The 40,533-nt window shown below is 49.5% G+C and carries 40 protein-coding genes; 19 read left to right on the forward strand and 21 right to left on the reverse strand.

Features of this window, described 5'->3' with window-relative positions; all coding sequences use genetic code 11:
- The 7 genes from Q4579_RS20555 to Q4579_RS20585 all read left to right on the forward strand — a co-directional run.
- Positions 1-2,334, forward strand: a 2,334-nt coding sequence (locus Q4579_RS20555; RefSeq protein WP_303566666.1) for an S-type pyocin domain-containing protein, incomplete at its 5' end; no start/stop codon positions are given.
- Positions 2,315-2,569 carry a bacteriocin immunity protein gene (locus Q4579_RS20560; RefSeq protein WP_303566667.1) on the forward strand — a complete coding sequence of 85 codons (255 nt, stop codon included), beginning with the start codon at positions 2,315-2,317 and terminating at the stop codon, positions 2,567-2,569. The genes Q4579_RS20555 and Q4579_RS20560, both read left to right, overlap by 20 nt.
- A 156-nt stretch (positions 2,570-2,725) precedes the next feature.
- Positions 2,726-3,454 (forward strand): colicin E3/pyocin S6 family cytotoxin, encoded by a 729-nt coding sequence (locus Q4579_RS20565; protein ID WP_303566668.1) that lies wholly within the window; start codon positions 2,726-2,728, stop codon positions 3,452-3,454.
- Position 3,455: 1 nt separating this feature from the next.
- Positions 3,456-3,677, forward strand: a complete 222-nt coding sequence (locus Q4579_RS20570) for a hypothetical protein (RefSeq protein WP_303566669.1) — start codon at positions 3,456-3,458, stop codon at positions 3,675-3,677.
- Positions 3,678-3,762: 85 nt separating this feature from the next.
- Entirely contained in the window at positions 3,763-3,924 is a 162-nt protein-coding gene (locus tag Q4579_RS20575) for a hypothetical protein (protein ID WP_303566670.1), read from the forward strand.
- Between the two features lies 1 nt (position 3,925).
- Positions 3,926-4,450, forward strand: a complete 525-nt coding sequence (locus tag Q4579_RS20580; protein WP_303566671.1) for an ankyrin repeat domain-containing protein — start codon at positions 3,926-3,928, stop codon at positions 4,448-4,450.
- A 106-nt stretch (positions 4,451-4,556) separates the two neighbouring features.
- On the forward strand, positions 4,557-4,838 hold the full coding sequence (locus tag Q4579_RS20585; RefSeq protein ID WP_303566672.1) for an Imm31 family immunity protein: 282 nt from the start codon (positions 4,557-4,559) through the stop codon (positions 4,836-4,838).
- A 116-nt stretch (positions 4,839-4,954) separates the two neighbouring features.
- Here the strand turns inward: Q4579_RS20585 and Q4579_RS20590 are convergent, their stop codons facing one another.
- The 5 genes from Q4579_RS20590 to Q4579_RS20610 all read right to left on the reverse strand — a co-directional run bounded on the left by Q4579_RS20590 (position 4,955) and on the right by Q4579_RS20610 (position 8,223).
- A complete protein-coding gene (locus Q4579_RS20590; protein WP_303566673.1) occupies positions 4,955-5,356 on the reverse strand; it encodes a VOC family protein in 402 nt (133 codons plus the stop codon).
- Between the two features lie 135 nt (positions 5,357-5,491).
- On the reverse strand, positions 5,492-6,025 hold the full coding sequence (locus Q4579_RS20595) for a DUF2937 family protein (protein WP_303566674.1): 534 nt from the start codon (positions 6,023-6,025) through the stop codon (positions 5,492-5,494).
- Positions 6,026-6,164: 139 nt separating this feature from the next.
- Complete coding sequence (locus Q4579_RS20600) at positions 6,165-6,614, reverse strand: GNAT family N-acetyltransferase (protein WP_303566675.1); 450 nt, start codon at positions 6,612-6,614, stop codon at positions 6,165-6,167.
- A gap of 34 nt (positions 6,615-6,648) precedes the next feature.
- Positions 6,649-7,233, reverse strand: coding sequence for a nucleoside deaminase (locus Q4579_RS20605; protein WP_303566677.1), 585 nt, complete (start codon positions 7,231-7,233; stop codon positions 6,649-6,651).
- Between the two features lie 99 nt (positions 7,234-7,332).
- Entirely contained in the window at positions 7,333-8,223 is an 891-nt protein-coding gene (locus Q4579_RS20610) for a LysR family transcriptional regulator (RefSeq protein ID WP_303566679.1), read from the reverse strand.
- Between the two features lie 136 nt (positions 8,224-8,359).
- On the opposite strand from Q4579_RS20610, the gene Q4579_RS20615 reads away from it, so the two are divergent.
- Positions 8,360-9,487 (forward strand): YbfB/YjiJ family MFS transporter, encoded by a 1,128-nt coding sequence (locus tag Q4579_RS20615; protein ID WP_303566681.1) that lies wholly within the window; start codon positions 8,360-8,362, stop codon positions 9,485-9,487.
- Positions 9,468-9,674, forward strand: a complete 207-nt coding sequence (locus tag Q4579_RS20620; protein WP_303566683.1) for a 4-oxalocrotonate tautomerase family protein — start codon at positions 9,468-9,470, stop codon at positions 9,672-9,674. The genes Q4579_RS20615 and Q4579_RS20620 overlap by 20 nt, the downstream gene beginning before the upstream one ends.
- Positions 9,675-9,750: 76 nt before the next feature.
- Here Q4579_RS20620 and Q4579_RS20625 read toward each other — a convergent pair whose 3' ends face one another.
- The 5 genes from Q4579_RS20625 to Q4579_RS20645 form a co-directional block, all read right to left on the reverse strand.
- On the reverse strand, positions 9,751-10,719 hold the full coding sequence (locus Q4579_RS20625; protein ID WP_303566685.1) for a GlxA family transcriptional regulator: 969 nt from the start codon (positions 10,717-10,719) through the stop codon (positions 9,751-9,753).
- 52 nt (positions 10,720-10,771) lie between these two features.
- Positions 10,772-11,551, reverse strand: coding sequence for an MBL fold metallo-hydrolase (locus Q4579_RS20630; protein ID WP_303566686.1), 780 nt, complete (start codon positions 11,549-11,551; stop codon positions 10,772-10,774).
- A 125-nt stretch (positions 11,552-11,676) separates the two neighbouring features.
- Positions 11,677-12,018, reverse strand: a complete 342-nt coding sequence (locus tag Q4579_RS20635; RefSeq protein ID WP_303566687.1) for a Fis family transcriptional regulator — start codon at positions 12,016-12,018, stop codon at positions 11,677-11,679.
- Positions 12,019-12,086: 68 nt separating this feature from the next.
- Positions 12,087-12,281, reverse strand: coding sequence for a hypothetical protein (locus Q4579_RS20640; protein ID WP_303566688.1), 195 nt, complete (start codon positions 12,279-12,281; stop codon positions 12,087-12,089).
- 554 nt (positions 12,282-12,835) lie between these two features.
- Positions 12,836-14,065 (reverse strand): lysozyme inhibitor LprI family protein, encoded by a 1,230-nt coding sequence (locus Q4579_RS20645; protein WP_303566689.1) that lies wholly within the window; start codon positions 14,063-14,065, stop codon positions 12,836-12,838.
- Between the two features lie 512 nt (positions 14,066-14,577).
- Between Q4579_RS20645 and Q4579_RS20650 the strand changes: the two genes are divergently transcribed.
- Positions 14,578-15,462: a patatin family protein gene (locus tag Q4579_RS20650; protein WP_303566690.1), complete on the forward strand. Its 885-nt coding sequence runs from the start codon at positions 14,578-14,580 to the stop codon at positions 15,460-15,462.
- 118 nt (positions 15,463-15,580) lie between these two features.
- Positions 15,581-16,408, forward strand: coding sequence for a sulfurtransferase (locus Q4579_RS20655; protein WP_303566691.1), 828 nt, complete (start codon positions 15,581-15,583; stop codon positions 16,406-16,408).
- Between the two features lie 25 nt (positions 16,409-16,433).
- Here Q4579_RS20655 and arsJ read toward each other — a convergent pair whose 3' ends face one another.
- From arsJ to Q4579_RS20700, 9 genes are all read right to left on the reverse strand, one after another.
- The gene (arsJ, locus tag Q4579_RS20660) at positions 16,434-17,669 is read right to left on the reverse strand and encodes an organoarsenical effux MFS transporter ArsJ (RefSeq protein WP_303566693.1); all 1,236 of its coding nucleotides are present in this window, start codon (positions 17,667-17,669) and stop codon (positions 16,434-16,436) included.
- 61 nt (positions 17,670-17,730) lie between these two features.
- Positions 17,731-18,228, reverse strand: a complete 498-nt coding sequence (locus Q4579_RS20665) for a tyrosine-protein phosphatase (RefSeq protein ID WP_303566695.1) — start codon at positions 18,226-18,228, stop codon at positions 17,731-17,733.
- Positions 18,225-19,241 carry an ArsJ-associated glyceraldehyde-3-phosphate dehydrogenase gene (locus tag Q4579_RS20670; RefSeq protein WP_303566696.1) on the reverse strand — a complete coding sequence of 339 codons (1,017 nt, stop codon included), beginning with the start codon at positions 19,239-19,241 and terminating at the stop codon, positions 18,225-18,227. The genes Q4579_RS20665 and Q4579_RS20670 overlap by 4 nt, the downstream gene beginning before the upstream one ends.
- Before the next feature lie 27 nt (positions 19,242-19,268).
- Positions 19,269-19,610 carry a metalloregulator ArsR/SmtB family transcription factor gene (locus Q4579_RS20675; RefSeq protein ID WP_211650816.1) on the reverse strand — a complete coding sequence of 114 codons (342 nt, stop codon included), beginning with the start codon at positions 19,608-19,610 and terminating at the stop codon, positions 19,269-19,271.
- Between the two features lie 263 nt (positions 19,611-19,873).
- Positions 19,874-20,947 carry an ACR3 family arsenite efflux transporter gene (arsB, locus tag Q4579_RS20680; RefSeq protein ID WP_303566697.1) on the reverse strand — a complete coding sequence of 358 codons (1,074 nt, stop codon included), beginning with the start codon at positions 20,945-20,947 and terminating at the stop codon, positions 19,874-19,876.
- Positions 20,948-21,192: 245 nt separating this feature from the next.
- Positions 21,193-23,532, reverse strand: a complete 2,340-nt coding sequence (locus Q4579_RS20685) for an Ig-like domain-containing protein (RefSeq protein ID WP_303566698.1) — start codon at positions 23,530-23,532, stop codon at positions 21,193-21,195.
- Complete coding sequence (locus Q4579_RS20690; protein ID WP_303566699.1) at positions 23,529-24,563, reverse strand: OmpA family protein; 1,035 nt, start codon at positions 24,561-24,563, stop codon at positions 23,529-23,531. The genes Q4579_RS20685 and Q4579_RS20690 overlap by 4 nt, the downstream gene beginning before the upstream one ends.
- 440 nt (positions 24,564-25,003) lie before the next feature.
- The gene (locus Q4579_RS20695; RefSeq protein WP_303566700.1) at positions 25,004-25,522 is read right to left on the reverse strand and encodes a copper chaperone PCu(A)C; all 519 of its coding nucleotides are present in this window, start codon (positions 25,520-25,522) and stop codon (positions 25,004-25,006) included.
- Complete coding sequence (locus Q4579_RS20700; RefSeq protein ID WP_303566701.1) at positions 25,522-25,956, reverse strand: hypothetical protein; 435 nt, start codon at positions 25,954-25,956, stop codon at positions 25,522-25,524. Before Q4579_RS20700 ends, Q4579_RS20695 begins: the two co-directional genes overlap by 1 nt.
- A gap of 248 nt (positions 25,957-26,204) precedes the next feature.
- On the opposite strand from Q4579_RS20700, the gene Q4579_RS20705 reads away from it, so the two are divergent.
- Together Q4579_RS20705 and Q4579_RS20710 are read left to right on the forward strand one after the other, a co-directional pair.
- On the forward strand, positions 26,205-27,233 hold the full coding sequence (locus Q4579_RS20705) for a D-2-hydroxyacid dehydrogenase family protein (RefSeq protein ID WP_303566702.1): 1,029 nt from the start codon (positions 26,205-26,207) through the stop codon (positions 27,231-27,233).
- The gene (locus Q4579_RS20710) at positions 27,230-27,982 is read left to right on the forward strand and encodes an SDR family oxidoreductase (protein ID WP_211650809.1); all 753 of its coding nucleotides are present in this window, start codon (positions 27,230-27,232) and stop codon (positions 27,980-27,982) included. The genes Q4579_RS20705 and Q4579_RS20710 overlap by 4 nt, the downstream gene beginning before the upstream one ends.
- A gap of 38 nt (positions 27,983-28,020) precedes the next feature.
- Here the strand turns inward: Q4579_RS20710 and Q4579_RS20715 are convergent, their stop codons facing one another.
- Together Q4579_RS20715 and Q4579_RS20720 are read right to left on the reverse strand one after the other, a co-directional pair.
- A complete protein-coding gene (locus tag Q4579_RS20715; RefSeq protein WP_303566705.1) occupies positions 28,021-28,731 on the reverse strand; it encodes a response regulator in 711 nt (236 codons plus the stop codon).
- Complete coding sequence (locus tag Q4579_RS20720) at positions 28,728-30,386, reverse strand: sensor histidine kinase (RefSeq protein WP_303566706.1); 1,659 nt, start codon at positions 30,384-30,386, stop codon at positions 28,728-28,730. The genes Q4579_RS20715 and Q4579_RS20720 overlap by 4 nt, the downstream gene beginning before the upstream one ends.
- 291 nt (positions 30,387-30,677) lie before the next feature.
- Between Q4579_RS20720 and Q4579_RS20725 the strand changes: the two genes are divergently transcribed.
- The 6 genes from Q4579_RS20725 to Q4579_RS20750 all read left to right on the forward strand — a co-directional run.
- Entirely contained in the window at positions 30,678-31,658 is a 981-nt protein-coding gene (locus Q4579_RS20725) for a tripartite tricarboxylate transporter substrate binding protein (RefSeq protein WP_211650807.1), read from the forward strand.
- A gap of 109 nt (positions 31,659-31,767) precedes the next feature.
- Entirely contained in the window at positions 31,768-32,238 is a 471-nt protein-coding gene (locus Q4579_RS20730) for a tripartite tricarboxylate transporter TctB family protein (RefSeq protein ID WP_303566707.1), read from the forward strand.
- A gap of 4 nt (positions 32,239-32,242) precedes the next feature.
- Complete coding sequence (locus Q4579_RS20735) at positions 32,243-33,772, forward strand: tripartite tricarboxylate transporter permease (protein ID WP_303566708.1); 1,530 nt, start codon at positions 32,243-32,245, stop codon at positions 33,770-33,772.
- A gap of 323 nt (positions 33,773-34,095) precedes the next feature.
- Positions 34,096-37,128 carry a LysM peptidoglycan-binding domain-containing protein gene (locus Q4579_RS20740; protein WP_303566709.1) on the forward strand — a complete coding sequence of 1,011 codons (3,033 nt, stop codon included), beginning with the start codon at positions 34,096-34,098 and terminating at the stop codon, positions 37,126-37,128.
- Between the two features lie 54 nt (positions 37,129-37,182).
- Positions 37,183-40,116, forward strand: coding sequence for a hypothetical protein (locus Q4579_RS20745; RefSeq protein ID WP_303566710.1), 2,934 nt, complete (start codon positions 37,183-37,185; stop codon positions 40,114-40,116).
- A 4-nt stretch (positions 40,117-40,120) separates the two neighbouring features.
- The coding region (locus Q4579_RS20750; RefSeq protein WP_303566712.1) for a hypothetical protein at positions 40,121-40,533 on the forward strand (413 nt) is incomplete at its 3' end.

Below are 40,533 nucleotides of genomic sequence, written 5' to 3' on the forward strand. Positions count from 1 at the left end.
AGAAGATATCCCAATGCGGCCTTTCAGCCGTTGGATGAATGCACCATCCTGCCCCCGCCACCGCCGGTACGGGAAGATCCGGCTCCGGTGGCAGAATTTGAATATTGCTTCGAGCTGTCCTGCGCCATGAAGTCGCTGCACAAACACAACAATTGCGCGTTCTTTCTCGGTAAGACTCAGGAAGAAGGCAGGCTCATGAACTGGCAGGAAAAGCCCGTTGAACAGGGGTTCCGATTGACCACGACCGTTGTGATCAATGAACCCAAACGTCTGTATGCGGCCCGAGCCTGTGAATCGCTGGGGGTGACGCCGCCTGAACCTGTGACCGTTCATCCTGCGGGTTCCGGGGTCGTGCAGGAAGCATTCATGGCCGTCATGCCCGCCGTAGAAATTGAAGGCCTGTTAGGGCATCCCAGCCATGGCTATTTCTGCCACTTCTGTGATGGAAAGCTGATGCAGGAATATCAACTCCTCGGTGACAGGCGTTGGGCATTCCGTGCCACACATGCCACCCACGACCAGCTCAGTGACGATTTTTATCAGGGGCACCTGAGTGCGATTTTGCTGCCCTGGAAACGGGCCGGGACCTTGGTGACGGATCAGTACCTGATTTACCTTCGAGAGCGGATCACCCGTCAGGATCTGGATCATTTCAGTGAAGACTGGTTGTTACAGCACGGTGTGAAAATCGACCTCGATGCATTGTTGGCTGCCATTCAACAACCTGTCCTTGAGCGAACCCCGGTCGCTGACGAACAAGTTGCGGCGTCCACCCGCCAAACTCATACCGTCCAGCGGGATCCGGCAACAGGGGAGCGGGAAACCTGGGATGAGATCGCTCAGCAATATGGTTTGAGCGCCCGTGAACTGTTGGATTTCAATCCGCTTTATGAAGCGGATCCGCTATCCCTGAGTGTCGGAGATCAGTTAACGGTACAGTCACCGGATGCCCCTGATGCGCCCAAACCCATTCGAGAGCGGCCGCCAGAGCAGCCAAAAGATTTTAATCAGGCATTAAACAGCTATTACCCCTATGACAGCCAGTGCCTTGAAGACACGACGATCCATCCGCTCCGTGAAACACATCTGGCGCATGATATTCCGGTCGTTCGCGCGAAATCGATCGTCACACCGGTGTTTGCCAAGTCGTGCAATGTTCCTGAAGGCAGTACAGATGCAGGCTCTGAGCCAGAATCGCTCTCCAATTTCAGTTGGACATTTCAAATCATGGGGAGTGCGCATGCCGCTACATTACTCATGCCCCCGTCCGCACCACCACCGGGTGTGGACTCAGGGAAAGGGACGGGAAGAAACGTTGGCGCGGTAGAGAAAGCCAATAGAAATGCCGCGGTTGGACTGACCCGGTTATTCGGAAAACTCGACAATGTATTGGATAATTACGAGCTCTATCTGTTCAATGGGATCGGGGTCATCGGCAATGTCTTCATGATGCCCCATAAAGTCTGGCACCATGACGATACGCAGTACACCGAGGAAGAATTACGCAATCTGGAAAGTGTGCAAAGCCGGATCCGCATCAGCCTGACCGACCCGGCACCGGGTGAGCAGTACCCGACTGTTCACGCATGGCACATGAACTTTGCCCGTATCCCGGTGTTTCAGGTGGATTTTCACGAAGACAATCAAAGTTTCTCTGTAGCTTTGGGGAAAGACGGGCCAGAGATGACCTGGCTCCCGACAGCCACCGGGGCTCCCGAATGGCAGCTCACGCCGGGGCACGAGGATGGCTACGAACCGGAAGATATTCGCACCACACCCATTGCGGATGAGTGGTTTCCAACAGTGGAAACCTATCCGGCCGATGCAGAAACACACTGGAGCGACGCTGTGCTGGTGTTCCCGCTGGATTCGGGGATCCCGCCGATTTATATTGTTTTCAAAAAAGAAGACAGACGGAATCAGCCCGGTGTTGTGACGGGAAAAGGCAAAGATGTGCCGTGGGAAGATGGTTATTGGTTGGGCAAGGCGGCTGATGAAGGGCAAGGACAGTACATACCGACGGTTATAGCCAATGCTCTCAGAGGCAAAGAATTTAATCGATTTTCTGAACTCCAAACAGCTATTTGGTTGGAGGTTGCTAATCATCCAATACTGTTTAACCAATTTGATAAACAAATTAACCAACGTGAAATTCTGAAGGGTAATGCTCCATTCTCACTGCCTAAATACCAAGTGGGAAGGCGTGGCCGCTTCGAAGTACATCATGTTCAGGAGATTCAACACGGTGGTGACGTGTATAATATTGACAATTTAAGAATTGTCATGGTTAAACATCATATAAGGATTCATTCAGATGCTAAAAAAATTAAATGATTACAATGAATTAGAGTTCATCTTAGTGCTGAAAAAGATTTACTCTGATGACCGAGATGATGCGTTTCTTGAGGATGTTGTTTACTATTTTAACAGTGAAATAACTCATCCAGAGGGAAGTGCGCTGTTGACACATCCAACAATGGTAGGTATTGAAGACTCACCTGAAGCCGTTGTCGCAGAACTCAAACGCTGGTACGCCGAACAGGGATTGCCTTGCTTCAAACCTGAATAACTTGTCTGTAAAGGCCACTTGAGCAGCGCTGACTCAATGTGGCCTGTTATTTCTCTGTTTTGTCTTCAGACAGACTCTCAAAAGTTACATTTTGAGAGTCTCAATTTATATCTCTCCTGAGAAGTTGCATCAGGCAGTATCGCTTCTGTATTCATGATGCCCCATAAAGTCTGGCACCATGACGATACGCAGTACACCGAGGAAGAATTACGCAATCTGGAAAGTGTGCAAAGCCGGATCCGCATCAGCCTGACTGACCCGGCACCGGGTGAGCAGTACCCGACTGTTCACGCATGGCACATGAACTTTGCCCGTATCCCGGTGTTTCAGGTGGATTTTCACGAAGACAATCAAAGTTTCTCTGTGGCTTTGGGGAAAGAAGGGCCAGAGATGACCTGGCTCCCGACAGCCACCGGGGCTCCCGAATGGCAGCTCACGCCGGGTCATGCCGATGGTTACGAGCCGGAAGATATTCGCACCACACCCATTGCGGATGAGTGGTTTCCAACCGTTGAAACCTATCCGGCCGATGCAGAAACGCACTGGAGCGACGCTGTGCTGGTGTTCCCGCTGGATTCGGGGATCCCGCCGATTTACATGGTATACCATACGATAAACAGAGATATTCGCTTTATATCAGCTCCTGATGGAGATCCTGCGCTCCCCGCATTTCCTGACGCAAAGCGTGTGAAGTCTAAGACGAGCGTTCAGGGTGGTGGCTCAAAAAGGAGGAGATGGAAAGATAAAAGGCAGATTTATGAGTGGGACTCACAACATGGAAAAGTGGAAGTGTATGATAAGAACGGTAAGCACATCGGTGAGTTCGACCATATAACTGGTGAGCAAACTAAACCTAAAGATCCGTCAAGAAGAATTGAGAAATAATATGTATGTGATTGAATTTTTTGATAGAAAAACAGATGGTTTAGTTGTGGCGTATTCACTTCCAGAACTAAATGATGAAGATGTACTCACTTTACTTGGTTTTCCTTTAAATGGAAATTGTGCTGATTTAAATGAAAAACAAATGATTGAGTTAGAAAACCTCTTGGGAAGAAGTTTCAATTACTCAGGTTATGATATTGAGATTTGTGAAGTGGAAAAATAGCATGAAGTTGTTAGTGCTAATTTACGGTCATAACTGAAGGGGAAATCCTTATTAAGGATATTTCCGGGTAGCCGAAGGGCTGACCATGATCCAGGCGGAATTGAATGATTTTGTGAATTCCCGCCCGGATTACTTCCAGATCGAAGAAGAAGGTCCAAATTTGAGTCACAGGAATGAAAAGCCGGGGGTCGATGAAATTGATGAAATTTTAGATGATATGGCATCGTTTTTAGAGGATAGGAAATAAGATGAGGTATATCGACAGTCCTGAATTTAAATTCTTTCAGGCAATAAAACGTGGGCAATTAGAAAGTGCAGAAAATTTACTGAATCAGGGTGTGAATGTTCATCATGTTACAGAAAATGATAGATGGACTTATCTTCATAAAGTCTTAACAAGTACAAGTGTTGATAGACTAAGCCCAAGTGAATCAATCCAATTTCTCATTGATCAAGGATTGGACGTCAATGCAATTGATAGCTATGGCTATACACCGCTGATTTATGCCGTGCGGCAAAGAAATGTCCCGGCAATGCGGCTCTTGCTGGACAACGGTGCAAAAGAGACCCTTGAACACCGGGGGATAGATTCCCAGAATGCCTTAGATATGGCATTTGACAGTCATCCTTTTGAGTTCAATGTGGTGAAAGTTCTCTTAGAATATGGTTCCGACCCGGATGCAGCCGCACCCGGAGGAAAATCTGTCCGTGAAGCAATGGATATCATTGCGGGCATTGATCCAGCCATTAAAGCATTGATGGATCAATATTAATCTGTAATTTCATTGCGGTGTGTTTGATATGAGTGGTTGTTCTGGCAAGATCAGTCAACAGGTTACACCGCATTCTTTTTGCCGCACACCACAACAGGACAACGTGATGACATCAAAATTTAAATTTTATGAAGTCGTAAAGATAAACACTAACAGGCCAGAAATATCTGAAGCGAATGGTCTTGAATGCGCTATTTTAGGCATGGCTGAGAACGATGATGGAATATACTGGTATTCAGTCAGTTCATTAACAAATGAATTCAGTTGGGATCTTTGTGAGGATGACTTGGTCTCTACAGGTAACATCATGAAAAGAGAAGACTTTTATACTGGAGAGTCAATGTCCGTCAGCGTCATGCAAGATGACGAAGGTCAATTGAAACAATGACCGCAATATCACCAACGTAAATTAATCCAAAATCTAAAAAAACCGCAAAACATACAAATACGCTTCATGTGGCACGATGTAATGTTGAGCGGTTTTCTATTGTGGCAAGAGGAGAGTTAAGATGACCATGTCTGTGAGTCAGAATGGCTGTTTTGGATGTAAAACACTCCAAATTTATGCTGTTCTGGATCTCTGAAGTAAGCTGCAAATACACCGGGTTTGCGTTCCCCCGGCTCGCCTTCACAGGTCCCTCCCAGCGATAACGCTGTCTGGTAAACCTCCCGAACCATGGCTTCGGAATTGGCTTTCAGGCCGACCATATTCCCATTCCCGGAGGTTGCTGCTTGTGAGTCGTAAGGCAGACACACTGCAATACCGACACTGTCGTTCTCGGTCTGCCAGAGGATGGATCGATCTGTTTTCATTGTTTTTCTGGCACCGAACAATGCTAGCAGGGTGTCGTAGAACGCTTCTGACCGATGGATGTTGTTGGTTCCGAGAAGAATGTTGCTGATCACCTGAAACACCTCCTTCATTGATTGTGGCCGTGAGCCTGTGTTTGGTGTGAATCTGATCAGTCTGGTTCAGGTGACATCTTTGTCTAATTCACAGGCTTAAAAATGTGATTTTTGTCATTGTGTTTCAACGTTTTTTCAGGAGATCTTATATCGCCCTGAAGGTGCTGCTTTTATCTGTTTTTTCCGGAGCCAGCGGGCAACGAGCAGGAAGGGGAATGTCAGCAACAGATTCACTGCCAGTGCAGCAATCACGCCAAAGAGGATGCCATGGACGGTGAGCGGAATGCCCGGCTTAAAGTTTTCTAATGTGGTTTCCAGTTGCTCTATCCGTGATGGGTGGAACATATAGAGCGTTTTTGCCATCAAATCGCCCTGACGGAAAACGGCCAGCCCGTGTTGCAGTGCCTGATAGCGGATTAGCGTGGCCTGTTTTTGACGGGCATCGGCCTGAACACTGGGTTCATCGTTGGTCAGGTGGCGTTCGATCATGGCTTGAGTGCTGGCATAGCCAAATTGATGCGCAGTGGCTTCGTAGCCATCGACCTGCCATTGGGTCGCATCATACAGGCCGGAAAGGTATTGCTGATAATGATCGGCGAGCAGCGGTAATTGCAATGCTGCCAGCAGCGCAGCACCAAAAATCAGTTTATCGAGCAGTCTTCCAAACAAGGTTGTTTCTCCTGAGTCGGGCAGATGACAGCAAGCCTGCACCGGAAAATTTCTGATGCATCAAATTATCTGGTGAACGAAATCAGGTATATAGCCATGGTGAAATTGGCTGATGTTTTGCGCAGATTTTCGGAGCTGATCAAACTTGACGGGGTTTGATGACGAATCCACGTTCTATCCCTGACTGAAATCCGATCTTTTCATAAAGCTGATGCGCCGCTGTGCGGGTTTCACCCGACAGTAACATCACCTTATAGCAATCCAGTTCCCAGGCGAGTGCCAGTGCTTTTTCAATGACTTTCTGGCTCAGGCCACGACGCCGGTATTGATCGGTGGTGATGACATGTTCAATGACCCCAAAGGGCTTTGCGCCATTCGTCAGGGTGGGAACGAGCCCCAACTGACAGGTTGAAGCCAGTGTGCCGTCGATGTCGGCAACAATGATGCGAGTGTTTGGCTGGGCCAGCAAGGCTTCCCAGTGTGCTTCGGCAGCGGGTGCTGTGAGTGGCTGGTCGTGCGGACGCAACGCCCGGTACAGCCGCAACAGACCTTCCAAATCTTGTGGGCGGGCGGTTCTGATGGTTTCCATGCACTGTTCTCTTGTTGGGGGATTGGCTTTTCAGTCACGCTTTGGTGTTCTGGTGAACGGCGCACAGACCTTTCCAGTCTTCCAGATCCTGCGCGGGTTTCTCCTGACGGAAGCGGCCATAGAGTGCAATGCCGGTCTGATCTTCCAGAATATCGACCTGAACGCCTTTTTCGCGCAGCATGGGTTCGTTGCCGGCAGCGTTGGTGACATCGCCGACAACGACCCGGCTGAATCCGCGCATATACAGCAGCGTGGCGCACACATCACATGGACTCAGGCTGGTAAACAGCGTCGTTTTGCTGAAATCAATCCGGCCTGCATCGCGAATGGCAGAGGTTTCACCGTGGTTATATGGGTGGTCTTCCTGAACCAGCGTATTGTGGCCTTTGCCGACGATGCGTCGGGTCTGATTATCAATGATCACCGCGCCAATCGGGCAGCCGCCCTCGTCGTAACTTTTTTGTGCCAGCAGCACAGCAATGCGCATGAAATCCGCATCGGACAGCTTCTGCAGAAAGGCATCGTCAGCCAGTACCGGCAGGCTGGAGGTTGGCATATGAGCGATGGCAGTCAAGGCGTACTGACTGACGGCTGTTTGGCTGTGAAGGAGGGTTTCCATCGAGTGTCTGTCCTGAATCATGAATACTGAGCCAAGTATAACGGTTGCCAGCACTTTGCCGTGCGGGCAACTGATTGTTTTTCATCCTTTTGAAAAGGATCACACCGCGGCTTTGTCCAAATGACTCTCTGATTCATGCCGGCTGAAATCCAGAAATGCACGAACGGTTTTACTGACCGCACGTTGTTCAGACCAGACCATCTGGGTTGTGACGGGAAGTGATGTTGCTGCATGGAGCCTGATGTGAGACTGAGCGCTATCCAGAGTGATGACGGATTTCGGCAACATGGCTAGCCCCATGCCGGCGGACACACAGCCTAAAATCGCCTGGAATGAGCCAAACTCCTGGATACTCAGATGCCCCAGTCGCTGGGTTTCAAGCCACGATTGGAAACGCTGGCGATAGTTGCACCCATCTTTGAAGACCAGCATCGACATGTCTCTGCAGGCTGAAGCCGTGAGGGGAAAGGAGAGTTCAGCCGGTGAAATCAGCACGAGCTCTTCATGAAAGAGGGGATACGTCATGAGTCCCAGCGAGCTGATGTGCGGGTTATCAGCCACAAAACCGATGTCAGCTTCGCCCTTTCGCAGCATCTCCAGCGCGTGCTGAGTGGTGGTTGTGGTCAGCTTGAGGGAAATGGCTGGAAAACTCTGATGGAATGCGGTCAACAAGGACGGCAGCCGGACCGCTGCGGTCGTCTCCATCGACACCAAGTGAAGCGGGCCAGCGGGCGTATCGGATTTCAGTGCACCTTCCGCGGCTTCAAGTAATGCAAATACCTGCTTTGCATACTCGAGCAGAATCTGACCTTCTGCCGTGATTTGAAGGCGGCGTTTTTCCCGGCTGAACAGGGCGACCCCAAGGCTATGTTCCAGTTCTTTCAGTCGTGTTGTGACATTCGAAGGGACGCAGTGCAATCGTTCCGCGGCCTGATGGACAGACCCGGCTTCGGCAACAGCTTTGAAAACTTTCAGGGCAGCGCTGTTCATGTTCAGTTGTTCATTATTTATGAATAAGTTCGTTCATATTAATCACTTTTATTCATGTTCGCGAATCTGATGTAATCAGCTCACAGCTTTTCCGGATCCCCGCGGCACAAACTGCGAAATGAAGGACGTTATCAAGGTGAGATATTTCAAACACTTCTATGCACTCGCGTTACTTTGCGTCGGTATGGGATTGGGACGGTTTTTGTTGACCCCTTTGGTTCCGGTGTTGATGAGCGAAGGGCGCTTTACCCTGGGCTCGCTTTCTCTGATGGCGAGTGCAAATTATCTGGGTTATCTGGCGGGCAGCCTGCTGGGATCGTCTCGCGCGCTCACCCATGCCATCAGGCCGGAACGCGTTGTCATAGCGTGTACGCTCACGACAGCGGTGACATTGTTTGCGATGGGCAATACTGAGTCTGAAGCGGCTGCCTTGGTGTGGCGTTTTTTCGCCGGAATGGCCAGTGCCGGTCTGATGGTGTTCGGGGCGCTTGTGATATTTCAGACACCCCACATGAAATCAGCCGCGCCATTGTTCTTTGCTGGTGTGGGTGCCGGGATCGTGCTTGGAAATGAATGGGTGAATCTGGCCGTTTTTGCTGAACTTTCATCCGTATGGATATGGCGGGGAGCGGGTTTGTTTTCGCTGGTCGTATGTGGATGTTTGATGTTCAGGCAGCCAGGCGAGCTCAGCCAGCCCGATGCAGTGGCAACGCGGCCGCCGGAAGTCCCCTCGATGCGCTGGTGGATGCTGGTGCTGATTTACGGGATGGCTGGTTTTGGATACATCATCGCGGCGACTTATTTACCGCTGCTGGCAAAGCAGACGGGCTTCTTCCCGCAGCATGTGTGGACGTTATTTGGCATCGCTGCACTCCCCGCGGGCTTGTATTGGATGCGGTTGGCGCATCGAATCGGCTATCAAAAAACGCTGATCCTGAACTTGCTGATTCAGGCCGCCTCAATGTTGTTGCTGGCTCTTGGTAGTCCGCTTGGATTGGTTTTTGCCGCACTGGGCATAGGCTCGTCATTTATGGGGACGGTCGCTTTAGTGATGTCTTTAGCCAGACAGGTTGTGGCCCCCGGAGCGATACAGCTGATGGCTTTGGTGACGTTCAGTTACGGGATTGGGCAGGTGCTCGGTCCTTTGGTGGTGCTGCGGTTTAGTGTGCAGGAAACCTGCTTTTTCGCGGCAATGACACTGGCCGTTGCGAGTGTACTGGTTCAATTATCAATGGAGGAAAAACATGCCATACGTGAATATTAAAATAACCAATGAAGGCGCCACACCAGCGCAGAAAGAACAGCTGATCTCAGGTGTGACGCAGCTGCTGGTGGATGTGCTGGGCAAAAATCCCAACACAACCGTTGTGGTGATTGATGAAGTGGCGACCGATAACTGGGGAATCGGCGGGATTCCGGTGACGAGGCTCAGACAACAAAGCTCAGCGTAAAATCATCAATCCTGATGACCTGTCAATTTGTGCGATGAAGCGACGCGTTGTTATGCGCGCTTCACGGTTTTCATCCTCAAGCGTACTGAAACGACTTTCGCCAATCGCTGGGCGTGACATTGAATCGGCGCTTAAATTGTGCCCGCAAAGCACTGGCGGAGGGGAACCCAACCTGACTGGCAATCGTCTCCATGGGCTGTGTGGTCGATTCAAGTAATTCCTGACAGCGCTGAAGCCGTTCCGAGAGTAACCACTCACCCACAGAAAGGCCGGCAGCTTTATGAAATTGCCGGGTAAAGGTGCGCCGGGTCATCATGACGCGATCGGCCAGACTATCGAGATCATGGGCTTGATGCAGATGATTGCGCAGAAATTCGAACAGGGCATTCATCCGTGCATCTTGCGTGGTCGCGGGTACGGGGCGCTCAATGAACTGGGCCTGACCGCCATCCCGGTGCGGCGGGATCACCATGCGACGTGCGACTTTATTCGCAATCGCGCTGCCATACCGTTGTCGGAGCAAGTGCAGGCAGCAGTCGAGTCCGGCAGCCGTCCCTGCTGAAGTGACAATGTTACCGTCTTCCACGTAGAGTGAATTGGTATCGAGGGTGATGCCGGGAAAGCGCTGAATGAAATCCTGCTCGAACTCCCAGTGAGTCGATGCCCGTTTTTCGCCGAGCAGACCGGCATAGGCCAGCACATAGGTGCCGAGGCAAAAGCCGACGATTTGTGCGCCACGCGCATGCGCAGATTGCAAAACTGCCAGTAGCGGAGCCGGAGGTTGTTCCGCCGGGTTTCGCCAGTAGGGAATCACGATGATGTCGGCGTCTTCCAGGCCTTCGAGCCCGTGCGCTGTTTCCAGGGTTAACCCATGGCTGGATTGAATCGGGCCGGGTTCACCGGCACAGATTCGCAGGTTGAACAGTTTCATGTCCGGCAGAATGTCATCAAAAATGATGCAGGGGACAGACAGGTGGAACTGGCTGAACCGGTGAAATGCCACGACAGCGACTGTGGGTAAAGGCATGTGTTTTGACCTTGGCATGAAACTTCCCTGTTGATGCGCAGAGTGCCCTGCTGGCAGGGCATCCGCATGGTTATGATTCGTGGAACGTGTACGATTCTCCGTCTTCCGGGACCCGCACCCGATCCGTCATCTGATGGGTGATCAGGTAATCGCGCAGTGCCTGACGTGATAATACGGCATGATTGACGGCCTCCATATGGCTGGCAATGACGGTGGCTTTTGGCGCAGCTTCATAGACCGCGCGGACGTCTTCTTTGGTCATGATGATGGATCCCAGCCCATCGATCTGTGCATCGCCGCTGTTCAGGATAATCACATCCGGCTGATAACGCTCAATGCTCTGTTGTACGTGATGATTCCAGACGGTATCTCCGGCAATGTACAGTGTCTTTTCGTCAGGGTGCCGGAACACGACACCGCAGACCTCACCCATGCGATCACCCATGGCTGACATCAGATCGTCGCTGCCATGCTGGCCATCTGTCTGGCTTAATGAGATGCCGTCATAGCCGGTGTTGTCACCCATGATCCGGATGTTGGTAAAACCTGAGGTACGAATAACGTCGGCATCGGCCTGATGCTGGGCGAAAATCAGCATGTCTTTCGGGATCACCGCCTTTGCCGTTTCATCCCAGTGGTCTGGGTGCGTATGGGTGACAATCACAGCATCAACCTCCAGCAGGGTTTCCAGCGAACAGGGCAGTTCGACCAGCGGATTACGAAGATGGCTGTTGGGGGTGCCTTCGAAGCCCGGATAGGTGCCTTGACTGGCCAGCATCGGATCAATCAGAAACCGTTTCCCGGCATACTGAATGATGAGGGTTGCGTTACGCACTTGGGTGAATTTCATGGCTGACTCCTTGAACAGTGGTTAAACAGACTTCGTGACTGAAGTCCGTTGATTATCCTGGTGTCAGCAGCAGAGCGTGAGTGGCCCGCGGGACAGATCTCACCGAAATCGGGACAAGTTGAAATTCAGCGCAGCCGGGCTGCCCAATTTCCCTGATGGGCCAGTTCACAGCTTTCTTCGGTGTCGTAGCGGATATGGTTGGCGGCTTTGTTCAACTTGATCCCCGCAGCCTGAAGTTGTTGATCAATCAGCGCGTTCAGTGCTGATTTTCCGTCGGTCGCCACAAAGTCAGACAGTTGTTCATTGGTGTCGAACACGCAAACAATACGCAGACTGGCTGGAAAGTTATCGTAATTCACCAGATGGGTAAGCCATTGAAAACCAGGGTAGGTTTCCATCGCTTCATTGCAGACGTCAGTCAGTAATTGCCTGAGCTGGTTTTCAGTGTTTTTATCGGTTTTTCGCATGTTGATTCAGAGGCCATAATCATCAAAGCCAATACGGTAACGCTTTTATAAGGCCTGTCAATCCGGGTTTATGGTTGAGGTAGCATTTCCTGAATACCGAATTGAATTTCAACATGATTTTTGTCCGAATCCGGGCCGTACCAGACAGGGTACACCGCACGGCTTTCGCCACTCAGTTCGTAAGACATATTGTGTCGGGCCGTGAGCAAAGGCTGATAGCCTTTTGCAAATAAATCCGCGAAAGGACCTTCATAGACAGACATGCCGCAATGGAAATAATGCTCTGAATATCATTCGTCAGATAGGCATCACGTTCGCCTGAAACAGGCAGGCAGAAATCTATGTCAAATTCTGTCTGGTTATCCTGTGGTAGATGATACGCAATAAAATGCCATGGACCGGTGACCTGTAATCCGATTTATCAATCAGATCCTGAATCTGTCGGCTGCAATCCACACTGGCTGGGCCGATATCGGAGAGATAAAGGCGTTCCCTGATAAACAAGGTCTGGCCTGGAACCGTGTTTTTAATATGCATGCAGTTGTTCTTTGCGTATGAAAATTTGGCAAGAGTATTTCAGTGTTGCTTTCAACTGGCAAAGCCTGGAAAAAAGCGTTGAAGGATCGTCACAATATGCATATATGTGCTCTTTATGAAGCAAAGATTGCTGAAAATCATCATATGTTTTTGTGTCAGTGAGTGTTGATGTAATGTATATGATTCGGTTCAGCGGAGAGCGAGGCATCGACTTAAAAGTGATCTTCGGGGCTCTCCGCTGAAGGAGAGGAATATAAATATTTTCTATCTAGTGATGAGATTAAGGTTTCATCGCAATCATTAATCGATTTTCTGATGGAAATTTTTGCAGAATATAAACGACAAATTCTTTTCCTTGATAGGTGAATGGGAAGGGACTCATCGCTTCATGCTCAGGGACAATTTTGTGAACCACATCACCACGGATATCATATTTCCATACACAAGCATATTGACCTGCATAATTGTCAAAATAAATGGATTGATTATCTTCACTCCAGACCATGCTATAGATTTCCCAACCCCAGTTGGCTTTATTCTTCATGATATTTGGCATGAGTTTGATGTGATTCGATTCACTGTCATAAATAGCGATATTATTATCCTCTGTAATCGGATACGTCTCAGATGATAATTTCGCCTTTCTGAAGAGTTCCACTTCTTGGGAGTTTTGAGAATAATGTGTGATATCTTCGGATGATAAAAATATCTGTGTTTGTATTGCGATCTTTTTCTGATCTTCAGAAATTAAAATTTTTTCATTTTCTTGGTTATGTCTATATGGCAAATTGAAATAATCGTGTAAATGAATATACTGATTCACTTTTGGGGTGTCATAAGAACCAATTGTATAGTGATGTTCTAGTACCCTGTTGTCTGAAAAGTTTGTGTAGAAATATAACACGCCGTTCTTCACAAAAGTGGCTCCCTGAGTGTCGGAAGCGATGAATTTGTCTTCATGAGTGATAGGCTTATACTCACGAAGCTCATAAATTGAATCAGATGATTTATATTTTTTATAATAAATGTAAATTTCATTATTTACAGTTGTTGCTATCGGAAAGTTTGGACTCTTTGTCTCATTGACTACTTTTCTTAACCAGGGTTGATACACTTCTGCTGCAATATTCTGTGCTGCATCTGTTGATATTTGGTCCAATGTTTTTTCATCTGGCAGAGCCATATCCTGACTCAGGTGAGTAATATTTTCCTGTGACACTTTAATGAGTAGACGGTTGATTCTGTCCTTAAAAACGGTTTCACATGCGGCAAGGTTGTCGCAAGTGTTGTCGCGGAATTTCAGCCAGGAGCGTTGCTCTGCTTTCAGGGTATCGTTCCCTGATGTTTTGAGTGCGCTGGTGTAGAGCTGATGAATGAGCTCATCCATGGTATTTAACGATGGATTTGTACATATCATTTTTTCTGTTGGCGTTGAGGCCAGTTCGCAATTGAAGCTAGCGGCTTGAGCTGATGTTGCCAAAAAGGAAAGTAAGAGGAGTGATTTTTTCATGAAGAATCCAGAATATAACTAAAATTTGACTCAAGCTACACAAACCCGGATTCAGACACAACGGATTGGAATGTGGTGTCATAATATTCGAATCGATATCACATCATGCTTCATGCCCTTTACGTTGTGCCACGTGAATTTATTGTGGTAACAAGAGCGTTTAGGAATCAAAAGATCTGATATTTGATGTGGATCAAATCGTTCTCAAATACAGTGGTGGCAGAAACGCTTTTCAGTGCAGTATTTGAATTGAAGTTGCCAAACAAAGGGATTTCATCACCGAGCAGAGTTGGTGCTTGGGTGAGAGTCGTTTCATCGTTCACTCCCAAATTCAGGCAACAAGGGGGGATTTATCGTCTTCTAGAGTTTCTGTTAACAGCATATGTTGGCGACTAAAAAGGATATGAACTCTCATAGACGCCGCCTATCCCAACCATCCATCTTTTCGATTATCCAGTGTTCATGCATTTGAGTAAGCTTTCTTCATGTTAAATCAGTTGGTTAAGACGCAGATGAATCAGAAGAAAGCTTTAGTCGTTGAAGGTGGCGCGATGCGCGGTATTTTTGCCAGTGGCGTGCTGGATGCCTTCATGGAGGATGATTTCAACCCATACGATATGGCGGTTGGTGTTTCTGCCGGGGCTTCAAATTTATTGGGCTATCTGGCGCATCAGCCAAAGCGCAGTTACCGGGTGATCACTCAACTGGCAACGGACAAGCGCTTTTTTAATCCGGCCCGTTTTCTGCGGGGTGGGAATCTACTGGATGTGAAATGGCTGGTGGAAGAGTCCATGCGACTTTACCCGTTGGATTCGACCAAACTGTTCGGAAAAACGAAATTCATTGCGGCGGCGACCAACATCCAGACGGGTCAGGCAGATTATTATCATGTGAACCCTGACAACATCAGTGATGTGATCGAAGCGACAAGTGCCCTGCCATTGGCGTATAAAGCCACACCATGTTTTTCCGGCGGCTGCTATACCGATGGCGGTGTTGCCGATTCTATTCCGGTTCGCGAGGCTTATCGTCGCGGTGCGCGGGATATCACGGTCATTCTGTCTCATCCACTGAGTTATCAGATGAAACCGACCCGGCATCCCTGGATATTACAAAAGCTCTTTGCACGCCAGCCGCAGATTGCTGAAGCCATGCTCAAGCGTGCAGAAAACTACAATGCATCACTGGCATTTATCCGGAATCCTCCGGAAGATGCGACAATTCGAGTGATCGCACCGTCAGAGAACTTTAGCGTCAAACGCCTGAGCATGCGGAAATCCACTTTGGATGAAGGCTACCAGATGGGACTCACCGAAGGGATGCTGCATATCCATCGCCGTTTATCACTCAATGGCTCACATGATAAAGAGTGCCACTTTTGTGTGTCACAGCGCTGAAAAGTGCTGAATCCCCCAAAAAGTGATCCTCTCTGAATGTGACACTGGCAATTTTCATTGGGATGATTTTTAATCGTGCAGAAATTACCCATGTTGAAAGATGGCCTGAGGGGGGATCATGAATACTTTCGTTTCAGTCGCTTGGCTTGCAGAAAGGCAATCTCAGGCGCAGCTTGTGATTTTAGATGCCTCGATGGAAAGTATCGGCGGAGATAACTCGGGGATGACTACGCGAAAATACATTCCGGGGGCACTGTTATTTGACTTGCACGGCCAGTTTTCTGATCTGACGTCTCCCTTGCCGCATACAGCGCCGGGCCCGGATGCTTTTCACAAAGCAGTGGACCAACTGGGCATTCAGCCGGACGATACCGTGGTGATTTATGATGCTAAAGGCATTTACTCAGCCCCGCGAGCCTGGTGGCTGTTTCGGTTGATGGGACATGAGCGCGTCTTTGTTCTCGATGGCGGATTACCTCAGTGGCAATTGGCGGGTCTGCCGGTTGCGGATGCGCCTTCGGTCCCCAAACCGGGCAACCGCTGGCAAGGGGAACAAGGGCGCCATTGGATTGCGGACTGGCAAAATGTGGCGCGATGGGCAGGACAACCGGGGTTCCATCTGATCGATGTTCGTGCCGCGGATCGCTTTTCAGGGTTGAAGCCAGAACCTCGTCCTGAGCTGCGAAGTGGGCACATGCCTCATGCCGTGAATCTTCCGTTTACTGAACTGCTTGAGGCCGGGCAGTACAAACCGCTTGAAGAACTTCGGGCCATATTTGCTGCCCTGAAGATTGAAACATCCGATCGGCTTTGTTTTAGCTGTGGCTCCGGGGTAACCGCCTGCATTGGCTTGTTGGCAGCAGCAGCGTGCGGATACACGAATCTGGCGATCTATGATGGTTCATGGGCAGAGTGGGGGCAGCGAACGGACTTACCAGTCGCCTGAAGCCCGTTCGCTGAGTGAGGGGGTGTTAAGAAACGACCTGATAGGCCTGAATCTTTGGTAGTTTCAGGGAAATCAGTGTCGTGAGAGCCAGAAAAGCAAACGACACCCAGAGGCAGGCCGAGAGTCCTGCTATTTGAAAGACCCAGCCAGACAGCACTGTGCCGATCAACCGTCCCATGGCATTGGCCATGTAGTAGAAGCCGACATCCAGCGACACGCCATCGTCTTTGGCATAGCTGACAATCAGGTATGAATGCAGTGAGGAGTTCACGGCAAAGACTGCGCCAAAAATCATCAGGCCGACAACAATCACCAGTTCTGGCTGCCACTGAACCTGAACACCATAGGCAATGGCTGCCGTGATCACTGCCAGCAATATAGCCCAGCGGGTCGCGGCCTGACCGTCCGGCACTTTGCCCTGAGCTTTTCCGGTGAGTTTCGGGGCGAAGCCCTGGACAAAGCCATAGGCCATCACCCAGGCAGCCATAAAACCGCCGACAGCGCTGTGATTCCAGCCGAAGACGGAGCCGAGGTAGACTGGCAACGCAACCACAAACCACACATCGCGGGCACCGAACAGGAACATCCGGGCCGCAGATAAAATGTTCACGCTTTCTGATTTGGAGAACATCTCAGCGAATTTGGGTTTGTTCTTGGCTTTTCCCATCTCCGCTTTTAGCGTGATGAGACTGCTGATAAACACTACTGCAAGCACACCGGCCATGGCCATGACAGCATTCTGGAAGCCCATGAGACTCAGGAGCAGGCCGCCCAGAAAAAATCCGGCACCTTTGAGGGTGTTTTTGGAGCCGGTCATCAGCGCAACCCACTGATACAGTGCGCTTTGTTTGTTGTCTGGCACCAGTGTTTTAATCGCACTTTTGGCACTCATTTTATTGAGATCTTTGGCGATCCCCGAGAGTGCCTGAGCAGCCATCACCCAGGGAATCGTCAGCATCGGGTTTGGAACGGCCAGCATCAGCAGAGCGACAATCTGCATCCCGAGTCCGATATTCATGGTTCGGTTCAGACCGAGTCTGGCGCCGAGCCAGCCCCCGACCAGATTGGTGACCACGCCAAAAAATTCATAAAACAGAAACAGGGAGGCGATGGCGAGTGTCGAATAACCGAGGTCATAGAAATACAGCACAACCAGCATTCGCAGTGCGCCGTCTGTAACCGTGAAGTTCCAATAGTTGAAAGTGACCAGCATATACTGGCGAACCGGTTGGCTGAATTGAGCAAAGTACTTGGCAAACATAGACACGACACTCTTGAATAGTCGCCGCGCCCGAGCGTGTCAGGAAACGGCGATGTTGTGATTATGCGGGTGACGCAACCTGACGGATGTAATCGACCTGAATGGCTTTGGTAAAGGCGCCGGGACGCAGCGCCTGAACGTCTGCAATGATTCGGTCCAGTGGCCAGCCTTGCGCTAAGAGCAGGTGGGCTGCCAGTAATCCAGTCCGGCCTGAGCCGCCCATACAATGCAGGGCAATCTTGCCGCCTTCTTCAATCATAGTATGCAACTGCGGGCTGGCCGCCTGCCATTGGGCCGCGAAGTCTGCTCCGGGCGCTGCATCGTCTTCGATCGGGGTGTGTGCCCACAGCATACTGGCCTGCGCCACAAGCTGGCCCAGTCCAGCGACATCTTTCTCTGCCATTTCCTGTGCGTTGATGGCGGTGACCACAGCACGCACACCCTGAGCTTTCAGTTGTGCGAGGCTTTCGGCCAGTGGCACGCCTTTGGTGCCGGGACAGGGTGTCAGCACCAGTGCACTTTGAGCATTCACGGGTAAAGTCCAGGTTGGATGAATCATGGTCGTGCTCCTGATGCCTGTCCGACTTTACGCACCAGCTCGGCGGTGCGGGTGGCGTAGCCCATTTCGTTGTCATACCAGGCGTAGATTTTCACCATGCGTTTGCCAACGACCATGGTCGACAGCGCATCGACTATGGTAGAACGCTGATCGCCCTTGTAATCAATCGACACCAGTGGGCGGTCTTCATAACCCAGAATGCCCTGAAGCTCACCCTGAGCGGCTTCTTTGAGCAGAGCGTTGACTTCTTCGGCGGTCGTGTCGCGATTCACATCAAAAATGATGTCCGTCAGGGAAGCGTTGGCCAGCGGGACGCGAACAGCATGACCGTTAATTTTTCCTTTCAGTTCCGGGAAAATTTCAACGATGGCAGAGGCTGAGCCTGTGGTGGTCGGGATCAGGCTCATGCCACAGGCGCGAGCGCGGCGCAGATCTTTATGGGGCGCATCCAGAATCGTCTGTGTGTTGGTCAGATCGTGAATGGTGGTGAAAGCGGATTGCTCGATGCCCAGTTTTTCATGGATGACTTTTACCACAGGTGCAATGCAGTTGGTGGTGCAGGAAGCTGCAGTCACAATGCGATGCTGCGCCGGGTCAAAGATATGATCGTTCACACCCACCACAATATTGGCGATACCGGCTTCTTTCACAGGCGCTGAAACGACGACACGCTGAACGCCCTGCGCCAGATATTTGTTCAGAAGCTCTGTCTTGCGGTGTTTGCCGGTGGCTTCAATGACGACATCACAGCCCGACCAGTCGATGGCGTCGATGTCTTTTTCCTGCGTCGCGGTGATGGCTTTACCATTGATCAGGATCTGGTTGCCTTCTGAAGTCACTTCATGGTGCCAGCGGCCTTGAACGGAATCGAATTCAAGCAGATGGGCGAGCGTTGCAGCATCGCCGGCAACATCATTGATCTGAACAAATTCCAGCTCTGGCCAGTCAAACGCTGCACGCAGAGCCAAACGGCCAATGCGGCCAAAACCATTGATACCTACTTTGATTGTCATTGTCTCTTCCTACAAAAATCAGGTGAATTATTGGCAGCACACCGGTCGCTGCTTCATGTCTGCTAACCGATCACTGTCTTGCTGATATTCCTGTTCAAGGCAGTTTGAATCGACCAGTCCGTAAATCTGTTTTCGCATCCAACCGGGCAAATCATCGGTTAACCGGTAAAAAACCCACTGGCCTTGCCGCACATCCACCAGTAACCCACTGGCTCGCATGACGGCCAGATGGCGCGACATCTTTGGCTGGCTCACCTGCAACGCTTCGGTCAGTTCCGCAACGCACAGACACTGTTCTTTCACGATGAGCCGAATACAACGCACTCGGGTTTCATCAGCCAGCAGCTTAAAAAATTGATGGGGAAGCATGCTTATAACCATATTCGAATTTCCGTATATCTTAGCTTTGTTGATGAAGAGATCAATGTGATTCCTGTCGGTGTCATGAAATATTCACATTGAATGCTGCAGCAGGCCAAGTGGTTTTTGTATCACGGGTGTTTTGTGCTGGATCCTTCATCAACGATATCCCTCAGTTGAGAAGAGAGGGATGAAGATATGACGGGTCGAAGCCAGTATGTTCCTGCCGTGAAACGAACTGGCGAGGAACATACCGGCGTTAAAACGGGCAGCTATTGATGTGTTGGGGCTGGGTATGTTTTTTTCATGCGCAGCGCAACATTGACCAAAGCAATCAGCACAGGGACTTCGACCAGCGGCCCGATTACACCCGCAAATGCCTGATCGGAATTCAGGCCAAAGACCGTAATCGCGACTGCAATGGCCAGCTCGAAGTTATTCCCCGATGAGGTAAACGCAATCGAGGTGTTCTGATCGTAGGGCAGGCCCATTTTCTTTCCGGCCCAGAAACTGACAAAGAACATCACCAGAAAGTAGATCACCAGCGGCAGTGCCACGCGCAGGACATCCATTGGCAGCTCAAAGATCATGTCGCCTTTCAGGCTGAACATCAGCACGATGGTGCCGAGCAGCGCAATCAGTGTTATCGGAGAAATTCGGGGAATAAAGACTTGGGTATACCAGGTTTCACCTTTCAGCCGGACCAGAATTTTTCGGCTCAGGAAACCAGCCAGAAAGGGGATGCCCAGGTAGATCAATACGCTCTGCGCGATATCCAGCATGGTGATATCAACGACAAAACCACTGTAGCCGAAGTATGGTGGCAGTACGGTAATAAACAGCCAGGCCATGAAACTGTAGGTCAATATCTGGAATGCGCTGTTTAATGCAACCAGCATTGCACCGTATTCTTTATTGCCGCCACTGATGTCATTCCAGACCAGTACCATGGCAATGCAGCGGGCCAGTCCGATCAAAATGATTCCGGTCATATAGCCCGGCTCGTCACCCAGAAAGAGCAGGGCGAGACCAAACATCAGGATTGGACCAACCAGCCAGTTCATCACGAGCGATAAAGTGATTGCACGCTTGTCGCGGGTGGCTTGTCCCAGTAACTGATAATTCACTTTCGCCAGCGGTGGGTACATCATGAGAATTAATCCGATGGCCAGTGGGATGTTGGTATTGCCAACGGTCATCGCTTCATTGATTTCAGCAATGCCGGGAAAAGTAACGCCAAGGGCGATCCCTGCCGCCATGGCAAGAAAAATCCAGATGGTTAGATAGCGATCCAGAAAACTCATTTTACTGCTTTTCTTCAGCGGGATTGTCGCTTCTTGATTCATGATGACGGACTCTGTTGATGATGGAAGGCTTGACCTGAATCAGCGTTGACCCGTCCGGTTCTCAGGGATGAGCAGGAATGGTGCAACGAGAATTCAGGTGAATATATGAATATTCGAATTCGCGTATATGTTAGCGCTGTGGCCGGAAAGATCAAGTGACACGAAAGGGGGATCATCAAGAGTTCATGGTGTGGGAAACGGTGTGAAATAAATCGGCCCACAGAATGTGGGCCGAGAGCGGTGTGTCAGAGACCTGGATCCGGTTGTTCAACCGAACTGATGGTACAAATGGAGGCAAGTGGTGGCAGTGCCGCGAGACAGCTGATATTGATCGCGTTTTCACTGGCGTGGTTCGTGCCGGAGATCAACGCGCTTGAAGTGACTTTCTCATTCGACAGAACGCCAGCTTTCAGCGTCACCAGACCGTCTGTGTTCACGGAAAGCAGCGCATGCTCAGTGGCCTGATAGGTCACGATACTGTTATCCAGCACCAGGCTGCTGCCGTCAGAGAAGTAGGCTCGGGTGTACACATCGAAGATGCTGTCACCCAGCAGCTGGATAGCCAGCTGGCCCAGATGGTCGGATTCAATACGCACCCGATCCAGCAGTGCTGCGGTCACATTCAGTGTAGCCGTCTGATTGGAGCCCTGATAGTTCCCGCTGATGTTCACCGAACCCTCAGATAGACCCTGAACCAGACCATCTGTAACGGTGGCAATCGCGGTATTGCTGCTCAGCCAGCTCACCAGACTGGTGACATCCTGCGTTGAGCCATCCGAGAATGTCGCAATGGCTTGCAATTGCTGGGACAGGCCATTGGCCAGATCCAGAACCGCTGGCGTGATATCCAGATTGGTCAGCGTTGCAGGCGTAACTTCCAGGTTCACCAGATTACTCGTGAATGTCAGATACTGCGCAACGATATCCGTGGTGCCCTGTGCCAGCGACTGAACCAGACCGTCTGCGTTGATGGTGGCGACATTCCAGTCACTGCTGCTCCAGCTGACCAGATGGGTCACATCCTGTGTGCTGCCGTCGCTGAAGGTTGCGATGGCTTCAAACAGTTGGGTGGTGCCGTTGGCAATGCTGGAAGTCAGCGGTGTAATTTCCAGCGCATTCAGAATCGCATCGGTCACGGTCAGTGAATGATCCGCACTGTCGACCCCTTGCAGGTGGGCTGAAATGACGGTTGTTCCTTTGGCAACGCCTTGAACCAGACCAGCAACAGAAACAGTCGCAACAGCATTATCGCCGCTCTGCCAGTTGGCTTGGTCGGTAATGTCGATCAGGCTGCCGTCCGAGAAAAGCGCAGTCGCTTTAAATTGCTGTGTTGTGCCGTTGGCAATGGTCGCCAAGAGTGGTTCAACCGCAATCGAGACGACGCTGGCCGCAGTGACCTGAACGTTCGCCACGTTACTGGTCATGCCCATGAATTCAGCCGAGATGGTCGCCGTTCCTTCCGCCAGTGCATGTACTGCACCCGTCAGGACAACATTGGCAACTGCAGTATCACTGGAAGACCAGCTCACCAGATTGGTGACGTCTTGCGTGGTGTTATTCGAGAAAGACGCAATCGCTTTAAACGCTTTTGAGGTGCCTTTGGCAAGATTGAGGTTGCCCGGGGTGACTTGCAGACCGTCAACGGTCGCGTTGGTAATCGTGATCAGCAGACCATTACTGGTTTTGCCGTCCAGTGTTGCTGTAATGGTCACTGTACCGATGCTCAGTGTCGCCAGAAGACCAGAATCAGAAACCGTGGCCAGCAAAACATCATTACTATCCCAGGTGACCTGAGCCGTCAGATCCTGCGTGGTGCCATCTGAGAAGTGACCAATCACTTTCAGTTGTTGCTTTGTACCAAGTGCCAGAGACAAACCCGATGTCGTCAAATCGAGAGAAACAAGGGAAGCATTCGTCACAGTTAAATCAGCGATGTTACCGGTGACTTCTTCAAACACACCACTGATTTCAGCCGTACCCGCCGTATTGGCCGTCACTTTACCACTGGCATCAATGCTTGCAACGCCCGGCGCACTGCTGCTCCAGTTCACTTGCGGGGTGACGTCTTCACGGGTGCCGTCGTGGTAGAAAGCCAGTGCTGTAAACTGAACCTCAGTGCCTGCCGCGACCGATTCAACGGCGGGCGTGATTTGCAGCTGTTTGAGGGTATGGCCGCCAAAAACAGTGATCACCAGACCACCGACATTCACGCCGCCAAAATCACAGTCAATGGTGGCATCGCCAGCAGCAATTGCTTCGATCACACCCTGTTCTTTCACCGTTGCGATGTTGGCGTTGGCGCTCACACAGGCAGCCTGTGCGGTCACATCGACGGTGTTGTTATCGCTGTAGGTTGCTTCTACAACGAAATTCAGTAAGTTGCCTGCTTCTACCGTATTTGAACTGGGGATGATGTTCAGCGCACTGATGGATTTCCCCCCTTTGTCGTCAAGACCTGTACCTGTACCGTCCTTTTGATTTGGCATGCCGCTGCCATCACCACCACAGCCTGCTACGGTGAGCACCAGTACCATGAAGAAATATCCCAGCCATTTTCGTATACTTTGGCAAAATTCAAGTTTCATTGGATTGCCTTCCTTGTAAATTGAGGTGAGGTCAGTACGACGCGACGGTTCATCGCACGGTTCTCCGGTGTGTCATTACTGACCAGAGGTTTCGTTTCTCCAAACGCTTCGTAGCTGATTCGGTCAGGGGTGATTCCCTGTTGTTCGAAGTAATTCACAACACTTTGCGCCCTGCGTTCAGAGAGCTGCATGTTGTATTTATCCGATCCGACGTTATCGGTATGGGTTTCAACGCGGACCAAGGATTCGGGGTATTGTGTCAGGTGCTTCAGCATCGGCTGGAAGGCAGCAATCATGTCCGGGCGAAGCTTGGCTGAATTGAATTCGAAAATGGCGTTTGACTGTGTACCGTCGACTTTCAGCGTGAAGGTTTCCAGAATAATGGGCTCTGGAGCCGGCTCGGGCTCAGGTTCGACGATGACAGGTTGCGGATCGGCGGAGAAACGGTAACTGATCCCCAGCATCAGGGTGTGCAGATCTGCACCGGATGTTTTTTCATCGCCGACATTGTTTGCAAACTGATAGCTCAGGCCGGTCCGCCAGCGGGGCGTGAAGTCCCAATCGATGCCGACGCCCACAACCGGGGAAAACCCATCATCATCGTTTGAAACTGTCTCTCCAACCTCTTGACCATCGGTGGAAACATGCCAGGCCAGCACGCCAGCTTTCCCCACCAGCGAAACCACATCGGAAACCGGATATCGGTAACCCAGCGTTGCGGTCAGGCCGAGCACATCGGCTTCATAGTCAGCCCCGACGCTTGGATCGGCAACGGCTGGATATGTCGCGTCAACCTGGCCGTAATAGTCGTAACCGACTTCAACTTCCCAGTTGGGTGTCCAGGCATAGTTATAGAAAAGGCCGCCGCCAATGATGTCTTTATCACACTTGGTGTACTGACTTTCACATGCACCGTCGGCATGGGTGAAATCAGCCCGCAGGCCAATCCGGTGATCTGCCGCGTTCGCGCTGGCAATACTGAAAGTGCTGGCTAAAAGCCAAGCAGCAGGCAAACAAATGCGCTGATTCATCCTTGTTCATCCTCGTCCATGAATATCAATAAAAAGGCAAGCAAATCCTGAGAAGTTCTTGTGGTACAACGTTGCCTAGAACTCAAAATAGTACAAGGATCACAGCTGTGCGAATCAGTTTTCATCTGTTCGAATTAATACTGTGATGACAATGTTGTCAATTTGGATTCATATGGAGGTGAATGCTGGGGAAGCCCCGTGATTCAAGGGAGGATGCGCTGCAAACGAATTCATTTCTTGTGAAGAACAGGATCTTTCGCTGCTCATTTGCAGGTGTTCACTGAGTCTGTATGAATCATATAACGATCAAGAAATGTCGATCTGTCTCATAGTTAAGACAGTTATGTCTGTTTTTTTGATTGTTGGATTGAGAGATACGGGCGGGATAAAAAACACCCCGCATGAATGATGCGGGGTGGGTCTGACGGTCAGAGTGACGATCAGTGCATGTTGTCGTGACCCATAGATTCATGATCCATGTGTTCATGGTCCATCGCTTGATGGCTGGCCATGTTGTAATCTGCTTTTTCAACTTTCACTTCAACTTCAACTTTTCCGGCATGCTGGAAATACAGTGTCAGCGGGAAGGTTTCACCCAGCTTTGGTACGGATTTCAGGTTGAACATCATGACATGATAGCCGCCAGGCTTGAGCATCTGCGTTGCGTGTGCCGCGACCTGAACATCTTTGACCTGACGCATCTTCATCATGCCGTTTTCGTGAGCGTGTTCGTGCAGTTCCACTTTTCCGGCTATCGGGGATTCAGCACGCAGCAGCGTGTCAGCCTGATCGCCGTGGTTTTCAACCGAGAAAAAGGCCGCCGCCACGGAAGACATCGGTGGGACTTCTTTGGACCAGGGATGATCAATATGCAGCTGGCCCGCTTCAAACTCGTGTGCGCTGGCCAGACCTGTGGTGAATAAAGCAGTGGCCATCAGCAGTGATTTCAGTGTTTTCATCATAAATCTCCATGTAAATTCATTTTATTGTTCGGTGACGGATTGAAATAACTCGGCAACGAAACGGGCGGAGACTGCTTGGGGCCGTACAATTCGTACAGTTTGTTATTGGCTGGCAGCCATTCAGAGACAGGCCCCCCGCGCATGATCATCTGAAAGGCGAAAAAGAGCCTGCCGAAGAGATCGTGATCAAACTGGACCGGTTGTAGCGGGCTGAGCAGCGGACAGTGGGTTTGCCACTGCGTTGTATTGTGGCTGGACTCCTGTGCCTTGAAGTCGGACACCGAGACCCACTGAAGGCCATGCACGGTACAGATCAGCACTTTCTCACCGGTGAGCCAGTGTTGTCTGCGCTGATGGAAATCCGGATTCACGACGACAATGGCCGACAGAAAGTTCAGCCATAACAGCGACGCCAGAATGAACAGGATCATTCCGTGGCGTTGTCTGACTGAAAAGCTGGCGTTTGTCATAGGAACGGATGTGTGATGAAAGAAAGGGGCATCTTAGCAGATGCATATCGTATTCTGTAACACATTGAGTCACTGAAGAAACAAAAAGAAACCCAGTGGGTGATGTCGATCTCACAGGTTGGGACCACGGGCACCAAAATAAGCAATTGGTTGAATTTTCAGGGCGAGGGTGATTGAATAATCTCCCGCATTGCCAAGGAGATGATGGCGTGAAGATTACGATTCTGGACGATTATCAGGATGTTGTTCGCACCCTGCCTTGTTTTTCTTTACTGAATGACCATGAGGTCACCATTCATAACACGCCTGCAGCGAATGATGCTGAATTGATTGCCAGACTTCAGGATCAGGATGTTCTGGTACTGATTCGTGAAAGAACCGAGATTCGGGCGGCATTACTTCGGCAATTACCTCAGCTGAAACTGATCAGCCAGACCGGAAAAGTCAGCAATCATCTTGATGTACCCGCCTGTACGGCACACCAGGTCGCAGTGGCTGAAGGGGTGGGTTCTCCGGTTGCGCCCACTGAACTTTGCTGGGCGCTGATCATGGCTGCGAGTCGGCACTTACTGCCTTATGGAGAGCGCCTTCAGCAAGGGCAATGGCAGCAATCCGGTTCGCTCGGTCTGGGCCGGGTGCTGCATGGCCGGACGATGGGCATCTGGGGATTTGGCAAAATAGGTCAGCGAATTGCAGCAATCGCCAGCGCGTTCGGCATGCAAGTCGTGGTGTGGGGCAGTGAGACCTCCAGACAAGCAGCGGCCAGCCAGGGTTATCAGGCGGCCGGATCCAAAGCAGAATTCTTTTCCGGTGTGGATGTCTTATCGCTTCACTTGCGGCTCAACACGCATACCCAAGCCTGTGTGACGGCTGATGATCTGGCGCTGATGAAACCGGATGCTTTGTTTGTGAATACCAGCCGTGCGGAACTGGTGGCGCCGGGGGCGCTGGTGGCAGCCCTTCGTCTGGGAAGACCGGGCTTTGCGGCGGTCGATGTTTATGAACAGGAACCCGCAACACCGGCGAACGAGCCTTTGCTGACGATGCCGAATGTGTTGTGTACGCCCCACCTTGGGTTTGTGGAACAAGACAGCTATACGTTGTATTTCGAGAAAGCGTTTGAGAATGTCGTCAATTACGCAAACGGTCAGCCCACGGGGATCGCAAATGAATCCGTGCTGATGACGGCACGTCATTGCGGCGCAGCGCAAGTCAGCTCATTGAAGGAAGAAAGATGACTAAACAACAGGTTGTATTGATCACCGGTTCCAGCCGGGGGATCGGCGCGGCAACAGCAATTCAATTGGCATCGCAGGGGGTGAATCTATGCGTGAACTACCGCACAGAGCAGGAAGCTGCGGAGAAAATTGTCCATCGTGCCCGTAAATATGGTGTGAATGCTGTGTCGGTTCAGGCCGATGTATCCAATGAAGGTGAAGTGATGCGGCTGTTTGAAGTCGTCGATAATGAACTGGGCGCGATCACGGGGCTGGTGAATAATGCCGGGATATTAATGCAGCAGATGCCGGTGTTGCAGATGTCTGCAGAACGGATCAATGCCATCATGCAAACGAATGTCACCAGTTGTTTTCTGTGTTGCCGCGAAGCGATTCGTCGTATGGCTTATTCTCAGGGCGGGCAGGGGGGATCCATTGTGAATGTCTCTTCTGCGGCATCGCGCACCGGTGCCCCGTTTGAATATGTGGATTATGCGGCTTCAAAAGGCGCAATGGATACGATGACGCGGGGGCTATCGCTTGAAGTTGCGAGCGAAGGGATCCGTGTGAACGGCGTTCGGCCCGGCTTTATTTATACGGATATGCACGCTTCCGGTGGTGAACCCGACAGAATCGAACGGCTGAAATCTGCCATTCCTATGCAGCGTGGCGGCACGGCAGAAGAAGTCGCAGAAGCGATCTGTTGGCTGCTGTCGGAGCAGGCTTCTTATTCAACCGGATCTTTCATTGATTTGGCGGGTGGGCGCTGAGTCCCCCCGAATTTTGCTGGCTGGTTACTGAAACGGTTTTAACCCGGATGACGGTATTTTCGTTCCGGGCGGCCAACACTGCCGTAAGAGACTTCAGCGGTGAGTTCATCGGTGCTGACCAGGTATTCCAGATAACGTCTGGCTGTGGTCCGGCTGGCGCCGATTTTATGCCCGACTTGCTCGGCATTCAGATGGATGCCGGGCTCGGTAAACACGTTGCGGATCTTATCCAGCGTCAGGCCGTCGATCCCTTTCGGCAGACGAGGCGAGGAAGGGTTGACGGGTTGGGACGTGCCCGTTGTTTCTGATGTCGGCGACTGTAACAGCCCGTCGACATCGCTTTGGACCAGAGAGTCCATATCCGAGAGTTTGTTCAGGTGGGCACTGTAATTGAATAAGGCAGATTGCAAGCGTTCAAAAACCACAGGTTTGAGGATGTAATCAAAGATCCCGCTGCGCATGGCGGCTCGGAGTGTTTCCACTTCCGTTGCGGCAGTCACCAGAATCACGTCAGTATGGCAATCTTCTGCCCGCATTTCTCTTAACAGTTCGAGGCCGGTTCCGGTCGGAAACTGGTTATCCAGCAACAGGAGTTGCGGTTGAAAGACGTCAATCAGATCCCGGGCTTCGGCCAGCCCATGAGCAATGCCAACCACTTGATATCCTGGGGTTTTTTCTACAAAACGGCGTTGTATTTCCGCAATTTGCGGATCATCTTCAGCAATGACTACAGAGATAGGTGCTGTCATTGTTGCTCCTTACTTCCATGTCCTGAGCTGCCAGTGCGGCGCAGTGATTTTGGGATATAAACGGTGAAACGGCTGCCGCTAGGCTCGGCGGGCTCCACAGTAATCAGACCGCCGAGGTGTGTGGTCAGTTGCTTCACTAAATGAAGACCGATGCCATGCCCTTCTTTATTCTTGGTGGTGTAGCCGCGGGTAAAGATTTTATCTTCATCCTCCGGTGGAATCCCCGGCCCCTGATCATTGACCTCGAAGATCAGCTCTTTACCTAAATCACTCATGCTGATTGTGACGACTCCGCCCGGACCATGTTCGTGCAAGGTGGCTTCCAGTGCATTATCAATCAGATTGCCGAGGATGCTGACCAACTGCTCCCGCGGCAGGGCAGGCGGGATATCGGACATCTGGCTGTCTTCTTCAATCCTGAGTTCAAGATTGAGTTCACGGGCCCGGTTGTATTTGCCGAGCAGGCAGCCAGCCAGAATACTGTCTGAAGTGGCGCGCATAATGGTTTGAATAAAGCTCTGGTGGCTGGAGGTTTCCTGTCCGATCACATTCAGCGCCTGTTCAATGGCGCCAATTTGAATCAGACCGGCAATCGTATGAAGCTTGTTATTGTATTCATGGGACTGACTTCTCAAACTGTCTGCATATTGCTGAATTCGTGTCAGTTTCCGGCTGACCAGATCCACTTCGTTTTTGAGCCGGAAACTGGAAACTACGCCATTGACCACGCCGTTCTGAACCAGAGGGAAACGGTTGGCGATCAGGTTGTGGTCATGGAGCCAGATTTCCTTATCGAAATGATGTTCGCCGCTTTCCAGCACATCCAGCATGCCGTTATCCGGCAGGACGTCGGTGATGTGACGACCAATATATTCTTCGTCTTCCGGTAGTTGCAGTGTTTTGATTGCGGCATGGTTGAAGGTGGTGATGATGCCGCGCTGGTTGATCGCCACAATGCCTTCCCGCACGGTTTCCAGCGTCGCGTTTCGTTCCTGAAAGGTTCGGCCAATCTGCTCGGGTTCGAGATTAAAAATCGCTTTGCGGAAGTGATTGGCGAACCATAAAGCGGTCAGCACACTGAAGAGGAGCGCTAAGGTAATCGCGACAATCATGGATAATTGATGACGGCTGACAATACGGTCGACTTCAGTCAGCAGATACCCCACAGAGATGATACCGATGATTTGAGTGCCGTCGGCACTGAATACCGGCGCTTTTCCGCGGATCGACCAGCCGATGCTGCCTTTATCCAGTGCGACGTAAGACTGCCCCTGAATCAGGGCTTTACTGTTGTCGTCGGTGTCATCGTCCGACATGGATTTCCCCAGCCGTTGCGGGTTCAGGTGGGCGAGTCGGATGCCCTGGCTGTCACCAATCACTACAAACCTGGCCTGAGCCGCCTGAGCCAGTTTCAGACTCAGCGGCAGCAGAAAAGCGCTGTCTTTTTCTGAAACGGCGCGGATGACATCCGGAGATGAAGCGATGGTCTGCGCGACCCGCATCGCTTGCTGACCAATTTGTTCATGTAACACTTTGTCGAGGTACTGGATCGTGAAGTGACCCAGGGCACCCGTCTGTAAAATCGCAATGAATCCCAGAATGAGTACCATCCTGGTTTTGAGTCGGAAATGACGTAAAGACAACAGCTTAGCCATAATCAGGTGAGTTCCGTCCACCAAAGTAACACCAGTGCGACAGTGTACCGTCAGTGGTCTGAAAATGCTGTGAACAATATGAACTTAATACACTTTAAGCCCGATATTCACATTATTTTTACAATCTTTTCATGTTTGTGCAGGTGTCATAACTTCAATCTGTCTACAAGCAATATCAGAGCCTGAACCGCGAACCCGTCTCTCTGATGAACAGGGTTGACGGAGCAATCATGCAGTGAGCGGTGAATCAGGCCAGGGCAATGGAACCCAGTCTAATAACGAGGAAAAGGTATGTTTACTCAGTTGATGACCCGCAAGCGTGTGTCTGTACTCGCAGCTATCATGGCTTCAGCAATGTCGATGAGTGCTCAGGCAAAAGTCGATTCAATTCATTTTCTGGTACCGGGCGGTGCTGGTGGTGGCTGGGACAGCACTGCACGAGGCACAGGTGAAGTGCTGAAGGAGACCGATCTGGTCGACACGATTTCTTACGAGAATATGTCTGGCGGCGGTGGTGGTAAAGCGATCGCTTACCTGATCAAAACCGCAGAGCAATCCACAGATACCCTGATGGTAAACTCGACCCCGATTGTTATCCGCTCTCTGTCTAAAGTTTTTCCGCAATCTTTCCGTGATCTGACCCCGGTTGCAGCCACTGTGGGCGATTACGCGGCATTCGTGGTTCCGGCGAAATCCAAATACACCAGCTTCACTGAAATTGTGAATGACTATAACAAAGATCCAAGCAGCATCACGGTTGCTGGCGGCTCTGCACGGGGCAGCATGGATCATCTGGTTGCTGCACTGGCGTTTAAAGCGGGTGGCGGTGAGCCACGTCGTTTGAAGTACTTGGCCTATGACGCGGGTGGTAAAGCGATGGCGGGTTTGCTGTCTGGTGAAACCACACTGTTGTCGACCGGTCTGAGTGAAGCACTGACGCTGGCAGACGCGGGTGAAATCCGGATTTTGGCGATGACAGGCGACAAACGTTCTCCTTCTGCGCCTGAAGTACCAACCCTGCAGGAACTGGGTTATGACGCGACTTTCGTGAACTGGCGTGGCTTCTTTGCTGCACCGGGCATCAGCGAAGAGAAAGCGGATGAATTCGCCGACGTGCTGGGCAAAATGTACGGCACAGCGGAGTGGAACAAAGTTCGTGACCGTTATGGCTGGACTGAAATCTACAAGCCACGTAAAGAGTTCGTTTCCTTCCTGTCTCAGCAGGAAAAAGAAATCGGCGACCTGATGCGTGAACTTGGTTTCCTGAAGTAATCCCTGTCTGAATAACATTGTTGCGCACTGCCTGATCCCGGCAGTGCGCGTGGTAACAAACCGACCAGGGCGAATCAGGTCGGGTCTGATAGTGGTGAGGATGACCATGATGATTACGAAAGATCACATTGGTGGATTGGTATTTCTGTGCTTTTCCATCGCTTACGGATACTACGGCAGCGAGATTGTCTTATTTCCCGGAGATGAGTTTCAGCCCTTCCATGCGAAATCTCTGCCTCTGGCACTGGCCGGATTAGGTATTGTTTTTTCAGTGTGTCAACTCCTGACGGCGAGCCGCAGTGCGGATGACAAACTGAACCTGCAGGGACTGGATTTTGTCCTGATGGCCAAACTGCTGGTGCTGATGCTGATATTCGCAGCGGCGCTGGAATGGATTGGCTTCCTGCTCTCGACCATGATTTTCCTGGTCGGTGGATACTGGTTACTGGGCGAACGCCGTCCGAAAACCTTGTTTCTGGCGTCTGTACCATTTGCGGTGGGTTTCTGGGCTTTGCTGACCCAACTGCTTGATATCTATCTGGCGCCTGGCCGCCTCATCACAAACGTATTTGGGGGGTAATCTCATGTTTGATGGAATGATGACAGGGTTGAGCACCGCGATTATGCCGTTCAACCTGATGATGGTCGTCGTCGGCTGCTTTGCCGGCACCTTTATCGGCATGTTACCCGGTTTAGGCCCGATCTCAGCTATTGCGCTGATGATCCCGATTACCTACGGACTGGACCCGTCTTCAGGCATTATCCTGATGGCTGGTGTTTATTATGGTGCTGTCTTTGGTGGCTCCACATCTTCGATTCTGATTAATGCGCCGGGCTGTTCAAGCACCGTCGTGACTGCCTTTGATGGTTTTCCGCTGGCCCAGAAAAATCAGGCGGGTAAAGCACTGGCACTGGCAGCGTACTCCTCTTTCACTGGCGGCACCATTGGCGCCATCATCTTGCTGTTTGCCGCGCCTGCACTGGCCAAAGTGTCTCTGAGCTTCCAGTCGACCGACTATTTTGCCCTGATGATCCTGGGTCTGACGGCTGTCGCAGCGTTTTCCGGGAAAGGTCAGGTGCTCAAAGCCCTGATGATGACTGTCTTTGGCTTGATGATCTCCACCGTCGGGAACGACGTGATGACAGGGGTCCCACGCTTTACCTTCGACAATGTCGATTTGATCGACGGCATCAGCTTCCTGCTGCTGGCAATGGCAACCTTTGCACTGACTGAAGTGGTGATGACTGTCCTGCGCGGGGAACACAAGCGGGAAGACGACCAGATGGACATGAACAACCTCGGCAGCATGAAACTGAGCAAAGAGGAAGTGAAACATGTGGCGCCAACCGTGGGTCGTTCTTCTGTCTTCGGATTTCTGGTGGGGGTTCTGCCGGGTGCGGGTGCGACCATTGCCTCTTTCCTGAGCTACGGGATGGAGCGTAATCTGGCACCGAAAGCCGAGAAAGAGAAATTCGGTAAAGGTGCACTGCGTGGTCTGGCTGCACCGGAATCTGCCAATAATGCCGCATCGACCGGTTCCTTTGTGCCCTTGCTGACGTTGGGTATTCCGGGCTCCGGGACCACAGCTATCATGCTGGGTGCCCTGATTGCCTATGGTATTCAGCCGGGTCCGCGCCTGTTCATCGACAACCCGGATGTTTTCTGGTCGGTCATTATCTCGATGTATTTCGGTAATCTGGTGCTGCTGATTCTGAACCTGCCGCTGATTCCGTATATCTCGCGTCTGCTGGTGATTCCACGCCCGATTCTGATTCCGTTAATCCTGTTCTTCTCGATTACCGGGGTATATCTGGTGAGTTTCAACGCCTTTGACATTCAGTTGATGGTGCTGATTACCGTGGTTGCCACTTTCCTGAAGCTACTGAATTTCCCGATGGCGCCTATGCTGCTGGGCTTCATTCTGGGTGACATTCTGGAGAAAAACCTCAGCCGTTCACTGACCCTGTCTGATGGTTCTTTCTCCTTCCTGTGGGAGCGTCCGCTGACCCTCTCCATCATGATTCTGGCTGTTTTAGCCCTGATGCTGCCGCTGTTGAGCTGCTGGCGCGATAAGCGCAAGCTGGCTGCAAAAGCACAGGCACAAGAGGTGTAAAACAGCCGTCAACGTGTACTTTGCAACTAACGACAAAGGCAGTTCCGGCGGGAGCTGCCTTTTTATTTATGATGATTAAATCGTCACGAACGTAAAATTTGAAATTTTGATCTTTGTTCCTTCCCGCGAAAGCCTCCGCTTATAAACATTGTTGCGCAATTCCCCGGTTTGATATTCTGCGAATCAAGACTTGATTTGTGAATGAATGCTGAAATTTCAAGGTTTTGGCAGGCATTCACACTGGCTGTTCAATGCGCCCTCTCTTCAGAACCGCCAAAAAAATAACAAGAATCCTTCCAAGAAATTAAAGTAGTAGATTTCACATGTCGTCAAAGAAATATCATTCAGATCAGGATACCGATCAAACGTCACCGAAGCGTAGCGTGAAAGCATATTATGCCCCTCTCACAGATTTGAACCCATATGTGGCGGAATGCCGGCCAACAGATGCAGAACCTGCTGAGCCAATGCCTGAGCACAAAATTGTGGTTGAACTGGCTGGCCAGTGGCCGTCAAACAGCGCGACACTCCGACTTGGAAAAACAGCCGAGCAATCGGTCAAAATTGCAAAACCTGCGCAAGATCCTGAAGCTGGACACCGAAGTCTGGCGGTATTTGAAGGGCTAATGGAAGAGCCCAGAAATTTATATCTATCCTTGTCCCGAGAAAATGTATCTGAGCCACTCGATTTGCTCTTGGCCAAAGCACTGGAGCCTGTCGAGAAAGGTACCAAAAAAGAGGAATGGGATAATGTGCTGGTGCCAATCCGCGCACTTGTTTATCTCGGAGACACACAAGATAAAGCCCATGTTGCCGATCTGAAAGGCGGATACCTTTACATATTCTGGAAAGGTAAAGTCTGGCGCGAACTGGAAATTACCTCGGAAGGATATTACCGGGATATTGATATTGCCTATTACCGAAGCCGGGCTGGCTACAGTGATGCGCATGAAGTCCGTAAAGCCGATGGTTTTTCACTGCCCCAGTTCTGGGTGCCTTATAAAATTCAGGGAGATTACCAGCAAAGTACGGAAGGGGTGAAAATCCTGTTTTCTCCGACACAAATGACCATCCCGCAATTAGATGAGCTGGAACAGAAAACGGATAGTCTGGCACAAATCTCATCGACCCTGGATGAACTCTCTGTTTATTCCAAAACGCAGGGGTTAGAGATTCATGATCAGGTTGCGGCGATTGATTCCGCTGAGGTTGCCTCTGAGCATCTCTCCAGCAAGAAATCCTGGTTGGATGGCCAGGCTCGCGTGCTGAAAAAACTGCATGACTCAAAAACCGCTGTGGTTTATTTGAAGGAGCCGCTGGCGGATTCGCCGAAGTTTGAATATGCCGTTGAACTGGCGTGTACTGAAGAAACGTTTAATGCGCTCAAACTCGATGAAGCCATTGTTGTTGCGCCAACCGCTGCAGAAACCGAAACGGAAGTGTTGCAACCAACCATCAGTCAGGATGCACTGATTTTTGTATCACGGCTTCGGGTGAATGAAGCGAAAACCGTTCAGGTGAAAAGCGGTCAGGTTGCCTTGAGCACCTCGATTGACGGAGTGATGCCCGATCCAATTGAAACTCACACTGCAAAGGATGGCTTTATTCCGGTGCAACTGGCGGTTGAAGTCGGGCACCGTTTGGCGCTGCCAACGATCGGTTATTATTACCACTTCATGGCGGATGCACTGCTTCACGAGTATAAAATCACAGGTGATGAAGAGAACTGGCACTATCAGGCGACGAAGTCGAACGCTGAATCCCTGACCGATGACGTGCTGGATGACCGTGAACTCAATGCAGTGATTCTGCCCTGGAAGATTCAGAATGAGCCTGCGAAACGTCAGCACTTGCTTTACAGCCCTCACAAACTCACGCTGAACGATCTGAAGCAGATGGATGGTGAATGGCTGGATGAACATGCCACCTTACTGGATCTGGATGCCATGATGGCGGCTGGGAAGCAGGCGCAGACAGAAGCAGTGCAATATCAGCGGGAAGGCCAGCTTTACACGATTCAGAAGGGCGACACGCTGACTGCGATAGCAAAAGCGCATGGCATTACGCTGGATGTCGTCCTGACGCTGAATCCTGATTATCAGGTTGGCGACCGTCAGGATCATATTTATCCGGGTGAGACTCTTATTTTACCTGTTGATGAATCTCACGAAGCGCAAGAAATTACCTCCACCCATGTCGACTACATGACGGTGAAGCAGGATGCGAGTGTCGATGAAGTCGCAGCGCTGGCAGGACTCGATACGGCTACGCTGCTGGCATACAACCCGTATCTTCAGAGTCTGGACCCTACCGATGTCGTCATGGCTGAAGACGTGGTGATTGTGAACAAAACAGAATCGCAATCACCAGACACGCGCACGCATGAAGTCAAAGCCATTCATGATGCTTTGGGCCATGAAAGCCTGAGCAGTATCGCAGCGCTCTACGATCAGCCCCCGCAAAAACTGGCCGAAATCAACGGATTGGATCTGTCTGATCCGCAGTTTACGTTACAGGTAGGTCAGGTTCTGAAGATCGACCCACCACATCCGCAAGCAGAAGGCGTGCAGCGAAACACGTATCCGGCAGTCCTTGTTGAAGATTACAATCTGGCGGAAAACATGGTGTATCACTATGCGCAGCCGAAGATTAGTGCTCAATTCGCTCCGATTCACCATGCAAGTGTTCTGGCCCCCAAAGCGACAGTCGTTCGGGTGGCTTCGCTGACAACGGCTGCAGATATTCAAACGATTAAACTGTGTTTGGGCCGCTACGCGTTGGATGAAGTGGATGCACCTTATAATCAGGCCTTGGTGCTTGAACAAAAGCAAGGAAAGCACCCCATTGATGTCGCGCTGAGTGAAAAATATGCGGTGAAACCGCATCCGTTAGCCAAAGAAACAGCGCACAGTTTAACGATTCGCCAGATCCGTGACGGTTATGTTTATGTCTATTACGCAGCGGTCAACTCCCATGTTGCAGCCCGTTACCCGCACGCTGGTGAATTACATGAGTTTCGCTATGCCGATGGCCTGTTTGAATACAATGACGAAACAACCCCATACTTGCCATGTCACAGCCTGAATGGTTGGGCATATATTGTTTTCTCAGAGCGGGAATGGACTGAAAAACAGCGCAACCAGTTTCAGCAGGATCCAGAGTTCCGCCGTGCTTTGGCCAAAAACACAGGCGCTGTTTATGATTTCAATCAGCGACTGGTTAGTGCCAAAGGAGAAGAAGAAGTCTTCACCGACTTACCTGTATTGGTTTCAGATATTGATGCTGGCCCTGCAAATCAAGATCACCGGTTTTCCGATACCACCACACCAACGCATCAGTCGGATACCGAGAATTGACCCGGCACCAATGATCAAGAGACTAACGCAGAGAAAGAGCATTTCACGCCGGTTTTGTCTAACCAAGCCTATCTCGACACCATTGACCCGGAAACGCCTCACCATGCGGACATTCTGATCCTTGAAGATGGTATTGCCCTCGCAGAAGACAGCCTGAAACTCACTATTCTCGCTAATGATCTGCGTATTCAATGGCAGGAGAAAAACTTACCGGAACTGAATCTGGCGAAAGCCGTCGGGGATTTTTGTAACCCTAAGATTTTGCCAGATAATCCATTGGCAAAAGAGCTGGAAGGTCAGGAATTACTTCAGGTAAAAATAACAAAAGCCATGATAGATGAGATGGACTTTTTGGCCGAAACAAGAAGTAGTCTCGTGGATGTTGATAAAATAGAAGATGAATTCAGGAAAAAGGGTTATGAACCGAATTTGAGCTATTTCACACGACTCAATAGTTATGTTAAAAAGTTAGGTTTAGAAACAAAAGACCCTTTCAATATAAAAAAGAATAAATTTGTTGAACAATTTGACAAAACAATAAAATGGCGGTCTCGAATTCGTTTAGAAGATGTCAATGAAGTAATCGTGAGACATACTGAATCCAAAGTTGCATATGATTCTTGGGTTCAATATTTAGCAAAATGCTCTTTTATTGTGTTAAACACTTTGGGGATAGCACCACAATACTTTAATTTTGATATTGAATCTGAAGAAAGTGTGGAAGAGTTAATTTTCTTTACAACCACCTATCAATTTTTCCTTGATATGACATTAGGAAATGAACAGCAGGCAGAACATAGAAAGCAATTCGAAACAAATCAGTCACTCATAAATATCATAGGTGGTTTGTACTATGTAGGAAATCAAAACTGGAAGGATAAGCTTGAAGAGTATGTCAGCTTGTTTATTCATGATGGACCTAACTTCACATATAACAAATTGATATCAATGGGTTATAGTGAGGAACAGACGAATAAACTCATTGATGAAGCTCATACTTGGCATTTTCAGCGTTCATATGCTGATCAATCAGCGCTGACCGTCGGTGCGGCAAGCCTTGGAAAACTGTTTGATCGCAGTAATTTTTCTGGTATGGGTCATTTTTTCAGATTTATTGATAAACCGCTACAAATGCTAAAGGATGTTATTAATCAGCATGTGCTTGATGATATAGTTCTTTCTGTTAATAAAATTTTCAGTCAAAGCTTGTTTGCACAGTTGCAAAACGAACTGAAGCTACCGGATGATAGTTACACACCGAAAAGAAATGTATTGATGCGTTGTTTAGGTGCGATGTATTCAGTTGATATTAGCTTAGGTTATATATACCTTCCTAAAGAGTACCAAGAAGAGTTTGCCAGATTAGAAGAGTTGAAAAAGAAAGAAATATCCAAATTGCAAGAGTTGGAAAATAGCAAGCAAAAAGTAAAAAATGTTACTAAGAAAGCCAAAGCAAATGATATTAGGGATATTAATGCTAAACAGTCACTTCTATTAAAGACATATTCTGAAGAACCAGGAAGGATATTGCCTTCAATACTGACTGATAGTTTTGAAGAAGTTAAAAATTATGGATCCCAAGGATTGGATATGTTTGCGATAATTTTTAATACACTTGCTGTGGTTGAAGATTACCATAATATACTATCTAAGAATCAGGAAATATCAGAAAAGGATAAGTTAACACTTGCCTACCGCATGTTATGGTTAACAGACTCGATATTTACAATTAAAAAAGGATGTTATGAAGCAGAAGCAAGAGCGATGCTGAATAATTTTAAAAAAAGTGGACTAAAAAAAGGTTTTCGCACTAAGTCCGTTTTAGATAAATTAAAAACCGGGAACCTATATAAGGCATGGTGGAATACTAAATACATATCAGAAAGCAGCGGGACAAGATACGCCTTACAACGAGCTGTTTTTAGTAATATAGTTGGTAATGTTTCGTTAATATTAGCCAGTATATTTGAAACATATCAGATAATTAAATACGATTTTATGGAGGCAAAAGGACAGGGTAGAATAATTAACTTAATAAAAGCAGGCTCAACAGCCATGCAATCTTTCTCAGGGTTAGCTCAGCTTTTAAGTTTTGGTGGACTAGCTATACCAATTTGGGCTACAGCGGGAATAGCGATTGTCGCGGGACTGATTTATGCAATGTGTACAGCTTACTTGAACTTTATTCGAGATGATGATGTTTCTGATTGGTTAATCAGGACGCCTTGGGTACATGATGATTATGTTGATCATGATAAATTTATATTCAACTATGATGAAGATGGATACCAAAAGGCATTAGAGGCTTTTGCACGATTAAAAAATAAACCGACCGTTTATTTTCAACCAACGATTGCGTATAAATTGTCACCATATAATGTCCATTTAGGCTACCCATTGAGTCGCGCAACCGGTTTTTGGCTGATGATTGATTTTCCATCAGAACTAAACCAAGAGAATGTAAGAATTGATGTAGCATGGTATAGTAGTGATACAGATGAGTTTGAATTAATTCAGGTTAATGAGAGAGATGATTTGTATCCTGATTGGATCAATAATAGACGTCCGTTTAGTAAATGGGTTTCTGCAAATAGTGCTTACCTCCCATCAACCCCGTTATATCAAGGGGAGTACGCAGATACATGGTTGGAAACTAATACAATGAATGAAGTATACAGGTTTTGGTTAAAACAGCCAAAAAATAATGTTTTTGACTCGATCTTATTATTGGTTTGTTATCCTGATGACTTGAATAAGGACATAAATGTGATAGATTCAGTACGACCTCATTGTTTTGATCTCAAGAGAATCGAAAAAGAAATTAAAGTGGTTGGTTCAGTGCCAGAGAAAGTGAAAGCAAAAGTGGAAACCTATGATAGTGCATTTGGTGATTCATTAAAAGAAATGTGTGATTCAGTTGTATATAAAAAAGTAATTAAATTTATTGATAACCATCATAGTAGTTTAATTTTGGTTGGTGGGGAGTAAGGTTATGGATAATTATAAAACTGCTTTATACAATTACAAAAAAGTTAGAAAAATAATTGATGCTAACACTGATCTTGATGACTATTCAGATAAAGAAAAAGAATGCATGAAGATTTATGCTGAAATCGTTAAGAGTGAACCTGCAATCATGGAGTGGGAGGTTGACTATTGGGGAAGATTTGGTAAATGGGGTATGCCATTAGTAACAGTTACATCGTTGATGCTTTGCCCATTATTTGTTTTTTATTTAATTATCGGTGAATTTATAGAATATTATGAGTCTTTTTTAGCTGTTGGGTTATGTGTTTTTCTACCTATAATTATGTTGATCTTAGGTGCTGAATGGTTTCCAGTCAGATACTATCAGAAAATCACTGCAACCGGTTTTTACTCCTATGGCGTGAAAACAGGCAGTGA

It is taken from the genome of Photobacterium sp. 1_MG-2023, assembly GCF_030547945.1.
GTDB lineage: Bacteria > Pseudomonadota > Gammaproteobacteria > Enterobacterales > Vibrionaceae > Photobacterium.

Coding starts and splice junctions, on each gene's coding strand:
- Q4579_RS20560 (WP_303566667.1), top strand. CDS start 2,315: ATGCTAAAAAAATTAAATGATTACAATGAATTAGAGTTCATCTTAGTG.
- Q4579_RS20565 (WP_303566668.1), top strand. CDS start 2,726: ATGCCCCATAAAGTCTGGCACCATGACGATACGCAGTACACCGAGGAA.
- Q4579_RS20570 (WP_303566669.1), top strand. CDS start 3,456: ATGTATGTGATTGAATTTTTTGATAGAAAAACAGATGGTTTAGTTGTG.
- Q4579_RS20575 (WP_303566670.1), top strand. CDS start 3,763: ATGATCCAGGCGGAATTGAATGATTTTGTGAATTCCCGCCCGGATTAC.
- Q4579_RS20580 (WP_303566671.1), top strand. CDS start 3,926: ATGAGGTATATCGACAGTCCTGAATTTAAATTCTTTCAGGCAATAAAA.
- Q4579_RS20585 (WP_303566672.1), top strand. CDS start 4,557: ATGACATCAAAATTTAAATTTTATGAAGTCGTAAAGATAAACACTAAC.
- Q4579_RS20600 (WP_303566675.1), bottom strand. CDS start 6,614: ATGGAAACCATCAGAACCGCCCGCCCACAAGATTTGGAAGGTCTGTTG.
- Q4579_RS20605 (WP_303566677.1), bottom strand. CDS start 7,233: ATGGAAACCCTCCTTCACAGCCAAACAGCCGTCAGTCAGTACGCCTTG.
- Q4579_RS20610 (WP_303566679.1), bottom strand. CDS start 8,223: ATGAACAGCGCTGCCCTGAAAGTTTTCAAAGCTGTTGCCGAAGCCGGG.
- Q4579_RS20620 (WP_303566683.1), top strand. CDS start 9,468: ATGCCATACGTGAATATTAAAATAACCAATGAAGGCGCCACACCAGCG.
- Q4579_RS20625 (WP_303566685.1), bottom strand. CDS start 10,719: ATGCCAAGGTCAAAACACATGCCTTTACCCACAGTCGCTGTCGTGGCA.
- Q4579_RS20630 (WP_303566686.1), bottom strand. CDS start 11,551: ATGAAATTCACCCAAGTGCGTAACGCAACCCTCATCATTCAGTATGCC.
- Q4579_RS20635 (WP_303566687.1), bottom strand. CDS start 12,018: ATGCGAAAAACCGATAAAAACACTGAAAACCAGCTCAGGCAATTACTG.
- Q4579_RS20640 (WP_303566688.1), bottom strand. CDS start 12,281: ATGTCTGTCTATGAAGGTCCTTTCGCGGATTTATTTGCAAAAGGCTAT.
- Q4579_RS20645 (WP_303566689.1), bottom strand. CDS start 14,065: ATGAAAAAATCACTCCTCTTACTTTCCTTTTTGGCAACATCAGCTCAA.
- Q4579_RS20650 (WP_303566690.1), top strand. CDS start 14,578: ATGAATCAGAAGAAAGCTTTAGTCGTTGAAGGTGGCGCGATGCGCGGT.
- Q4579_RS20655 (WP_303566691.1), top strand. CDS start 15,581: ATGAATACTTTCGTTTCAGTCGCTTGGCTTGCAGAAAGGCAATCTCAG.
- arsJ (WP_303566693.1), bottom strand. CDS start 17,669: ATGTTTGCCAAGTACTTTGCTCAATTCAGCCAACCGGTTCGCCAGTAT.
- Q4579_RS20665 (WP_303566695.1), bottom strand. CDS start 18,228: ATGATTCATCCAACCTGGACTTTACCCGTGAATGCTCAAAGTGCACTG.
- Q4579_RS20670 (WP_303566696.1), bottom strand. CDS start 19,241: ATGACAATCAAAGTAGGTATCAATGGTTTTGGCCGCATTGGCCGTTTG.
- Q4579_RS20675 (WP_211650816.1), bottom strand. CDS start 19,610: ATGCTTCCCCATCAATTTTTTAAGCTGCTGGCTGATGAAACCCGAGTG.
- arsB (WP_303566697.1), bottom strand. CDS start 20,947: ATGAATCAAGAAGCGACAATCCCGCTGAAGAAAAGCAGTAAAATGAGT.
- Q4579_RS20685 (WP_303566698.1), bottom strand. CDS start 23,532: ATGAAACTTGAATTTTGCCAAAGTATACGAAAATGGCTGGGATATTTC.
- Q4579_RS20690 (WP_303566699.1), bottom strand. CDS start 24,563: ATGAATCAGCGCATTTGTTTGCCTGCTGCTTGGCTTTTAGCCAGCACT.
- Q4579_RS20695 (WP_303566700.1), bottom strand. CDS start 25,522: ATGAAAACACTGAAATCACTGCTGATGGCCACTGCTTTATTCACCACA.
- Q4579_RS20700 (WP_303566701.1), bottom strand. CDS start 25,956: ATGATCCTGTTCATTCTGGCGTCGCTGTTATGGCTGAACTTTCTGTCG.
- Q4579_RS20710 (WP_211650809.1), top strand. CDS start 27,230: ATGACTAAACAACAGGTTGTATTGATCACCGGTTCCAGCCGGGGGATC.
- Q4579_RS20715 (WP_303566705.1), bottom strand. CDS start 28,731: ATGACAGCACCTATCTCTGTAGTCATTGCTGAAGATGATCCGCAAATT.
- Q4579_RS20720 (WP_303566706.1), bottom strand. CDS start 30,386: ATGGCTAAGCTGTTGTCTTTACGTCATTTCCGACTCAAAACCAGGATG.
- Q4579_RS20725 (WP_211650807.1), top strand. CDS start 30,678: ATGTTTACTCAGTTGATGACCCGCAAGCGTGTGTCTGTACTCGCAGCT.
- Q4579_RS20730 (WP_303566707.1), top strand. CDS start 31,768: ATGATTACGAAAGATCACATTGGTGGATTGGTATTTCTGTGCTTTTCC.
- Q4579_RS20735 (WP_303566708.1), top strand. CDS start 32,243: ATGTTTGATGGAATGATGACAGGGTTGAGCACCGCGATTATGCCGTTC.
- Q4579_RS20740 (WP_303566709.1), top strand. CDS start 34,096: ATGTCGTCAAAGAAATATCATTCAGATCAGGATACCGATCAAACGTCA.